Origin of the sequence: Streptomyces sp. NPDC051105, assembly GCF_040682795.1 — a bacterium.
In the GTDB taxonomy this organism is placed as follows: Bacteria; Actinomycetota; Actinomycetes; order Streptomycetales; family Streptomycetaceae; genus Streptomyces.
The window spans coordinates 1-57289 of record NZ_JBFBBR010000008.1; the positions used below are offsets into that span (position 1 = coordinate 1).

Genomic DNA, 57289 nt, shown 5'->3' on the forward strand with positions numbered 1-57289 from the left:
AGTCCAGGTCGGCCTGCAGGTGCAGCATCGCGCCCTCGATCAGCAGATGGGCGATCCGGTTGTCGCGGTTCTCGGCGGCGGCCAGGGATCACATGCGATCCGCGCCCCACTCCACTTTTGCACTCCCCCGGGTGATGGGTAAGGTTAGGTTTGCCTCACCGATCAATCGGGACGGCACCACTGATCGATCCCGGCGGGAGGTGAATCCGCGTGTACGTCTGCAGCTGTTTCGGGGTGACCGAAGCGCAGGTCAAGCAGCACGCGGAGGACGGTGCCTGCACCCCTCGCCAGATAGCGTCCGCCTGCAAGGCGGGCACGGACTGCGGTTCGTGCGTCCGCCGCATCCAGGCGATCCTCGGCCGGGGTGCCTGCCCCCGCCGTGAGCTGGCCGACCAGGGCCGCCCGGTGCTCTCCACCGACCTCTCCGAGTTCGACGCGCTCGACGAGGCCGCGTGACTCAGCTGCTCTCGGGCTGCTCGATGATCTGCGAGATGTAGAGCGCCTCGCCGAGCTTCTCCAGCAGGTCCAGCTGGGTGTCGAGGTAGTCGATGTGGTGCTCCTCGTCCTCCAGGATGGATTCGAAGATGTTCGCGGACGTGATGTCGCCCTTCTCGCGCATCACCTTGATCCCGCGCTTGAGGCGGTCGATGGCCTCCACCTCGACCTGCTTGTCCGCCTCGAACATCTCCTTGACGGTCTGCCCCACCCGCACGTGGAAGAGCCGCTGGTAGTTGGGCAGCCCCTCCAGGAACAGAATCCGGTCGGTGAGCACCTCGGCGTGCTTCATCTCGTCGAACGACTCGTGCCGGGTGTACTTCGCGAGCTTGTACCAGCCGAAGTTCTCCTGCATCTTCGCGTGCAGGAAGTACTGGTTGATCGCGGTGAGCTCACCGGTGAGCTGCTCGTTGAGGAATTCGATGACCTCGGGGTCGCCCTGCATCGCAGAGGCTCCTTCCGCATGGACTGGGGTGTTTGCGGCGCATGATTGCACCGGCATAGAAGATCGTCCAGTAAGTGCGTACTTAGTAAGTAAGTGCATGCTTGATGGCAGTTGACCGATTTGATGATCTTTGAGGGGTCTGTCTGGTCAGGTGCACCGCCCGCGGTCTGTCAGGATGGAAGGCATGGGTCATCCGGTGGAGCGTGCGTCGACAGAAGCCGCGGAGTCCGGGCTTCCACCGGGACAGCGACTGCAGCGCGGCTGGCCGGTCACCCACTACGGCCCGGTGCCCAAGTTCCGCCCCGAGCGCTGGGAGTTCAGGGTCTTCGGCGCCACCGCCGAAGCGGGCCCGTACACCTGGAACCACGAGCAGTTCACGGCGCTGCCCTACGCCACCGTGGTCGCCGATCTGCACTGTGTGACGAAGTTCAGCATGCTGGGCGCCGAGTGGGGCGGGATCCCGGCCTGGACCTTCCTGGAGCTCGCGCCGCCCGCCCCCGATGTCACCCATGTGATGGTGTGGGCGGAGTACGGCTTCAGCTCCAACCTGCGCCTCACGGACTTCGCCACCGACCGCACGATCTTCGCCACCCACAAGGACGGTGAACTCCTCACCGCCGAGCACGGCTTCCCGGTGCGCCTGGTCGTCCCCCAGCTGTACGCCTGGAAGGGTCCCAAGTGGGTCCGCGGCATCGAGTACATGACCGCAGACCGCCGCGGCTTCTGGGAGGAGCGCGGCTACCACAACCTCGGCGACCCCTGGAAGGAGCAGCGCTACTCCTATCAGGAGGGGCCGGGGGACGGTCCGGAACTCTGAGTTCTGGGGGACGGGGTCAGTGGTGGTACTGGTGCACCACCGCGTGCCCCTTGCCCCGGCCGATCGTCCACTTGTTGACCGGGGTCGTCACCACGAACGCGATCACCAGCGAGACGGCCAGCGAGATCCAGAACAGCGCGTCGCCCAGCTGGGCGTCCACAGCGGCCGGCCAGACCAGGATCGTGCCGTTGTCGATCAGCTCCATCACGGCGATCGAGAGGGTGTCCGCCGCCAGCGCCACCCGCAGCGCGGTGCGCAGGTCGACGCCCGCCTTCAGTACCCCGCGCATGGTGAGCGAGTAGCCGAAGAAGAACGCCAGCACGATCGCCAGCAGCGTGGTCGGCAGGTTTCCCCAGCCGAAGGCCGTGCCCACGACCATGCCGAGCACCTCGCCGATGGCGCAGCCGGTGAGGCAGTGCAGGGTCGCCTGGACGGCCATCGCCCAGGAGGCGCCGGCGGGGCCGTGTGTGCCGTGCGGCCCGTGTGCTTCGTGGTGCGCGTGCGGCTGTGCCGTGTCCGCGTGTGCTTCGTGGTGCCTGTGCGGCTGTGCCGTGTCCGCGTGCGATTCGTGGTGCCCGTGCAGGGCGTGATCGTGGTCCATGGCTGATCCCCGGTGTCAGGTGCGGATCCCTCTGAGGCGCCAACGGTATACCCCCCTGGGGTATTCCCGGGAAGGGTTCGGGCTCGTTCCGGTAACGGGCGGCACATTCCGTGCCCAGAGCGCTACGCTGAGATCCTTGCCTGGCGGGAGACGCGCCGGGCAAAGACGGATCCAGGGGGCCCTTGGGGTTCCGCTTGTGGTCCGGTTCGGGGGCGAGCGGTCGGGGGACGACGGTGGGGCTGTTCGGAGAGCGGCATACCTTCATGGGCGGGCTCGGTCCGGGGGACCGGGAAGCACTGGCGGGACTCGGCACCCGGCACGAGTACCCGCCGTACGACACGGTCGTCACGGAAGGCGACCGGACCACGTTCGCGGTGGTCCTGCTCAACGGCTGGTGCACGGTGTGGACGCCCACCGAACGCGGCGGCCGGCTGATCCTGGCCCTGAGGCGGGCCGGTGAGGTCGTCGGCGACATGGCGGCGCTCGACGGCCGCCCGCGCAGCGCCTCGGTGAGCACCCTGGGCCCGGTCACCGGCCTGGTCATACCCGGCGAGCGGTTCCGGCGGTTCCTGGCCGCCCGGCCGCACGCCAACGCGCTCATGACGGTCCAGCTCACCGAGCGGCTGCGCAGCGCGGACCACGAGCGCCGGGCCCTGGCCTCCATGACCGTGCTCCAGCGGCTCGCCGAGCGTCTGGTCGAACTCGCCGACCGCACCGGCCTGCGGGAGAACGAGGCCGTGACCATACGGCTGCCCCTCGCCCAGCACGAGCTGGCCGCCTCCGTGGGCTCCACCCGCGAGGCGGTCGCCAAGGCCCTGCGCCTGTTACGCGAACAGGGCCTGGTCCGCACCGGCCCCGGCACGCTGGCCGTCGCCGACCTGGACCCGCTCCGCCTGCTCGCCGCCGGACAACCACACGGCACGGAGACCTGACAAGCATCGAGTCCCGCGCTGTGTAAACGGCTACAGCGGCGACCGGCCGGCTCCGCGAGCATCGCACCGGAGGCGCCGGTGGCCCGGCGGGACGGCAGGGAGGAGAAAACGATGGAGGGGGAAGCCGCGTACGGCTTCATCGTCAACGTGGACGCACAGGGCTCGGGCCTGCTGTCCGACGCCGAGAAACCCGAGATGCGGCGCAGACTCTACGACGTCACGGGTACCGCCTTCGAACAGGCCGGCATCCGCCCGCCGCGGCTCTATCAGGAAGACCGCGGCGACGGCATCCTCGGCGTACTGGCGCCCGACGTGCCGCCCGTCCGGGTCCTCGGGGAATGGGTGGAACACCTCCACCAGAACCTCCGGGAGAGCAACCGGCACCTCAGGAAACCGCTGCGGCTGCGCGTCGGCCTGCACATCGGCCGGGTCACGGCCGACGCCCACGGCCGTTCCGGACGCGCCGTCGACCTCGCCTGCCGGCTGGCCGACTGCGGTGTCGCGAAGGCGATCCTCAAGGCCGCGGACGGCGCACCCCTGGTGGTGGCCGCCTCCGACCGGGTGCACGAGGACTTCATCCTGCCCGGCGGGCGCTGGGTGGACCCCCAGCACTACCGCCGGCACGACGTGGAGCTCAAGGAGGGCCGCAGCACCGCCTGGTTCATGGTCCCCGGCCGGTCCCAGCCGCCCGAGCCGCACGAGTCCCCCGAGGAACACGAGCCCCTCAAGGAGCAGGAGCTTCTCGAGGAGCGGGAGCGGGACACGGCGGGCGGGCCGTCGGGGGAGCGGCCTCCACGCCCGCAGGCCTCCAAGGGCACCGAGGGCACCGAGGGCCGTTTCGTCAAGAACATCCACCAGCACGGCGGCGGTGACGTCTTCGCCGCCGAACGGATCGAGACCATCAACATCGACCGTCGCGGCGGTGACCGGTGAACGCGCAGAACCCCCCGCCCCAGGGCGGCCCGAAACCCCAGCCGCAGCCGCAGCAGGCGCAGCCGCAGCAGAAGGCCGAGCCGGACAAGCCGCCCGGCGCCGATTCCGGTGGCGCGGCCGAGCCGGAGAAGAGCGACGTCATCGGCGGCTCCGCCGCCAACCCGCTGGGCGAGGAGGCCCTCCCCGGGGCCGCGGCCGCCGCCTCCCGGATCTACCGCTCCACCGTGAACCAGCACGGATCCGGCACCCTCATCAGCTCCGAATCCGTCGGCACGATGAACTTCTACGGCCGGCAGACCGCGGAACGCCTGCTGGCCGGCCCGCTCCCGGAGGACGAACTGCGCAGGCTGCGCCGGGTCTTCAAGGAACCGGCGGACTACGGCGACTACCGCGAGCAACTGTGCGGCGGCCGCCTCCTGGTGCTGTACGGCCAGCCCGGCACCGGCCGCGCCTACACCGCCCTGTCCCTGCTCGACGACCTCACCCGCGGCCAGGTCTCCCGGCTCGACCCGCGCACCGACCTGGACCGGCTGGACGACGACCAGATCCACGACGGTCACGGCTACGCCCTGGAACCCAGCGCCACCGGGCTGCCGGACGAGACCGGTCTCGACCGGCTCTGCGAACTGCTCGGCAGGAAGGCGGCGTACGCCGTCCTGCTGGCCACCCCCGAACCGGGTGACGTCCTCTCCCGCGGTGGCCGCTACTACCGCGTCCACACCCCGGCCGCCCAGACCGCCGTTCTCGAAGGCCATCTCGCCCTCGAGCTGGAGGCCTCGGGATCCGAGCTGTACGAGCGGGCCCGGGCGACCGCCCTGGACCCCGACGTCCTGGAGGCGCGCGGTCTCGACGAGTTACGGCCCGCGGAGGCCGCGCACTTCGCGAGGCTCCTCGCCCGGCACACCAGGGACGAGCTGACCCACGACGAACTCCTCGCCGAGTGCAGGAAGTTCGCCGAGAGCCAGGCCGCCGAATGGTTCGCCGGCGGGATCCGCTCCGAGACCCCCGAGCGGCTGCGGGACGCGGCCTACCGGATCGCCGTCGCCGTTCTGGAGGGCGCCTCGCTCAGCGCCGTCGCCGAGGCCGCCGAGGTGCTCGCCTGGGAACTGGCCGTCACCGTCGACCCGGAGGCCACCCCGGGCCGGCCACTGTTCAGCGACGGCGTCGACGCCCGGCTGGTCTCCGCCCGCGCGGTCGCCGAACTCGGCACCGAGGAGGTCGGCACCGAGGAGGTACCGGTCCGCACCGTCCGGTTCGGCGGCGAAGCCCTCGCCCCGGCCGTCCTCGGCCACCTGTGGCAGCACCGGCACAACGCGCGCGGACCCGTGCTGCGCTGGCTGGCCGGACTCTGCGAGGACACCCGGCCCCAGGTCTGGGTACGGGCCGCCGTGGCGGCCGGTCAGCTGTGCCGCCTCGACCTCTCGCACACCGTGCACGAACTGGTCCAGCCCATGGCCCAGTCCGAGCGGGCCCGCCGCCGGCTCTTCGCCGCGACCGTGCTCGACGTCGCCGTGCGCTCCAAGGAGGTCGGCACCGCCGTGCGCGCCCTGACCTGCTCCTGGGCCCGGTACGGCGACGAGCAGCTGCGCTGGACCGCCGGGGCCGTGCTCGGCCGGGGCCGGGCCACGCACACCGTCCGTGAGTCGCTCGACCTGATCGGCGGGATCGGCGTCTGGGACGAGGGCAGACTGCGGGCCGACGCGGCCGTCCAGGTCGCCCACTTCGCCGGCGCCCACCCCGAGCCCGGGACCCTGCGCCGGATCCGCGCCTGGCTCTCCGACGAACGCCGGCCCCAGCAGGACCTCGGCCTGCAGAGCACGGTCTATCTCGCCGCCGTCCCCGTCGTCGACCTCTGGAACCAGCACGAGGACCTGGAGGGTTACGGCGACTGGCCGCTGATGCTGGCCCTGGCCGCCGTCCGGCCCGCCCTCGCCGCGGAACTCGCCGGGCTCCTGTGGACCGCGCTCCAGACCCCACGGTCGTACGAGGCGGCGATCGAGACCCTCTCCGACTGGCTGCGGGACTCGGCCGACCAGCCCTGGGCCGACCGGCTGGAGCGGTTCCTGCCGCTCCTCGTGCACACCCACGACGACCGCAACCGGCTGCTCGGCCTGATCAAGGAACTGACCGAAGACCCCGACCAACCACTGAACGATCAGCAGGTCCGCCGCCTGTGGGGCGCGGTCCAGGGAGCGAGTACACCATGACGCACAACCAGTGGGGGCAGCCGTGGCCGCCCCAGGACGAGGAGTTCGTCCTTCCGCACGACCTCAGAGGCCCCTTCGTCCGCGAGTTCGCCCCACAGACCACCTACCGGCACCGCAACAGCCAGGTCGCCTCGGTGCTGTACTACAAGAACGGCGGGCACAGCGTCATCACCGTGCGCGGTGCCGAGCACCACAACAAGCCGCTGATGGGCAAGCCCACCTCGGTGTGCTGGATCGCCCGCGGCCAGCACCAGGTCTCCTTCCAGCTGGAGCTGCCCACCTTCGGCGACCGCTCCCGGTTCCGGGCGGGCGCGGACGTCAACTGGGAGGTGCACGACTTCTACCGGGCCGCCGAGAAGCGCGTGGTCGACGTGGAGCGCATGCTGCGCCCCTCGCTGGAGGCCCGGCTGCGCGGACTCAGCCGCCGCTACAGCCTGGACTCGGCCCAGCAGGTCGACGAGGCGATCCAGGACGAGCTGGCCAGCGGCCGGTGGGGCGACTTCGGCGCCGATCTCGGCCTCGCCACCCAGGTGTTCGTCCGGATCGACCTCGGTCAGGCCGCCGCCGACTACCAGGCGCAGATGGTCGCGGTGGAGAAGGGCGGTGTGGTCCAGGAGGCCATCGACAACGTCAACAAGGCGCGGATCGCCGCCAACATGGACGACGCGCAGAAGCTGATCGCGGCCGGCGAGACCGTCCAGTACGCCCATATGCTCGCCTCGGACCCGAGCCGGGCACACGAGATCCTCGGCGTGCTCCAGCAGCAGGCCCGCGAACAGCGTCAGGGCGCCCTGGACTACCTGACCAACCTGATCAACCAGGGCGTGGTGCAGCGCCACCAGATCGACGACCAGGTGCAGGCCCTCATCGACTTCAGCCGCACGGTCTCCACCGGGATCTTCCCGAACGGCCTGCCGCAGGCCCCGACCTCGCTGCCGATCCCGCCGATGCCGCCCGCGCCGCCGCTGCTCCCGGCCGACGCGCCGCCGCCGGTCCCGCCCGCGTCGCCGATACCCCCGATGGACACCATCCCGGGAGAGGGCACGGGGGTGGAGGACGACTCCAGCCCCGAGGCGCGCCGATGACCCCGGCAGACCCCGACCCCGACTCCGACGCCGCCGCGCACTATGTCGCCGAACGGCTGCTGCTGACGGTGCGCGAGGACCTGGGCAGGGCGGACGTGAAGGCGTCCGTCCTGCTGTCCGGGGCCGTGGCGGTACCCGCCCTGCTCCTCGGGCGCGGGCTGCCGCCCGGCGTCTCCGGGCCCGCCGTGGGGTTCCTCGCGGCGGGCGCGGCGCTGTGGGCGGCAGGCACCCTGCTGCTGCTCGCGGTGATCGTGCCCCGTACCCGTACGCTCCGCTCGGCACCGGGCCCGACCTTCTACGCCGACGCGCTCACCGCCATCGACCAGGAGGCACTGCGCCGCGCCGCCGCCGAGGTCGGCGCGGACCGGGTGGGCTGGCTGCTCACCCAGTTCCAGGACGTCAGCGTCATCCTCTCGGCGAAGTACCGCTGGCTGCGCCGGTCGATGGCGCTGCTCGCGGCGGGGCTGCTGCTGGCGGCGGTACCGCTGGCGGTCGGCTGACCCGGATGCGGTCAGCCGTCGCGCAGCCGCTTGAGGCGCTCGACGTCCGCCGCGTGCCCCTCCTTGCCGCCGGGCGTCTCGATGATCAGTGGTACGCCCGCGGTCGCCGGGTGGGTCATCAGCGCACGGAACGGATCCTCGCCGATGTGCCCGGCGCCGATGTTCTCGTGCCGGTCCTTGTGCGCGCCGGCGACGTCCTTGGAGTCGTTGGCGTGGATCAGCTTCAGCCGCCCCTCGCCGACCGTGTCCACCAGCAGGTCCAGCGTCTGGTGCATCCCGCTCGGCCCGGTCAGGTCGTGCCCGGCGGCGAAGATGTGACAGGTGTCCAGGCAGACGCCCAGCTTCGGATGGGCGTCCAGGGCCTCGAAGTACGGTCCGAAATCCCAGGTCCGCGAGCAGAGCGAGGCGCCCTGCCCGGCGGTGGACTCCAGAAGCAGGAACGGGTCGTCGTCGTGGGTCAGCTCGTCGAGGAGCGGCAGCAGATGGGTCCGGACCTGCTTCAGCGCCACGTCCCGGGCCCGCCCGCCGGTCGCGCTCCCGGTGTGCACGACCACCCCGAGCGCCCCGATCTCCCGGCCGCGCCGCAGCGAGTGCCGTAGCGACTCCACCGACCTCTCCACGGTCGCCTCGGTGTGCGAGCCGAAGTTGATCAGGTACGGGGCGTGCACGTACGCCGGGACCGACCCCTCCGCACAGGCCGCGCGGAACGCCTCGTCCTGCTGCGGGCTGCCCGCCGGCGTGGCCCAGCCGCGCGGGTTGGCGACGAAGACCTGCACGGTCTCGGCCTTCAGCTCACGGGCGTACGACAGCCCCACCGAGTGCAGGCCGCCGGCCACCGGGACATGACCGCCGACCGGGTTGCGGGAGGGACCGGACCGCGGGGCGCCGGAGGGACGGGACGGGTGACTCTTCACCCGTCAAGGGTGTCACGCCACGGACCGGCCCCCCTCACCGGATGGTGATCGTGATCGTCGACCCCTTGGGCGCCTGCCCCCCGGCGTCCACCGACTGCTTCTTCACGGTGTTGCCGAACAGCCCGAGCAGCCCGCGGTCCTCCTTGACCTGGAAGCCGGACTGCTCCAGGAGCTTGGTCGCGTCGTCGACCGTGGCCCCGACCACGCTCGGCACCTCGACCATCTCCGGGCCCTTGGACAGCGTCAGCGTCACCGTGTCGCCCTCGGCGACCCGGGCGTCGCCCACCGGGGTCTGCCGGGCGACCTGCCCCTGGTCGTACTCGGAGGTGACCTCGGTGGCCGACACGGTCACCTTCAGCCCTGCCTCCTGAAGCTCCTGCCGGGCGTCGTCCAGGTCGTCACCGGTGACATCCGGGACGTCCACCGGCGAACCCTTGCTGACGACGAGCGCGATCGCCGTCCCCGCGTGCCGCTCGCTCCCGGCGCCCGGATCGGTGGAGATGACCGACCCCTTGGGCACGTTGTCGCTGAACTCCCGTGTCACCATGCCCGGTTCGAGCCCGGCTGCCTTCAGCAGCGCCCTGGCCCTCGCCTGCGTCCGCCCCTGCACGTCCGGCACGTTCACCGTCTCCGGGCCGTCCGAGATGGTCAGCGTCACCGAGTCGTTGCTGCGGATGCGCTTGCCGGCCGCCGGATCGGTGCTGATCACCGTGCCCCGCTTGACCGTGTCGCTGTAGGCGTGCTCGACCTTCTTGATGTCGAGCCCGGCCTCCTTCAGCCGTGCGGTGGCCTGTGCCTCGGTCTTCGACAGCAGCGGCGGGACCTCGGTGAACTGGCCGGAGTTGATGTACCAGATGCCGGTGCCGGCGCCGAAGAGGACCAGTACGGCGACGACGAGCGTGACCAGCCCGCGCCGGGACCGGCGGCGGGTCCCGTGCCGCCGCTCCGGCACCGGCGGCGCCTCGAACCGGCTGGTCATCTCGACCCTGTCGTCCGGCTCGTTGACGGGCAGCGGCCGGGCCGGGGGTTCCCCCGCGCGAGCGAAGCCGAGCGTGGGGGAGGTCAGCGACCGCGGAAGGACGCTGGTCCGGTCCTCGGCTATGTCGTGCGCCTCGGAGAGTGCCTGCGGCGGTACGGCGTCCAGCTGCTCGTCCCGGAGGGCGGCCCGCGCCTCCCGCACCAGGGCCAGCAGCGCGACCGCGTCGTAGGGCCGCGCCTCGGGATCGCGGGCGGTGCCGTGGGCGACCAGCTCGTCCAGCTCGTAGGCCAGCCCGGGCACGACGGCGGACGGCGGCGGCACGTCCTCGTGGAGATGCTTGTAGAGGATCACCGCGGGCGAGTCCGAGTCGTGCGGCTTCTCCCCGGTGAGCATCTCGTAGAGCACGACACCGCACGCGTACACGTCGACGCGGGGATCGGCGGCCCCGCTCTCGACCTGCTCGGGCGCGAGGTACGCCACGGTCCCCAGGACGGCGCCGGTCGTGTTGGTGACGCTGCCCACGGACCGTACGAGCCCGAAGTCGGCGACCTTGACCCGCCCGTCGTCCCCTATCAACACGTTCTCGGGCTTCATGTCCCGGTGCACGAACCCGGCGCGGTGCGCGGCGCCCAGCGCGGCCAGCACCGGCTCCAGGATGTCCAGCGCGGCCCGCGGCTGCAGCGCGCCGCGCTCGCGCAGCACGTCACGGAGGGTGCACCCGGCGACGTACTCCATCGCGAGATACACGTAGGGCCCGTCGGTCCCCTGGTCGAAGACCTGGACGACATTCGGGTGGGCCAGCCGGGCGACCGACTTGGCCTCCCGGATGAATCTCTCGACGAAGGACCCGTCGGCGGCGAGTGCCGGATGCATCACTTTCAGCGCGAGCACCCGGTCCAGCCGGACGTCCAGGGCCCGGTAGACCGTGGCCATCCCGCCGACGGCGATCCGCGCGTCGACGCGATAACGGCCGTCGAGCACCTGCCCGACGAGGGGGTCCTGAAGCGTCGTATCCACCCCGAGAGTGTACGAGCCCCGGCTGAAACCCCCACAGGTGAGACAGATTTCACCGCCGACTTGCAGCGCACCTGTGACGCGGCGCGCTGCTGCGCGCGCCCCGAACGACCGGGCCGGCGGTCAGAAGGCGGGGCGTTCGGGATCCAGGGCGGCCAGGCCCTCCGTGGGGGACGACGGCTCGGCGAAGTGGCGGAAGGGGATCCGGCCGGCCAGCCGGGCCAGCCGTCCCGCCTCCACGCCGGCCCGCATGGCGGACGCCATCCGCTCGGGATCCTGCGCTCGTGTCACGGCGGACGCCAGCATCACCCCCGCGCACCCCAGCTCCATCGCCAGCGCCACATCGGACGCCGTACCGGCCCCCGCGTCCAGGATCACCGGCACGCGCGCGTGCTCGACGATCAGCCGGAAGTTGTGCGGGTTGCGGATCCCGAGCCCGGATCCGATGGGCGACCCGAGCGGCATCACCGCCGCGCACCCCACGTCCTCCAGCTTCCGGGCCAGCACAGGATCGTCGTTGGTGTACGGCAGCACCGTGAACCCGTCGTCGACCAGCGTCTCCGCCGCGTCAAGGAGCTCGATCGGGTCGGGGAGCAAGGTCCGCTCGTCGGCGATGACCTCCAGCTTGACCATCGAGGTGCCCAGCGCCTCCCGGGCCAGCCGGGCCGTCAGCACCGCCTCCCCGGCGGTGAAGCACCCCGCCGTGTTCGGCAGCACCCGGATCCCCAGCCGTTCGAGGACCGACAGCACGGAGCCCCGTACCCCCGGATCCACCCGCCGCATCGCGACCGTGGTCAGCTCGGTCCCGGACGCCACCAGCGCCCGCTCCAGCACCTCGAGGCTGGGCGCACCCCCGGTCCCCATGATCAGCCGGGACGAGAAGGCCGTACCCCCGAGCACCAGCGCGTCGTCGGCCATGGCTCAGCCTCCCTGTACGGCGGTCAGGACTTCCACGCGGTCACCCTCGGTGAGAGCCGTACCCGGCCACTCCCCGCGCGGTACGACGGTCTCGTTGACCGCCGCGGCCACCCCGGACGGCGCCGCCGTGATCGACTTCACGAGCGTGTCGAGAGCGGTGCCCGGGGTGATCTCCCGGCGCTCCCCGTTGACGGAGATGTTCATGCGGTCTGCTCCAGAAGTACGCCGGGGACGGGGCCGAAACGCTTCGGCGTGAACGGACGGGCCTCTTCCGGCAGCTCACCGCCGGTCAGCAGCTCCGCCATCACGTCTCCCGTGACCGGCGTGAGCAGCACCCCGTTGCGGTGGTGGCCGGTGGCCAGCAGCAGCCCGTCGAGGCGGGTCGGCCCGAGCAGCGGCGCGTTGTCGGGGGAGCCGGGGCGCAGCCCGGCCCGGGTCTCGGTCAGCGGCAGCTCGGTGATGCCGGGCACCAGCTCGTGCGCGTCGCGCAGCAGCTCGTACACACCCCCCGCCGTGACCGTGGTGTCCCAGCCCAGCTCCTCGCTCGTAGCCCCGACGACCAGCTCGCCGTTCTCCCGGGGCACCAGGTAGAGATGGCCGCCGCGCACCACGGCCCGTACGGTCCGGCTGAGGAACGGCGCGTACCGCGCGGGCACGGTCAGCCGCAGCACCTGCCCCTTCACCGGCCGCACCGGCGGCAGCACGTCGTCGGGCACGCCCGCGAGCCGTCCGCTCAGGCTTCCGCCGGCGAGCACCACCTGTCCGGCACCCAACGCCGCACCCGCGCGCGTGACGGCACCGGTGGCCCGCTCCCGTACCACCTCCAGGCGCTCGGCCCAGTCGCGGTGGAAGACCACCCCGGCCCGCTCGCACGCGGCCACCAGGGCGGCCGCCAGCCGGCGCGGGTCGATCTGGTGGTCGCCGTCGACCCGCAGTCCGCCACGCACACCCGGCGCGAGCATCGGCTCCAGGCGCCGGCAGTCCCGCCCGGACAGCCACTCGGAGTCCAGCCCCGACCGCCGCTGGAGGACGTGCAGCTCGCGCAGATGCGCGCGGTCGTCGGCGTCCAGCGCGACCGCGAGCGTGCCGCAGCGCCGGTAGCCCAGGTCGTGGCCGGTCAGCTCGGTGAGCTCGGCGGCGAAGTCGGGATAGCGGCGGGCGGAGGCCAGGTTGAGCCCCAGCAGGGTCTGCTCGCCGTAGTGCAGTTCGGTGACCGCGGCCAGCATCCCCGCCGCGACCTGCGCGGCCCCGCCGCCGGGCGCGGGGTCGACCACGGCGGTGGCGAGCCCGCGCTGCGCGGACCGCCAGGCCGTCACCAGGCCGATGATTCCGCCCCCGATGACGAGGACGTCGGACGTATGTGCGGACATGGGCGTCCAGCCCCTCCCTTCGCCGGCATGACCCGGATCAGGTTCGTACGGTCGGAGGCCGCCAGCCTCCCTCTCAGCCCGGTGCGTCCGGGCTCCCGCGTGTGCTTACCGGCCACCCTAGACCGCGAGGCTCCGCCCGGGTAAGACGGCCTGCGCCGGCGGTGTGGAACAGGTCACCCAGCACGCCCCCTGACTGACTCTTTGTCAGTTGTCTATCGTTCTTGTCTATGGTGATCAGGTGAGCGAGCAGACGCAGCGACCGAGCACGTCACAGACGCGACGCGTGGTCGTCGTGGGCGCGGGCATGGCCGGGGTGCAGACCGCCGTGGCCCTGCGTGAGCAGGGGTTCACGGGGACCCTTACCCTGATCGGCGCCGAGCCGCATCAGCCGTACGACCGGCCGCCGCTCTCCAAGGCGGTGCTGCTCGGCAAGGCGGAGGGCTCCGCCTTCGAGGTCGACTTCGAGACGCTCGGCATCGAGCTGGCGCTGGGCCGCGAGGCCCTCGGCGTCCGCCCCGCCGACCGTGAGCTGGACACCGAGGCCGGGCCGGTGCCGTACGACGTCCTGGTGCTCGCCACCGGAGCCGAGCCGATCGCGCTGCCCGGCACCGAGGGCGTGCCCGGCGTCCATCTGCTGCGCACCCTGGACGACGCCGAGCGGCTTCGGCCCGTGCTCGCCCGGCAGCACGACATCGTGGTGGTCGGCGCGGGCTGGATCGGCGCCGAGTTCACCACCGCGGCCCGGGAGGCCGGCTGCGCGGTCACGGTCGTGGAGGCCGCCGACCGCCCGCTCGCGGGAGCGCTCCCGGCGGAGGTGGCCGCGCCGATGACCGCCTGGTACACCGACAGCGGCGCCGAACTGCGCACGCACGCGCGCGTGGCGGGTGTCGAACCCGGCGCGGTGGTGCTCGACGACGGCTCGCGGGTGCCCGCCGGCGCGGTCGTGGTCGGCATCGGCGCCCGCCCCGCCACCGCCTGGCTGGCCGGCTCCGGCATCGACCTGGGCGCGCACGGGGAGGTGCTCGCCGACGACCGGCTCCGCACCGGCGTCCCGGACGTCTACGCGGTCGGCGACTGCGCCTCCTTCCCGTCCGGCCGCTACGGCGAGCGCCTCCTGGTCCACCACTGGGACAACGCCCTCCAGGGCCCGCGTACGGTGGCAGCCAACATCCTCGGCGAGTCCGACGCGGTCTACGACCCCGTGCCGTACTTCTGGTCGGAGCAGTTCGGCCGCTTCGTGCAGTACGCCGGCCACCACGCCGTCGCCGACCGGATGATCTGGCGCGGCGAACCGACGGGCCCGGCCTGGAGTGTCTGCTGGCTCCGCGAGGACCGCCTGGTCGCCCTGCTCGCGGTGGGCCGCCCACGAGACCTGGCCCAGGGCCGCCGCCTGATCGAGGCGAACACCCGAATGGAGGCGGAGGCACTGGCGGATCCGTCCCGCCCGCTGAAGAACGCGACCGCGGGGTCCCGCTAGGGGCGCGGGCTGTGACATATGCGGCTCCGCCGCGCGGACATATGCGGCTCCGCCGCGCGGACATATGCGGCTCCGCCGCGCGGGCATACGGGCCTCCGCCGCGCGGGCATATGCGGCTCCGCCGCGCGGGCATATGCGGCTCCGCCGTGTGGCCGCGACCAGCCTCCCCGCTCTCCCGCACCCGGCCGCCGACACGTACCCGCGCCACCCATCGCGCCCCACCCGGCGGAACGCCTACCCTTGTTCCGTGACCGAGATTGACGCAAAGATCGATGCTCTCGTCCCCGCCTGGCTCACCGTCCCCGACATCGCAGAGATGCTGGACGTCGAGGTGACGCGCGTGCGGCAGCTGGTCAAGGAGGGCCAGCTCATCGCCGTCCGCCGCGGTGAGAACCGCGCGCTGCACGTCCCCGCCGCCTTCATCGACGGGGACAAGGTCGTCAAGGGCCTGTCCGGAACCTTGACGCTCCTGCGGGACGACGGCTTCACGGACGAAGAGATGCTGGAGTGGCTGTTCACGCCCGACGCCAGCCTGCCCGGCACCCCCGCGCAGGCCCTGAGCGAGAATCGCGGTACGGAGGTGAAGCGCCGAGCCCAGGCGCTCGCCGTCTGAGGCAGCCAGTACCGACACAACGGGGGACACACCGATGACCGACACCGCCCGGGCCCGGCTGGCCGACGCCCGTCTGTACCTCTGCACGGACGCCCGCAAGGAGCGGGGCGACCTCGCCGGGTTCCTGGACGCGGTCCTGGCGGGCGGTGTCGACATCGTGCAACTGCGCGACAAGGGCATGGAGGCCGGCGAGGAGCTGGAGCACCTCGCCGTGTTCGCCGAGGCCTGCGCCCGGCACGGCAAGCTGCTCGCGGTCAACGACCGCGCGGACGTGGCCCACGCGGCCGGTGCCGACGTGCTCCACCTCGGCCAGGGCGACCTGCCGGTTCCGGCCGCCCGCGCGATCCTCGGCCCGGACGTCCTGATCGGCCGCTCCACGCACGCCGACTCCGAGGCCGCCGCGGCCGCCGTCCAGGACGGTGTGGACTACTTCTGCACCGGCCCCTGCTGGCCCACCCCCACCAAACCCGGCCGCCCCGCTCCCGGCCTCGACCTGGTGCGGTACACCGCCGCCCTGGGCACGGACCGCCCCTGGTTCGCCATCGGCGGCATCGACCTGGGCAACCTCGACCAGGTGCTGGACGCGGGCGCCCGCCGGGTGGTGGTGGTCCGCGCGCTCACCGAGGCCGACGACCCGGGCGCCGCGGCGGCCGAGTTCGCGAAGCGACTGCGGTCGGCGTAGCTCCTCGGCCGTGGCCGCTCCGGCCGGCGCGGCTCTTCCGGGGACGTCCGGAAACTTGTCCAGTATCCGGACGTGAGGCCGACAAACCGGGCAAATGTCCCGAGCGCGGTTGGGTGTCCGTCCGCCCCTGGCTAACCTGCGAGTATGGCCCTCGGAACCGCATCCACCAGGACTGACCGCGCACGCACCGTGCGTGACATGCTCGCCTCCGGCAAGACCACGTACTCGTTCGAGTTCTCGGCGCCGAAAACCCCCAAGGGTGAGCGGAACCTGTGGAGCGCGCTCCGGCGGGTCGAGGCGGTCGCCCCCGACTTCGTCTCGGTGACCTACGGCGCCGGCGGCTCCACCCGCGCGGGCACCGTCAGGGAGACCCAGCAGATCGTCGCCGACACCACGCTCACCCCGGTCGCCCACCTCACCGCGGTCGACCACTCCCTGGCCGAACTGCGCAACATCATCGGCCAGTACGCGGACGCCGGGATCCGCAACATGCTCGCGGTGCGCGGCGACCCGCCCGGCGACCCGATGGGGGAGTGGGTGGCGCACCCGCGGGGCCTGACCTACGCGGCCGAACTCGTCCGGCTCATCAAGGAGTCCGGTGACTTCTGCGTGGGCGTGGCCGCCTTCCCGGAGATGCACCCGCGCTCCAGCGACTGGGACACCGACGTCCGGCACTTCGTCGACAAGTGCCGTGCGGGGGCCGACTACGCCATCACGCAGATGTTCTTCCAGCCCGAGTCGTACCTTCGCCTTCGCGACCGGGCCGCCGCGGCCGGCTGCGAGACGCCGGTGATTCCGGAAATCCTGCCCGTCACCAGTGTGAAGATGCTGGAACGGCTGCCCAAACTCAGCAACGCGTCCTTCCCGGACGCCCTGAAAGAGCGGATCCTCACAGCCAAAGACGATCCGGCGGCGGTACGCTCCATCGGTATCGAGTTCGCCACGGAGTTCTGCGCACGGCTGCTGGCCGAAGGCGTCCCCGGACTGCACTTCATCACGCTCAACAGCTCCACGGCGACGCTGGAAATCCACGAGAACCTGGGCCTGCACCATCCCCCGCGGGCCTAGACCGGCCGCACCGGAGTACGACACACTGCGTAGCGGTCACTGGGAGAGGGGCGTACATGGGCTGGACGGTCCTCTACGTAGCGTTCGGCATCGTCGCGCTGTGGTTGCTGGGCGAGGTACTGCTGCAGTACAAGGCGCGGCTGCGCTGGCGGCTGCTCGCCTTCGTCGGCTTCCTCGGGGTCGTGTTCGGTGTCCTGATTCCGTCGGTGATCGTCATCGGGCTGGGCGCGATCGCGTTCGCGGTCGGCCAGACCTACGTCACGCTGTCCTTCCGCCGTGGCTTCGAGTCCGGCTGGGCCGTCAAGCGCCCCGGCGCGGACGGTGAGGGCGGTGACGGTGGCCTGATCAAGCGCCGCCGCGGCGAGCCGCAGGAGGACCCCGGCCTGGAGGCCACCGACCCGGACGCGGCCGACGCGGCCTACGCCGACCAGCAGGCGGCCTACGCCACGGGCGGCATCCCGCGCTACGGCCGCGACGACGAGTACGAACGCGACGACGTCTTCTCCCCGGCCCGGGCCGCCGAGCCGACCGCCGCCGAGTCCACGACGGTGTACGAGCCGCAGCCGATGCCCGACGACACCGGCTCCTACGGCATATACGACGAGTCCGGCTACGCCACCACCGGCGACCCCGCCTACGCGACCGCCGGCCAGGACCAGGCGTACGCCGCCCAGGGCACCGACCAGAACTACGCCTACGACTACTCCGGCTACGGCCAGCAGCAGTACGGCTACGACGCCAACGGCCAGCAGCAGTACGCCAACTACTCCGACCCGTACATCGGCAACCAGACCTACGGCGGCGCCGGGTACGACCAGTCCTACGGCACCCAGCAGTACGACCAGCAGGGCTACGCCCAGGACCAGTACGGCAACGCCGGTTACGGCGACACCCCGGCGGGCGGTGTCTGGGTCCCGCAGCAGCGCGCCGACGAGACCTACGGCGGCGAACTCCCGCAGGAGCAGCCGTACCCCTACCAGGGTGACGGGCAGGGCCAGCAGCAGGGGCAGCAGCAGGGGCAGCACGGCACCGGGTACGACGAGCAGTACCGTTTCTGAAGCCGCTGTTCCGTGACGCGCGGGCCCGGCCTCACTGCGAGCCGCGAAACTCCGGTCCTTCCACGATCAGCCCGGCCACCAGCGCCCCCGACATGCCGGCGTGCGGCAGCCCGCCGCCGGGGTGCGACCGGCCGCCGACCCGGAACAGGCCCGGCATCCGGGTGGTGTTGGCCGGGTGCAGGAAACGGCCCTTGCCGGCGGCGAGGGCGGGAGCCGAGATCTCCCCGAACCCCCCGGTCCCCGTGACCTGTTCAGGCAGCCGCGTCTCGTGCCAGATCAGGCGCTCCCGCAGCCCCGGGACGGCGGCCTCGGCGGCTTCCAGGAGGAAGTCCGTACACACCCGGGCCGTACGATCGCTCTCCCAGCCGGCATCGGTCGACAGCACCGCCGACAGCACCACGGACTCGTGGTCGTCGTCCGGTCTGAGCGCCGGGTCGTCGGGGCGCAGCACCGTCACGGTGGGGCGCACCGGACGGTCGCCGCCGGGCGCGGCCAGCAGGTCCAGCTCGGTCTCGCCGTCCGGGGCGTGCACGATCGTGCGGTGCGCGGCACCGGCCTCGGGCCCGCCACGCAGTGCGAGCAGCACGGTGAAGCGGCCCGGGCGCGCCGCCTCCGTGTCGGCCCGCACGTCGTCGTCGGCGTCCAGCCGGCACCCCGTCAGCCGCGTGAGGGCGTCGAGCCGCACCGGATCCACTCCGGCCACCACATGGTCCGCGTCGATCACGCTGCCGTCGGCAAGCTCCACCCCCGCCGCCCGGCCGTCCTTCGCCAGCACCGCGGTGACCTCGGCGCCGAACACGAAGTCGACCCTCCGGCGCACACACCGCTCGTACACCGCCCGCGCCAACTCCCGTATGCCGCCGCGCACATACCAGGTGCCGAAGGCGTGCTCCAGGTACGGCAGCACGGCCGCGCTCGCCGGAGTGTCACGCGGGTTGAGGCCGTGGGCGAGCGCGTGGCTGTTCAGAAGGGCGGCGAGGCGCTCGTCGCGCAGCTCCCAGGCGCCGATCTCGGCGAGGGTGCCGGCCCGGCGGGTGCGCAGAAGCTTCTTGTGCGGCACGGACGGGTACGGCTCGCGCTCGGCCAGCACCTGCCAGTTCGGCCACAGCGGCTCCTCCAGGAGCGGGCGCCGGGTGCGGTCCCAGGTCTCCCGGGCCCGCACCAGGAAGTCGCCCCAGCGCTGTCCGGCGCCCGCCCCGAGGGCCTCGTCCAGGGCGGTGACGACACCCGCGCGGGACGCGTTCGGCAGCGTGACCTCCGTGCCGTCCGCGAAGACGTGCCGGGCCGACGGGTCGACCTGGACCAGCTCGACCTGGTCCTCCAGCGGCTCCTTGCCGGTCTTGACGAACAGGTCGCGGTAGACGGCGGGCAGCGGCAGCAGGCCCGGGCCGGTGTCGAAGGCGAACCCGTCGCGCTCGAACCGGCCCACCCCGCCGCCGTACGTCTCCGTACGCTCGTACACCGTCACCCGGTGGCCCGCGACGGCCAGCCGGGCGGCCGCCGCCATGGCGCCCATCCCGGCGCCGATCACCGCAATCCGTCCCATGCCCGCGACTTTATCGAGCGCCACTGACAGCCCGGCCCGGCGGCCCGTCAGTCCGGTGGCCTGCCCGCCTGGGCCGCGACCCGGCGTTCCTCCCGGCGCTGGGCGCGGCGGCGCCGGAAGCGGCGGATCCGGGAGATCAGGAACACCAGCACGATCAGACCGGTGGCCAGCAGCACCGCCGCGATGATCGCCGCCGCCAGCGGGTGGAACATCGCGAACGACACGATCGCTCCGACCCCGAGATCCTCGGCGAAGCTCAGCACGATGTTGCTGAACGGTTCCGGCGAGGTGTTGACCGCCATCCGGGTCCCGGCCTTGACCGTGTGGCTGGCCAGCGCCGTCGAACCCCCGATCAGCCCGGCCGCCACGTCCGACAGGGAGCCGCTGTGCCCGGCGAGCAGCGCCCCGACCCAGGCGCCCGCCACCGGGCGCACCACCGTGTGCACCGAGTCCCACACCGAGTCGACATACGGGATCTTGTCGGCGACCGCCTCGCACAGGAACAGCACGCCCGCGACGACCAGCACCTCGGGGCGCTGCAGCGTCTCGGGGACGTCGTCGCTCAGGCCCGTCGCGCCGAAGAAGCCGAGCAGCAGCACCACCGCGTACGCGTTGATTCCGCTGGCCCAGCCGCTGGTGAAGACCAAGGGGAGTACCGACACGGAGGCGATCGTAACCAGTCGGCGACCGCGCGTCCCGGGCCTGAGCACGCAGAGCTGAGTACGCGTACCTAGGGAGTGAGTTGAGTACGCGCGCGGATGGGCCGCGACCTGCGTGAACGAGAGAGTGGAGACACGGAAAGGGGCGCCCGGTCCGTACCGCCGACACGGGGCGGCGGAACGGCGCCGGCGCCCTTGCCCGCTCCTTCCGCCGATCCGTCGGCGGAAGCGAGACACGGGGGAGAGGGGACCCGGGGGAGCGACCGGAAACCGGGGGAAACACGGGGGTGCGGAAAAGGCGCCGGTCCATCGGTGGCCCGCGGGGGACGCGGCCACCGCGGGCCGGCGTTTTCCTGTGCCCATGCGCGCGGGCGGTGCTTTCGTGTGTTCACGCGCGCGGGCGGCGCTTTTCGTCTGCGCACACACGCCTGCGGGCGGTGCTTTCGTGTGTTCACGCGTGCGGGCGGCGCTTTCCGTCTGCGCACACACGCGCGCGGGCGGTGCTCTCGTCTGTACACGCGCACGTGCGGCTTTCCCGCCGCCACGCGCGCGTGCCGGTCCCGGACGGGCTCAGCCCTTTCCGCTCACCCTCCCCTGCAGCAGCCGGGACAGGGCCGCGTGGACGTCGTCCAGGGAGCGTTCCGGCTGGAAGGACTGCCAGTCCAGCGCGGCCACCAGCACCATGCCGACCAGCGCGGCCGCCGTCAGCTGGATGTCGATCTCGTCGCTGAACTCGCCGTTCTCGACGCCCTCGCGCAGTACGCCCTCGACGACCGCGACCGCCTGCTGCCGGACCACCATCAGCGTCGACTGCCAGGCCCGGTTGGTGCGCCACAGCTCGGCCACGTAGAGCTGGGTGAAGGCCGGGTAGCGGTCGATGAAGACCAGGCCCGCGCGGATCATGGCGTCCAGGGCGTCGACCCGGCTGCCGCCCTCCCGCGCGGTCCGCTCGGCGGCCTCCTTCAAGGAGGCGGTGAGGAGGCCCACGCCGTGCCGCAGCAGCTCCTCGAAGAGGACCGACTTGCTCGCGAAGTTGTAGTAGACCGTGCCCTTCGCGACCCCGGCACGCTCGGCGATCTCGTCCACGGTGGTGGCGGAGAAGCCCTGCTCGGCGATGAGGGTGACGGCCGCCTCGTAGAGCTTTTGCCGGGTGGCTTCACGGCGCGTGCTGCCGCCCGTGGTGCTGCTGCTTTCCATGGTCCTGATTCTCACAGGAACGGCGGCACCCGCGGGCACCGGAGAGGACGTCATGGATCTCCTCACAGGCTCAGCTCGGGGTGCAGGCGGTCCAGTGTCCACACCTGGCGGCGCCGCGCCGAGAGGGCGGTGAGCGCGAGGGCGCCCACGGTGAACGCCGTCAGCACGGCGCAGGCCTGCCACACCGGCCCCAGTCCGCCGCCGGTGATCAGCCGCCGCAGCGCCGCCACCACGTAGCTCATCGGCAGGAATGGGTGGATCGCGTTGAAGAAGCCCGGGCTGGTTTCCACGGGATAGGTGCCGCCCGCCGACGTCAGCTGGAGCATCAGCAGCGCCAGCACGAGGATCCGGCCGGCCGCGCCGAAGCGCGCGTTCAGCCACTGCACGATCGCCGCGTAGCACGCCGTCACCAGGAACAGGAACCCGACCGTCCCGGCCGCGCGGACCATCTCCAGACCGATCGCCCAGTGCAGGACGGCCATCAGGGCGGCCGTCTGCAGCACCCCGACCGCGACCACCGGCAGCCAGCCCGCAAGGGCGATCCGCCAGGCCGCCGAACCGGCCGCCAGGGCACGCCGGTTGAGCGGCTGGATCAGCATGTAGGCCACCATCGCGCCGACCCACAGGGACAGCGGGATGAAGTACGGGGCGAACCCGGTGCCGTAGTTGGGCGCGTGGTGCAGGTCCCGCGAGGCGAGCTGGACCGGGTCGGCCATGACCTCGGTGCGCCGGTCGCGGTCGTTCTTGCCGTAGTCGGGGATCCGGGCGGCGCCGTCGTGCAGACCGCCGGCGAGCTTGCCGGAGCCGTCGACGAGCTTGTACATCCCGCCGTTGAGGTCGTAGGCGCCGGTCTTGAGCTTTCCGACGCCCGTGTCCAGGCCGGTCGCGCCGGTCAGGGCCGTGCCGAGGCCGGTGTGCAGCTTCTCGGCGCCCGCGGCGACCTGGGCCGCGCCGTCATTCAGCTTGTTGATCTTCTTGACGGCGTCGGCGACGTCCTCGGAGAGGTGCGGGGCCCGGTCGGCGAGGGCCTGGGCCTGCCGCTGGAGGATGCCGAGGTTGGCGTCGAGCGTCTTCAGGTCGCCGTGCTGGTCCGCGATCAGCGTGTTGAGGTCGTCGGCGACGCCGGCCACGTCGCCGGCCGCGTCCCTGGCCTTCTTCAGGTCGGGACAGACCGGGTCGGTCAGCAGTTCGCCCGAGCAGCGCGCCCGGTAGACCTCGTCCAGCGTCTCGGCGGCCGTGTGCGCGGTCTTCGCGGCCGCGGGGGCCGCCTTCACCAGGACGCCCAGGTTGTCCCGGACGGTCCCGGCCGAGTCGGCGACCAGCCGCGCCGTGTCGCCGATGGTCTTCTCGTCGTCCTCCAGATACGGGCCGACCTTGCCGTAGACCCCGTTGACCTGGTCCGCGAGGGACTGGGTGCCGTCCGCGACCTGCCGGGAACCGTCCTCCAGCCGCCCCGCGCCCGCGTCCAGCTTCTTGATCCCCTTGGCGAGCTTCCCGCTGCCGGTCTTGGCGTCCTTCAGCCCGTCCGCGAGGTCCTTCGAGCCCTTCTCCGCCTTCCCGATGCCACCGGTGAGCGTGTCGGCGCCCTCGGCGGCCCGCACGGTCTGCCCGTGGATGTCGGCGAACGAGATGAAGATGCGGTCCAGGAAGGACCGGGACGCCTTGGCTGACGCGGCCGAGCGCACCTCGTTGAAGACCGTGCGGGAGATCTGGCCGACGATGTAGTTGTTCGCGTCGTTCGTACGCACCTGGAGCGCGCCGGTCTCCGGGGAGTCGCCCGCGCTGGAGGCGACGCGCGAGCTGAAGTCGGCGGGCATGGTCAGCGACAGGTAGTAGGTGCCGTTCTCGACACCCCGGTGCGCCTCGGCCGCGCTCACCTGGTGCCACTCGAACGTCCTGCTGTCCTTGAGACCGTCCACGATGTCGTCGCCCGCGGTGATCTTCCTGCCGCTCGCGCTCGCCCCCTTGTCGTCGTTCACGAGCGCCACCGGGATGCGGTCCAGCCGGCCGTACGGATCCCAGAACGACCACAGATAGAGCGCGCCGTACAGCAGCGGCAGCACCAGCAGGGCCACCAGGGCCGCGCGGGGCAGCCGTCCCCGTCCGAAGCGCCTGAGCTCAAGCGCGGCCAGTCGCGGTGAGCGCATCGCGGGCCTCCTCTCCGGTCCCGGTGCCTTCGGGCATCCCGGTCTCCTCTTCCTGAGCGGTCCCGGTGCGTACCACGACAGCCCCCTCCAGGGCCTCCCCGCACACCGCCACCACGGTCGTCCCGGCCGCGGCGATCGACGTCAACAGCTCCCGCACCTCGGTCCGTTCAGCCGCCGACAGCTTCAGGTCCGCGTCGTCCACGGCCAGCAGCCGCGGCTTCCCGACCAGCGCCAGCGCCACCGAAAGCCGCAGCGCCTCGATCCGCTCCAGATCCCGTACGGCGGTCCGGGCGCCCTTCGGCAGCGCCTCCAGGTCGAGGCCGGCCGCGGCCAGGGCGTCGTTGGTCAACTGCCGCGCCTGTGCGCCCTTCTCGGCCCGGGGCCGCAGCAGGGCGCGCAGCGAGTCGCCGAACCGGCGCTGGAGCAGGGCCCGTTCACGCAGGTGCTCGCCCACGGTCAGGGCGGGTTCGAGGTCGGTGACCCCGGCGACGTTGGCCACCGCGCTGATCCGGCGCACGGCCGCCAACTGGTTGGGCAGGCGGGCCCCGCCGACGGTCGCGGTGCCCTCGGTGGCCCTCATCCGCCCGGTGAGGGCCAGCAGCAGACAGGTGCGGCCGGAGCCGGACGGCCCCTCCACCGCGATCAGTGTGCCGGGCCCGGCGTCCAGGGAGATCCCCCGGAACGCCCAGCCGCGCGGGCCCTTGAGTCCCAGCCGCTCGGCCGTGACGGGTACGCCGTGCACAGGTCCCCCTGTCTTCCGAAGCGTTGTCCGCATCGACTTCATGTACCGACTTCATGTACCGACTTCGGGTACCGACTTCGTGTACCCGACTTCGTGCACCTGACTTCATTTTTGAACTGACTGGTCAGTGCAAAAACTAACCCGAACTCGCGATCGAAGCAAAACCCCAGGTCAGAACGGATTGTCAGTGGCATACCTCACGATGGGCACATACGGCACCCCGTGTGAGGGAGCCGTCACCCAGACGACAGGAGGTTCGTCATGGCCAACTCCTCAGCGGCCGCCGCCCACCGGCGCCGCGCCACCGGCCCTGCCCCCTCACTGACCGGCCCGGCGAGCGACGTGCACCCCGTGCTTCGCCGGGCCACGGCCCCGCCCGCCGCCCTCGACCTGCTCACCCAGGCCCGCGCCACCCTCGACGAGGCCGCACTCCTCGACACCCCCAACGAGCGCTACGCCACGGCCCATCTGGCCGCGCTGCGCACCGCGGCCGCCGTGCTCGCCGCCCGCGTCCGCCCCGAGACCTCGCCCCGGCGCCGGGCCCGCATCCGCAGCGCCTGGGAGGTGCTCCCCGAGGTCGCGCCCGAGCTCACCGAGTGGAGCGCCCTGTTCGCCTCCGGCGCCGGCCGCCGCGCCCGCGCCGAGGCGGGCATCCAGGGCGCGGCCGGCCGCCGCGATGCCGACGACCTGATACGGGACGTGGAGATGTTCCTCCGCATAGTCGAGCGGATGCTCGTCCTCCAGCCGGTGCTGCCGCAGCCCCGCCGACAGGACGGAGAGCGGCCGGACGGCGCCCCGGACAGGGGGTTGCCCGACGCGGGGTGACCGGGCGGGGCAGCGAAGGAGAGAGGGCGGCAGCGGAGGCAATAGGGTGGAGACAGCCTGAAGCCTTCCTTCCTCCCGCACCCGGGCCGGGGAGGCACCGAGTTCGCGCCGCCGGGCAACAGGCGGTGCCGCGCCGAGGAGTCAACTGCCGTGCCGGACCCCACTCGACCCCGCGCTTCTCTCCGTACCGCCGTGGTCTGGGAGGTCCTCCAGGACGCCCTCGACCGCCGGGTCAAGGTCACCGGCCGGGACGCGCTGGACGTCCTGGACACCGGCGGCGGCAGCGGCAACTTCGCCGTCCCCCTGGCGCGCCTCGGCCACCGCGTCACCGTCGTCGACCCCAGCCCGAACGCGCTGTTCGCGCTGGAGCGCCGCGCCGCCGAGGCCGGCGTGGCCGACCGGGTCAAGGGCGTCCAGGGCGATGTCCTCGGCCTGTTCGACGTGGTCGAGCGCGGCAGCCACGACGTGGTGCTCTGCCACGGCGTCCTGGAGTACGTCGACGACCCGGCCGAGGGCGTGCGCAACACGGTGGCCGCGCTGCGCTCCGAGGGCGTCCTCAGCCTGCTCGCCGCCGGGCTCGGCGGGGCCGTGGTCGCCCGCGCCCTCGCCGGCCACTTCAAGGAGGCCAAGCAGGCCCTGGAGGACCCCGACGGCCGCTGGGGCAGCGGCGATCCGATGCCCCGTCGCTTCACCGCCGACCAGCTCACCGGCCTGGTCGAGGGGGCGGGCCTGGCCGTGGCCGCCGTGCACGGCGTGCGGGTCTTCGCCGACCTGGTACCCGGCGTGCTGGTGGACACCGAGCCCGGCGCTCTCGACGCCCTGCTGAAGCTGGAGGCCGCCGCGGCCGAGCTCCCCGCCTTCCACGCCGTCGCCACCCAGCTTCATGTGCTCGGCGAGACTCCGGGTGCCGCCGGTGCCTGAGATTCTCCTGAGACGAGCCCGCTGATCAGGGGCTCGGCAGCGGATGGAGTACGCCACAGGCCGCCCGATCGAGGGGTTTGCGCCGTATGATCGAGGGAGACCGCTCGGCATGACGGGACGGCCGCTGGGGAATGGAAGCCTCAGCGAGCCGGAACGGCCATGGCGGATTCCGGTTGGCCAATTGGCCTAGAGGGGCGGGTTTCACGGGGGCGATTCCCTGCCTATCCTGAAGGGACCCCCCGGGTCGCCCTGGCGACTGCACGATGAGGAGGACGCCGTGCCGCTCTCGGAGCACGAGCAGCGAATGCTTGAGCAGATGGAGCGAGCGCTGTACGCCGAAGACCCCAAGTTCGCGACAGCGCTTGAGGGAAGCGGCCTGCGGACGTACACCCGGCGACGGGTCTACCAGGCGGCCGCAGGCTTCCTCGTCGGTATCGCGCTCCTCATGGCCGGAATGGTCGCACAGCAGATCTGGGTCAGCGTGGTGGGCTTCCTCGTCATGCTGGGCTGTGCGGTCCTCGCCGTCACCGGCTGGCGCAAGGCTCCCAAGCCCGGCGAACAGCCCACGGCAGGCCCGCAGGCCCGCCGTCAGGGCCGGCCGAAGCGCTCGATGATGGACCGCATCGAGGAGCGCTGGCAGCGCCGCCGCGACGAGCAGGGCCACTGACTTCGCCGCTTCAAGCACGACTGAGGGGTGACCACCCACTGGGTGGTCACCCCTCAGTCATGTCCCCTCGGGCACGCTCCGTGCAGTGGGCCGTGCTCAGCCCTGCTGCCCCGACGGCTTCCGCAGCGTCGGCCGGTAGGCCGCCACCCGCGCCCGCAGCCGCGCCCACCCGGCCGACATGGCCCACAGCACGCGCACGGCCGACCTCGGCAGAAGCAGTGCCCTGAAGTGGGTGGGGCCACTCGCCGGGCCGTCCAGTCCGACCGCCACCCGGCGGACGTCGTCCGCGATCCCCGGCGTCAGCCGCGACAGCGGCGCGTACAACACCTGCTCGACCGCGGCCGCGACCCGGTGAGCCGAAGCAGCCGCCACCGGGTCGAGACGGCCCAGGCGGACGATCCGGGCGGCCGTCCCGCGCGGGGTCTGCGACTCGTCCGGCAGGATGCCGAAGTCCCATGCCGTGTCGATCAGTTCCTGCCAGACCGCCAGTGTGTGCGCCGCGATGCCCTCCTCGGTCCGCGCATACGAACCGAGCCGCTTCGCCCGCACCCGCTGCCGCCACAGCATCGGTGACAGCAGCAGCGCCACCACGGCGGTACCGCCGAGCGCCCCCAGCAGCCACCGCAGGGACGGCCCGCCGCCGTCGCCGTCCGCCACCGCGCCCGCCGCCGACGGGCTCGCGCAGACGTCCTGCTTGCGCAGCTGGGCCGTGCAGCTCTCACTCGCCGACGCCGAGGCCGACGGCGCCGCCGAGGCGCCCGTGGAGGGCTGGGTCTGGTCCGGCACCGAGGAGCCGGTGGTGTCCGAGACGGTGTACGACGGCGTCGTGCCCCGGGTCGGGGTCGGCTCGAAGCGGGTCCAGCCCACGCCCTCGAAGTACAGTTCCGGCCAGGCGTGCGCGTCCTTCAGACCCACCGAGACCGAGCCGTCGGCCTGTGGGGTGCCGGGCGCGAAGCCCACCGCGACCCGGGCCGGGATGCCCAGCGTCCGGGCCATCGTGGCCATCGCGAAGGAGAAGTGCACGCAGAAGCCGCGCTTCTGCTTCAGGAAGTTCGCGATCGCGCCCTCACCCCGGCCGACCTGCACCTGGGTGTCGTACTGGAAGCCGCCGTTCACCGCGAAGTAGTCCTGGAGCTTGACCGCCTCCTCGTAGTGGTTCGTCGCGCCCGCGGTGACCTCCTGGGCCGTCTGCGCCACCACCGACGGCAGCGAGGAGGGCACCTTGGTGTACTCCTTCTTCATGGCGGCCGTCGGCTCCGGGGCCGCGGCCAGCTGCTCCGCCGTCGGCTGCACGTCCAGGCTGGTGACCTGGTAGGTCTCACCACGCGTGTTCTGTCCGTGGTCACCGACCAGCGTCATCCCGACGGGCTCGTAGCGCCAGGTGCCGGCGATCTTCACGCCGCTCGGCGGGTACGGCATCGGCAGCCAGTCCTGGGCGTACCAGTCGGCGGCCGAGATCGTGGTCCGCACCGTCGCCCGCTTGATGTCGCCGCCCAGGCCGGCCGGGGTCGGGAAGGTGTTCGGGACGCCGGTGATGTGCCGCTGGGCCGGCTTCCAGGTGGTGCCGTCGAAGTCGTCCAGGGAGACGATCCGCAGGTACAGGTCGGAGACGTCGGCGGTGCTGGTCCGTACGGACAGCACCTGACGGTCCTCGTCCACGTTGAGGCTGTCCCGCAGCGACACGAGGGGGTTGACCGCGGAGATCGTGCCGCCGTTCCCCGCGCCCACGCCGACGCCGTTCCCGGTGCCGTCCAGCAGGCCGCCCTGGATCGAGGGCATCACGAACGGCACGAACAGGGCCACGCTCAGCACGGCGAAGCCGATCCGGCGCCCGGTGCGCACCGGGGCCATCACGCCGCTCTCCTGGCCGCCCGGGGCGCGCGAGACCCCGCCGAACACCCGGCCCCACTGCGAAAGCCGGTCCCGGCCCTCGGCGAGCAGGAGCAGCAGATAGCCGGCCGCCGCCACCAGGAACCAGAACCAGTCGGTCGGCTCGTCGGACAGACCCGCCGCCACCGAGTACAGCGCGAGCAGCGGCAGTCCGGCCGGGGCGGCGCTGCGGAAGGTCACCGCGAGGGTGTCCACGATCAGCCCGACGATCAGTACCCCGCCGATCAACATCAGCCGGATGCCGTCCGACAGCGGCGCGGGTATCGCATACCGGCTGACGTCGTCGGAGCCCTGCTGGAGCAGGTCGGCGAAGTACCGGAAGGTGTCCGGGCCGGGGATCAGCCCGGCGACGGCGTGGCCCCGGGCGAAGACCACGGTCAGCATCAGCAGCGTGACCAGGGCCTGCGCGGCCACGGTCAGCGGCCGGGCCAGCGGCACCCGGCGCGCGGCCGCGCCCACGCCGGTCTGGATCGCCACCAGGAAGGCCGCCTGGAACAGCCAGGTCTTCGCGGAGACCAGGGGCAGCAGGGCACAGGACGCCATCAGCGTCGCCGCCGCCGCGGTCAGGGCCAGCCGGGCCCGTCCGCTCATCACCGGGCCTCCCCGCCCGCCGCGGCCACCGAGAGGCGCTCCCGGTCGGCCTGCTGCCACAGGTCGGCCAGCGGCGCGCCGCGCGGCACACCGACCGCCGTCCAGCCGGACTCGCGCAGCAGCCGCAGCCCCTCCTCGTGGGCGTTGCCCGGCGCGGGCACGTCGGTGGGCTCCCGCACCCAGGTGCCCGGGTCCAGGACGAAGGCGACGGCACCGCCGCTGCGCTGGCGCATCTTCGTGGCCATCGCCGCCTGTTCCTCGTCGAGGTCGCCCAGGAAGGCCACCAGGAGCCCCTCGTTCCCGCCCCGCAGCACGTCGTAGGCCCGGGACAGGCCGGCGCCGTCCGAGTAGTCGATCACGGCCAGGGTGTCCATCAGCAGCCCGGCGGCGTCCGCCGAATCCTGGCCGGAGCCCGCGAAACCGTCGGCGCCCTCACCGGGCACCGCGCTGCCGGTGTCCGTCAACAGCCGGACCGAGTAGCCGCGTTCGAGCATGTGGACCAGGACCGAGGCGGCGCCGGAGACCGCCCACTCGAACGCCGAGTCCGGACCCGCTCCTTCGTAGGCGATGCCTCGGGTGTCAAGGAGCACCGTGCAGCGGGCGCGCTGCGGCTGCTCCTCGCGGCGCACCATCAGCTCGCCGTAGCGGGCGGTGGAGCGCCAGTGCACCCGGCGCAGGTCGTCGCCGTACCGGTAGCCGCGCGGAATCACGTCGTCCTCGCCGGCCAGGGCCAGGGAGCGCTGCCGCCCGTCGCCGTACCCCTTCGCCTCGCCGCCGAGCCGGATCGGCGACAGCGGCTCCACGCGCGGGATGACGGTCAGGGTGTCGAACGTCGAGAAGGACCGGGTCAGTTCGCACATCCCGAACGGGTCGGTCAGGCGCAGCTGGAGCGGGCCCAGCGGGTAGCGGCCGCGCAGGTCCGAGCGGACCCGGTAGGAGACCTCCCGGCGGCCGCCCGGCTCCACCCGGTCCAGGACGAAGCGCGGGCGCGGGCCGAGGACGTAGGGCACCCGGTCCTGCAGCATCAGCAGGCCGGTGGGCAGCCGGGAGACGTTGTCCATCCGCAGATGGACCCGGGCCTCGCTGCCGGCCGGCACCCGCGAGGGGGAGAGCCGGCGGCTGCCGGCCACCCGGTAGCGGGTGCGGTAGAGCACGGCCGCGCAGATCAGCGGCAGCACGGCGAGCAGCAGCCCGACCCGGCGCAGATCGCTCTGGCCGAGTACGTACGCGCAGATCACCGCCGCGATGCCGGCCGCCAGGAAGGAGCGGCCACGGGTGGTCAGCCCGGCCAGGGCCGTGCGGACGCCGCCCGACTCCTCGCGGTCGGCCTCAGCCGGCGCGCTCATCACAGACTCCGCGGGGGCTGCTGGGGATAGGCCGGCACGCCCCGGCCCAGACCGCCGAAGCCGCTCTGCTGCCCGGCGGCCGCGGGCACCGGGGTCTGCTGCAGGATCTCCTGGACCACCTGCTCGGCGGTGCGCCGGTTGAGCTGGGCCTGGGCGGTGGGCAGCAGCCGGTGGGCCAGCACCGCCACGGCGAGCGTCTGCACGTCGTCCGGCAGCGCGTACTCCCGGCCGCTCAGGGCGGCGGACGCCTTCGCCGCGCGCAGCAGATGCAGCGTCGCGCGCGGGGAGGCGCCGAGTCTGAGGTCGGGGTGGGTACGGGTGGCGGAGACCAGGTCCACCGCGTACCGCCGGACCGTCTCGGCGACGTGGACGCCCCGCACGGTCTCGACGAGCTTCACGATGTCGTGCGCGTGCGCCACCGGCTGGAGGTCCTCCAGGGGACTCGCCCCGCCGTGGATGTCGAGCATCTGCAACTCGGCCTCCACGCTGGGGTAGCCGACCGAGACGCGGGCCATGAAGCGGTCGCGCTGGGCCTCCGGCAGCGGGTAGGTGCCCTCCATCTCGACCGGGTTCTGGGTGGCCACCACCATGAATGGGCTGGGCAGTTCATAGGTCTGCCCGTCGATGGTGACCTGCCGCTCCTCCATCGACTCCAGCAGCGCGGACTGGGTCTTGGGCGAGGCGCGGTTGATCTCGTCGCCGATCACGATCTGGGCGAAGATGGCGCCCGGTTTGAACTCGAAGTCCCGGCGCTGCTGGTCCCAGATGGACACGCCGGTGATGTCCGACGGCAGCAGGTCGGGCGTGAACTGGATGCGTCGCACCGAACAGTCGATGGACCGCGCCAGCGCCTTCGCCAGCATTGTCTTGCCCACGCCGGGGACGTCCTCGATCAGGAGATGTCCCTCGGCCAGCAGCACGGTCAGCGAAAGCCGTACGACCTCGGGCTTGCCCTCGATCACACCCTCAACCGAACTGCGGACCCGCTCCACAGTGGCGGTCAGATCAGTAAGGCTCGCTCGATCGTCATAGGTCGTCACCCGGCCCTCCTCGGCCCCTCATTGCCCGGGCCGGCGCTCTGTCAGCGGAACCGGCCCACCCCGAAACACGGACACCACGCGTGAATAGTTCCGCGCGACGTCCCACACCGCATTCTTGCTGCCGTTACCGATTCGTGTCACTCGCCTGTGGACAACTGCCCGCACTATGTCGGTCTTACGGCCTTTCGACCGTGTATTCGACAGCGTCCTGACAGGGTATGGCGGCGGTTTTCGGGGCGGCGGTCCGTCGGAGCCGGTCGGCTCAGGCCGGGTCGACCTCGCGCAGCAGGCCGGTACGGACGTCGAAGACGAAGCCGCGTACGTCGTCGGTGTGGAGCAGGAAGGGCGACGTGCGCACCCGCTGCATGGACTGCCGCACGTCCTGGTCGACGTCCCGGAAGGACTCCACCGCCCAGGCCGGGCGCTGGCCGACCTCCATCTCCAGCTCGGTGCGGAAGTCCTCGGTGAGGGCCTCCAGGCCGCAGCCGGTGTGGTGGATGAGGACCACGCTGCGGGTGCCGAGCTTGCGCTGGCTGATGGTGAGGGAGCGGATCACATCGTCGGTGACCACACCGCCGGCGTTGCGGATGGTGTGACAGTCGCCGAGGTGCAGGCCGAGCGCCTTGTGCAGGTCGATACGGGCGTCCATACAGGACACCACGGCCACGTGCAGCACGGGCCGGGCGTCCATACCGGGGTCGGTGAAGGCTGCGGCGTACGTACGGTTGGCGTCGACCAGGCGATCCGTCACGGTGCCGCCCTCGGTTATGGCGCCTTCGGATCCAGTGGGAGCTGCTGCGGAAGTCGTCATAGACATAACGGTACTGGTCACGGGCGGTCGCAGCCTGCTGTGAGAGGGCACAAAGAACGTCATCGTGGCTTGTTGTGAGCGAACCCACACAGAGGGCAAACCGGGGCCGTACGGGTGATTCCTTTCCAATCGCCACCCCCGCCCCCATGCGTACGCGCCGCGCAGGCCGGTTGATTGACCGGGCGACACGGTGGACTAAAGTGACGCGAAGCGGGAGGCGAGGCTCTCCCCGCTGGTGAAATCCCCTGGAGACCCCGGCACGGCGCCCGGACCGTCTCCCCACGTGCGCGGCGCGCGTACCGAGCGGGCGGGGACCCGGCGGTGCGTATCTCCCGCGCGGACCTGAGAGGCCCCCAAGAATGCAAGGGCGCGAAGCGCTTCCGAACAAGGGCGGTGGCGGGCGACCGGAGGGCGAGAGCCGACACGTCCCGGTGATGCTCCAGCGGTGCCTGGATCTGCTGGCACCCGCCCTGGAGGCACCGGGCAGCGTGGTCGTCGACTGCACCCTCGGCCTCGGCGGCCACAGCGAGGCGCTGCTGACCCGCTTCCCCGAGGCCCGGCTGGTCGCCCTGGACCGTGACAAGGAGGCGCTGCGCCTGTCCGGCGAACGCCTCGCCCCCTTCGGCGACCGCGCCACCCTGGTGCACGCCGTGTACGACGAGCTGCCCGGGGTACTCGAACGCCTCGGCATCGCGCGCGTGCAGGGCGTGTTGTTCGACCTCGGTGTCTCCTCCATGCAGCTCGACGAGGCGGACCGCGGCTTCGCCTACGCCCAGGACGCTCCCTTGGACATGCGCATGGACCAGACGACCGGCATCAGCGCCGCCGAGGTCCTCAACACCTACCCGGCCGGCGACCTCGTGCGCATCCTGTTCGCGTACGGCGAGGAGAAGCAGGCCAAGCGGATCGTCTCGGCGATCGTCCGGGAACGCGAGAAGGAGCCGTTCAGCAACAGCGCCCGGCTCGTCGAGCTGATCCGGGACTCCCTGCCGCAGGCCGCCAAGCGCACCGGCGGCAACCCGGCCAAGCGCACCTTCCAGGCGCTGCGCATCGAGGTCAACGGCGAACTGGCCGTCCTGGAAAGGGCGATCCCGGCCGCGGTGAAGGCCCTCGCGGTCGGCGGTCGGATCGCCGTACTGTCGTACCACTCGCTCGAAGACCGCCTCGTCAAGCAGGTGTTCGCGGCCGGTGCCGCCACCACCGCGCCACCCGGACTGCCGGTCGTGCCCGAGCAGTACCAGCCCCGGCTCAAGCTGCTCACGCGCGGTGCCGAACTTCCCACCGAGGAAGAGGTCGCCGAGAACCGCCGGGCCGCCCCCGCGCGTCTTCGAGGGGCCCAGCGCATCAGGGAGTCCATCGAATGAGCGGCGTGAGCACGCGGGGTTTCCGGACCCACCGGAGGACACGTGAGTAGGAAACCCGAGCTGAAAGGGCGGGCCGCCCGGCTCGCCCGGCTCATTCCGGTCGGCCGGGCCAACCAGGCCGCCCGCACCCCGTTCGTCCTGCTGGTCGTCCTGCTGCTCGGCGGCGGCCTGATCGGCCTGCTGGTGCTGAACTCGGCGCTCAGCGAGGGCTCGTTCAAACTCGACGACCTGCAGAAGCAGACCAAGAACCTCACCGACGAGGAACAGGCCCTGCAGCGGGACATCGACGCCTACTCCGCCCCCGACGCCCTCCAGCGCCGGGCCCGCGAGCTCGGCATGGTCCCCGGCGGCGACCCGGCCTTCCTCGGCTCCGACGGCACCGTCAAGGGCGTCCCCAGCCCCGCCGCCCTGCGGGGGACCACCCAGCCGCCCGTCCCCGAGGCCATCGGCACGCCGTCCGTCGCCCTACCGACGCCGGCCGGCTCCGCTCCGGCGACCGCACCGACACCCACGCCGGTCACCACACCGTTGACGGCCCCGACGCCGGCACTCCCGCCCGTGACGACCCCGACCACGACCCCCGGCAGGTGACGGAAGTGCCAGACACTACGGGAGAAAGGCAACCGCCGCGCCGCCGCGTGCCCGGCCCCGCCAAGCCGCCCCGCCCCCGTGAGCCGAGGGGTGCCGACCGCCGCCAGCCGGGCCCCGGCGCCCGCCCGGTCCGCCGCCCGAGCGCGCGGCGCCCTCCGGCCCCGCCCCCACTGCGGCTCGGCAGCCCCCGCCCCCGGCTGCGCATGGTCGGCTTCGCCCTCACCCTGGTGCTGCTGATCTTCGTCGGACGGCTGCTCCAGGTGCAGGCCGTCGACGCCAGCGCGTACGCGGCCAAGGCCGAACAGAACCGGTACGTCGTGCACACCCTGGCCGCCGAGCGCGGCGGGATCACCGACCGCAACGGCGTGGCGCTGGCGATCAGCGAGGACGCGTACGACATCACCGCCGACCCCACGATGTTCACCAGCAAGCAGCTCAAGGTCGGCGACGGACCCGAACAGGCCGCCGCGCTGCTCGCCCCGATCCTCGGCAAGAGCCAGGCGGACCTCGTCAAACTGCTGCGGCCCGAGAACAGGGAACTGCGCTACGTCCGGCTCGCCACCCGGCAGACCCCCCAGGTCTGGAAGCAGATCAAGGACCTGAAGACCGCGCTCACCAACAAGGCCGACACCGGCAGCGGCACCGTCAACGTGCTCGCCGGTGTCTTCGCCGACCCCAGCAGCCAGCGCGTGTACCCGAACGGCGACCTGGCCGCCGGGATACTGGGCTGGGTCAACGCCGACGGCAAGGGCGGCGGCGGTATCGAGCAGCAGCTCGACAAGCAGCTGACCGGCAAGGACGGCAAGATCCGCTACGCCCAGTCCGGCGGCCGTGAGGTGCCCACGGCGGGCTCCACGGAGACCCCCGCCGTGCCCGGCTCGGACGTCGAGCTGACCATCGACCGGGACATCCAGTGGGCCGCGCAGAACGCCATCACCGAGCAGGTCGAGAAGTCCAAGGCGGACCGCGGCTACGTGGTCGTCCAGGACACCAGGACCGGGCAGATCCTGGCGATGGCCAACTCGCCCGGCTTCGACCCGAACGACCTGTCGACGGCCGACGCCGCCGCGATGGGCAACGCGGCCCTCCAGGACGCCTACGAGCCCGGCTCCACCGCCAAGGTGATGTCGATGGCGGCCGTCCTGGAGGAGGACGCGGCCACCCCGCTCACCCACGTGGTGGTGCCCAACCGGCTGCACCGCGGCGACCGGCTCTTCAAGGACGACATCGACCACGCGACGTGGTACCTCACGCTCAACGGCGTGCTCGCCAAGTCCAGCAACATCGGCACCATCCTCGCCACCGGCCAGCTCGGCAAGACCCAGGAGCAGGCCAACCAGGTCCTCTACTCGTACCTGCGCAGGTTCGGCATCGGCGGCTACACCGGGCTCGGCTTCCCCGGCGAGACCCGGGGCATCCTGGCCGTCCCGGGCAAGTGGTCGACCTCGCAGCAGTACACGATCCCTTTCGGCCAGGGTTTCTCCATCAACGCCATGCAGGCCGCCTCCGTCTACTCGACCATCGCCAACGGCGGAGTCCGGGTCGAGCCGACCCTGGTGCGCGGCTCCAAGGGCGCCGACGGCCGCTTCACCCCGGCCGCGCAGCCCAAGAAGACCCGCGTGGTCAGTGCGAAGACGGCCAAGACCCTGGCCGAGATGCTGGAGTCCGTCGTGGACGACGAGCAGGGCACCGGCGCCAAGGCCGCCATCCCCGGCTACAACGTCGCGGGCAAGACCGGCACCGCCAACCGAGTGGATCCGGCCACCGGCCGATACCGCGGCTACACCTCGTCGTTCGCCGGGTTCGCGCCCGCGGACAACCCCCGCATCACCGTCTACTGCGCCATCCAGAACGCCACCGCCGGCAGCTACTTCGGGGGCCAGATCTGCGGCCCGATCTACAAGCAGGTGATGGAGTTCGCCCTGAAGACCCTGCAGATCCCACCGACCGGCGCCAAGGCGGCGAACCTGCCCGTCGACTACAAGCCCTGATCAGCGCCCCAGTTTTTCGGAAAGACCACCAGGAACGAGCCCGTGACAACGATCACCCCCGATCCCGGGAACCACCGGGCCCCGAGCCCCTCACTTCGCTCCGGAGCGGGTGCGCCCGGTACGCTCACCGCCGTGCCACATGCTGATCAGTCCCAAACCACCCAGAAGGGCGCTTCCGTGACATATCCGGGGCCGCCCAGGCCGGTTCAGGTCTCCGCCACACCCCTCGCGGAGCTCGCCGATCAGCTGGGTGCAGCCGTCCCCGACACCGCGGACAACGCGGTGGAGGTCACGGGCATCACCCATGACTCACGCGCGGTCCGCCCCGGTGACGTGTACGCCGCCCTGCCGGGTGCCCGGCTGCACGGCGCCGACTTCGTCGCCCAGGCCGCCGGCCTCGGCGCGGTCGCCGTGCTGACCGACCCGACGGGCTCCGAACGCGCCGCCGCGACCGGCCTGCCGGTCCTGGTCGTCGACGACCCGCGCGCGCGGATGGGCGAACTCGCGGCCACCATCTACGGTCACCCCGGGCGCGACCTGCTCCAGATCGGCATCACCGGCACCTCCGGCAAGACCACCACGGCCTACCTGGTCGAGGGCGGTCTGAAGAGAACGCGCAGCACCGGACTCATCGGCACCGTCGAGATGCGCATCGGCGACGAGCGCATCAAGTCCGAGCGCACCACCCCCGAGGCCACCGACCTCCAGGCCCTGTTCGCCGTCATGCGCGAGCGCGGCGTCGAGGCCGTCGCCATGGAGGTCTCCAGCCACGCCCTGGTCCTCGGCCGGGTCGACGGCTGCGTCTTCGACATCGCCGTCTTCACCAACCTCAGCCCGGAACACATGGAGTTCCACTCCGACATGGAGGACTACTACCGGGCCAAGGCGCAGCTCTTCACCCCGGAACGCAGCAAACGGGGGGTGGTCAACGTCGACGACGAGTACGGCCGCAGACTCGCCCGCGAGGCCGGCGTCCCGGTCGTCACCTACTCCGCCGAGGGCCATCCCGACGCCGACTGGCGGGCCGTGGACGTCCATATCGGCCCGATGGACTCGACGTTCACCGTCGTCGGGCCCGGGGATGCCCGGATCGCCGCCAAGTCGCCGCTGCCAGGCCCCTTCAACGTGGCCAACACCCTCGCCGCGATCGTCGCCCTGGCCGCCGCGGGTCTCGACCCGCAGTCCGCCGCCGACGGCATCGCCGCCGTCCCGGGCGTCCCGGGCCGCCTGGAACGCGTGGACGCCGGACAGCCCTACCTCGCGGTCGTCGACTACGCCCACAAGACGGACGCCGTCGAATCGGTCCTCAAGGCCCTGCGCAAGGTCACCAAGGGCCGGCTGCACATCGTCCTCGGCTGCGGCGGCGACCGCGACCGGACCAAGCGGGCCCCGATGGGCGCCGCCGCGGCCCGGCTCGCCGACACGGCCGTACTGACCTCCGACAACCCCCGCTCCGAGGACCCGCTCGCCATCCTCGCGACCATGCTCGAAGGCGCCGCCACGGTGCCCGCCCACGAGCGCGGCGAGGTGCTCCTCTTCGAGGAGCGGGCCGCCGCGATCGCCGCGGCCGTCGCCCGCGCCCACCCCGGCGACACCGTGCTGGTCGCCGGCAAGGGCCATGAGCAGGGCCAGGACATCGCCGGCGTGGTTCGTCCCTTCGACGACCGCCAGGTGCTTCGCGAAGCTATCCAGAAGACCCAGGGATGAACTTGTGATCGCCCTCTCCCTCGCCGAGATCGCAGCAGTCGTCGGCGGGCAGACGCACGACATACCGGATCCGTCCGTCCAGGTCACCGGAGAGGTCGTCCGGGACTCCCGCGAGGCGGGCCCCGGCAGCCTCTTCGCCGCCTTCGTGGGCGAGCGCGTGGACGGCCACGACTTCGCCGCCCAGGTCGTCGCACAGGGCGCGGTCGCCGTACTGGCGTCGCGCCCCGTCGGCGTGCCCGCGATCGTCGTGGACGACGTCCAGACCGCCCTGGGCGCCCTCGCCCGCCATGTCGTACGACGGCTCGGCGCGACCCTCGTGGCCCTCACCGGCTCGGCCGGCAAGACCAGTACCAAGGACCTCATCGCCCAGGTGCTGCGCACCAAGGCACCGACCGTGTTCACGCCCGGCTCGTTCAACAACGAGATCGGGCTGCCGCTGACCGCCCTGTCCGCCACCGAGGAGACGAAGTTCCTGGTGCTGGAGATGGGCGCCCGCGGCATCGGCCACATCCGCTACCTGACGGATCTGACGCCTCCGAAGATCGGCCTGGTCCTCAACGTCGGCACCGCCCACATCGGCGAGTTCGGCGGCCGTGAGCAGATCGCCCAGGCGAAGGGCGAGTTGGTGGAGGCCCTGCCCCCGGCCGAGGACGGCGGCGCCGCGATCCTCAACGCGGACGACCCCCTGGTGCGGGCCATGGCCTCCCGTACCAAGGCGAAGGTGGTCCTTTTCGGAGAGTCGGCCGAAGCGGACGTACGCGCCGAGAACGTACGACTCACGGACACGGGACAGCCCGCGTTCAGCCTTCACACACCCTCCGGTGCAAGCGATGTGACCATGCGCCTGTACGGTGAGCACCACGTGTCGAACGCGCTCGCCGCGGCCGCCGTCGCCCATGAGCTGGGCATGTCCGCGGAAGAGATCGCCACCGCGCTCTCCGAGGCTGGCTCCCTCTCCCGATGGCGTATGGAGGTCACCGAGCGCCCGGACGGCGTGACCATCGTCAACGACGCCTACAACGCCAACCCCGAGTCCATGCGAGCCGCGCTGCGCGCGCTCGCGGCCATGGGCAGGGGGCGACGCACATGGGCGGTGCTCGGCAAGATGGCCGAGCTCGGGGACGAGGCTCTCGCCGAGCACGACGCGGTCGGACGGCTCGCCGTCCGGCTCAATGTCGGCAAGCTCGTCGCGGTCGGGGGACTAGAAGCCTCCTGGCTGCAACTGGGCGCATATAACGAGGGTTCGTGGGGTGAGGAGTCGGTGCACGTGTCCGACGCACAGGCGGCGGTCGACCTGTTGCGCAGCGAGTTGCGCCCGGGGGACGTCGTCCTCGTGAAGGCATCACGGTCGGTGGGCCTGGAGAGCGTTGCCCAGGCGCTCCTCCAGAGCGGTGCCGAGGGTGTTGATGCCCGATGATGAAGCAGATCCTCTTCTCGGGCGTCATCGGTCTCTTCCTGACCCTGATCGGCACCCCGCTGCTGATCAAGCTCCTCGCCCGCAAGGGCTACGGCCAGTACATCCGTGACGACGGCCCGCGCGAGCACGCCAGCAAGCGCGGTACGCCGACGATGGGCGGTATCGCCTTCATCCTGGCGACGGTCGCCGCCTACTTCCTGTCCAAGGTGATCACCGGCTACACCCCGACCTACTCGGGCCTGCTGGTGCTCGGCCTGATGTGCGGCATGGGCCTGGTCGGCTTCCTGGACGACTACATCAAGATCGTCAAGCGGCGTTCGCTGGGTCTGCGGGCCAAGGCGAAGATGGCCGGCCAGCTGATCGTCGGCATCTCCTTCGCGGTGCTGTCGTTGCAGTTCCCGGATGCCATCGGCAACACTCCGGCGTCCACCAAGCTGTCCTTCATCACGGACTTCGGCTGGACCATCGGCCCGGTGCTGTTCGTGGTCTGGGCGCTGTTCATGATCCTCGCGATGTCCAACGGCGTGAACCTGACGGACGGTCTGGACGGTCTCGCCACCGGCGCCTCCGTGCTCGTCTTCGGCGCCTACACGTTCATCGGCGTCTGGCAGTTCCAGGAGTCCTGCGCCAACGCGATGACCCTGACCAACCCCAACGCCTGCTACACGGTCCGCGATCCACTGGACCTCGCGGTCATCGCCTCCGCGCTGATGGGTTCCTGCCTCGGCTTCCTGTGGTGGAACACCTCGCCGGCCAAGATCTTCATGGGCGACACCGGTTCGCTCGCACTCGGCGGTGTCCTCACCGGCCTCGCGATCCTGTCCCGCACCGAACTCCTCGTCGCCATCATGGGCGGCCTGTTCGTCCTCATCACCATGTCGGTCGTCATCCAGGTCGGCTCCTTCCGGCTCACCGGCAGGCGCGTCTTCCGGATGGCGCCACTCCAGCACCACTTCGAACTCAAGGGCTGGTCCGAAGTCCTGGTGGTGGTCCGCTTCTGGATCATCCAAGGCATCTGTGTGATTGTCGGACTCGGGCTCTTCTACGCAGGATGGGCAGCGCAAAAGTGACCGACTGGCAGGGCAGGCACGTCACCGTCGCCGGGCTCGGCGTCTCCGGTGTCCCGGCCGCGAAGGTGCTGCACGCGCGCGGGGCGGTCGTCACGGTCGTCAACGACGGCGACGACGAACGCGCGCGTGCCCAGGCCGCGGAGCTGGAGGCGCTCGGCATCACCGTGCGCCTCGGTGACGGCGCAACCCTGCCGGAGGGCACCGAGCTGATCGTCACCGCGCCCGGCTGGAAGCCGGACAAGCCGCTGTTCACGGCGGCCCGTGCGGCGGGCGTGCCCGTCTGGGGCGACGTGGAGCTGGCCTGGCGGCTGCGCGGCCCGGACGCGGCGCCCTGGCTGGCCGTCACGGGCACCAACGGCAAGACCACCACCGTCCAGATGCTGGCGTCGATCCTGAAGGCCGCGGGCCTGCGTACGGCCGCCGTCGGCAACATCGGCGTCTCGCTGCTCGACGCGGTCCTCGGCGACGAGGAGTACGACGTCCTCGCCGTGGAGCTGTCGAGCTATCAGCTGCACTGGGCGCCCTCCCTGCGCGCCCACTCGGCGGCCGTGCTCAACCTCGCCCCCGACCACCTGGACTGGCACGGCTCCATGGAGGCCTACGCCGCCGACAAGGGCCGTATCTACGAGGGCAACCGGGTCGCCTGTGTGTACAACGTCGCCGACAAGCTCACCGAGGAGCTGGTGCGGCAGGCCGACGTGGAGGAGGGCTGCCGGGCCATCGGTTTCACCCTCGGCACCCCGGGGCCGTCCCAACTCGGCGTCGTGGACGGCATCCTCGTCGACCGCGCCTTCGTCGAGAACCGGCGGCAGAACGCCCAGGAGCTGGCCGAGGTCTCCGACGTCAACCCGCCCGCCCCGCACAACATCGCCAACGCCCTTGCCGCGGCCGCCCTCGCGCGCGCCTTCGGGGTGCCCGCCACGGCCGTACGGGACGGGCTGCGGAACTTCACCCCGGACGCCCATCGCATCGCGCACGTGGCCGACGTGGACGGGGTCGCTTACATCGACGACTCCAAGGCGACCAACACGCACGCGGCGGAAGCCTCGTTGGCATCATATGAGTCGATCGTATGGATTGCGGGCGGCCTGGCGAAGGGGGCGACCTTCGACGAACTGGTCGCCAAGTCGGCAAAGCGACTTCGCGGCGTGGTGCTGATCGGCGCCGATCGCGCCCTCATCCGGGACGCCCTGGCGCGACACGCGCCGGAAGTACCCGTCGTCGACCTCGACCGGACCGACACTGGGGCGATGCTCGCGGCGGTCCAGGAGGCGCGGCGACTCGCTGTTGCCGGAGACACGGTGCTCCTCGCCCCTGCCTGTGCCTCCATGGACATGTTCGCCAACTACAACAAGCGCGGTGACGCGTTCGCTCAGGCTGTTCGCGAACTCGGCGCCTGACCCGGCCGCCTGCCGGGCGACCTTGGGAGGGACGCGTGGGACGGTCGACGTTCAGCGGAGGCGTTGATGCCAGGTAGCCGCACCGGCCGACCGCCCGTACAGCGAGCGGTCCGCAGGCCCGCCGCCGCCCGTACGCCGCGCGACAATCCGCTGCGGCGGCTGCACACGCGCCTCCACCGGGCCTGGGACCGGCCGCTGACCGCGTACTACCTGATCCTCGGCGGCAGTGTGCTGATCATCGTGCTGGGCCTGGTGATGGTCTACTCGGCCTCCCAGATCACCGCGCTGCAGATGTCGCTGCCGGGTTCGTTCTTCTTCCGCAAACAGTTCCTGGCCGCCTGCATCGGCGGCGTGCTGCTGTTCGTGGCGTCCCGCATGCCGGTGAAACTGCACCGGGCACTCGCCTACCCGATCCTCGCCGGTGCCGTCTTCCTGATGGCCCTGGTGCAGATCCCCGGGATAGGGATGTCGGTCAACGGCAACCAGAACTGGATCTCCCTCGGCGGCTCCTTCCAGATCCAGCCCAGCGAGTTCGGCAAGCTCGCCCTGGTGCTGTGGGGCGCCGACCTGATGGCGCGCAAGCAGGAGAAGCGGCTGCTGACCCAGTGGAAGCACATGCTGGTGCCGCTGGTCCCGGTCAGCTTCCTGCTGCTCGGCCTGATCATGCTCGGCGGCGACATGGGTACGGCGATCATCCTGACCGCGATCCTGTTCGGCCTGCTGTGGCTGGCGGGGGCGCCGACCCGGCTGTTCGCCGGGGTGCTGTCGATCGCCGGCCTGCTCGGTGTGATCCTCATCAAGACCAGCCCCAACCGGATGGCCCGGCTCGCCTGCATCGGCGCCACCGAGCCCAAGACCGGCGTCGCCGACTGCTGGCAGGCGGTTCATGGCATTTACGCCCTGGCCTCCGGCGGACTCTTCGGCTCCGGACTCGGCGCGAGTGTGGAAAAATGGGGCCAACTGCCGGAAGCCCACACCGACTTCATCTTCGCCGTCACCGGTGAGGAACTGGGCCTGGCGGGGACGCTGTCGGTACTGGCCCTCTTTGCGGCTCTAGGCTATGCGGGTATCCGCGTGGCCGGACGCACGGAGGACCCCTTCGTGAGGTACGCCGCGGGAGGCGTGACCACCTGGATCACCGCCCAGGCGGTGATCAACATCGGTGCGGTGCTCGGCCTGCTGCCGATCGCCGGCGTCCCCCTCCCGCTGTTCTCCTACGGAGGCTCCGCCCTGCTGCCGACCATGTTCGCCATCGGGCTGCTGATCGCCTTCGCGCGCGACGAGCCCGCTGCGCGGGTGGCGCTTGCGGCGCGGCAACCTCGCTTTGGTAGAAAGCGGGGGGCTGGGAGTCCTCGGGGCCCTCGGAGATGGAACACGATGCGACGGCGCGCCCCGGTGGCGCGCTCGTCCGGAGAGCGGTGAATTTCGGTGCATGTCGTACTCGCTGGTGGGGGGACCGCCGGCCACATCGAGCCCGCGCTCGCCCTCGCGGACGCCCTGCGCAGGCAGGACCCCACCGTGGGGATCACGGCCCTGGGCACGGAGCGCGGCCTGGAGACCAAGCTGGTACCCGAGCGCGGCTACGAGCTGGCGCTGATCCCGGCGGTGCCACTGCCCCGCAAGCCCACCCCTGAACTGATCACCGTCCCGGGCCGGCTGCGGGGCACCATCAAGGCGGCCGAGCAGATCCTGGAGCGCACCAAGGCGGACTGCGTCGTCGGCTTCGGCGGCTACGTCGCCCTGCCCGGCTACCTCGCCGCCAAGCGCCTCGGCGTGCCGATCGTGATCCACGAGGCCAACGCCCGCCCCGGCCTCGCCAACAAGATCGGTTCCCGGTACGCCGCCCGGGTCGCGGTCTCCACCCCGGACAGCAAGCTGCGCGACGCCCGCTACATCGGCATCCCGCTGCGCCGCTCCATCTCCGTCCTGGACCGCGCCGCCGCCCGCCCCGAGGCCCGGCACCGCTTCGGCCTCGACCCCAACCTGCCCACGCTGCTGGTCTCCGGCGGCTCCCAGGGCGCCCGCCGCCTCAACGAGGTCATCCAGCAGGTCGCCCCCTGGCTGCAGCGGGCCGGCATCCAGATCCTGCACGCGGTCGGCCCGAAGAACGAACTGCCGCAGGTGCACCAGATGCCGGGGATGCCCCCGTATGTCCCGGTAAGTTACCTGGACCGGATGGACCTCGCGTACGCCGCGGCCGACATGATGCTCTGCCGCGCGGGCGCGATGACCGTCGCCGAACTCTCCGCCGTCGGGCTCCCGGCCGCCTATGTCCCGCTGCCCATCGGCAACGGCGAACAGCGGCTGAACGCCCAGCCGGTGGTCAAGGCCGGCGGCGGTCTGCTGGTCGACGACGCGGAACTCACCCCGGAGTGGGTCCAGCAGAACGTCCTGCCCGTGCTCGCCGACCCGCACCGGCTCTACGAGATGTCCCGCGCGGCAAGCGAGTTCGGCCGCCGGGACGCCGACGACCTGCTCGTCGGGATGGTGTACGAGGCGATCGCCTCAAGCCGTTAGGCCGTATGACGAAAGGCAAGTGAGCAGCGTGGCCGGACCGACCACCGCCGAGCGCGGTGAACGCCAGCAGGAGTCGTCCGGCCCGCCGCCCGCCCGGCGATGGAGGAATCGCCGCTTTCGTACGATCGTCATTCTTGTTCTGGGAGTTGTGCTCCTGGGATCCGGCTCCGTCTGGCTCCTGTACGGCTCCCCGTGGCTGCGCGTCCGGCATGTCTCCGTCTCCGGTACGGCCGTTCTGACGCCGGAGCAGGCGCGGGAGGCGGCCGACGTCCCCGCCGGTGCGCCGCTGATTTCCGTCGACACCGACGCCATCGAGGCCCGGCTGCGCCGGAAACTGCCCCGAATTGACGAGATCGACGTGGTCCGTTCCTGGCCCCATGGAATCGGGCTGAAAGTGACCGAGCGCACGCCGGTCCTGCTCATCGAAAAGGGTGGAAAGTTCACCGAAGTGGACAAGAAAGGCGTCCGTTTCGCGACGGTTTCGGAGGCGCCGAAAGGCACTCCGGCGCTGGAATTGAGTCTGTCCCGGTCGGGTTCGGCCACCGCGAGCCTGCGCCGTTTCGGCACCGACCGGCTGGTGCGGGAAGCCGTGGACGTCGCGGGTGACATTCCGGCCGCCGTCCGTCGGGACACCCGAACCCTCAAGGTCCGTTCCTACGACGACATCACGCTGGAGTTGGGCGGCGGCCGCACCGTCCAGTGGGGCAGCGCCGAGAACGGGGCCGCCAAGGCGCGCACGCTCACCGCTCTCATGAAAGCCGCTCCCGGTGCGCGGAACTTCGACGTGAGTGTTCCCACCGCCCCTGCGTCATCGACGAGTTGACGCACATCTGCGCAGGCCAACACCCTGGTTGGGCACTGCTACGGCTGATCACATAGGGTGAAAAGAAAAACGGGAGGTTCGGCGTGTTCGTTGAACGCGCGCCACTTGTCGACTTAGTGTCCTGTTCAGAAGACTCCAGGGAACAGACACACTGGTAACCCTAAACTTCAGGGTTAGGGTTCGGGTCGGCGCTACGGACCGTCCCAATCGGCATCTGCCGTCCCACGCGGGCATCGCATGGCGACGGCAACGTAATTCGAGGCGAGAGGCCTTCGACGTGGCAGCACCGCAGAACTACCTCGCAGTCATCAAGGTCATCGGTGTCGGCGGCGGTGGTGTCAATGCCATCAACCGGATGATCGAGGTCGGTCTCAAGGGCGTCGAGTTCATCGCCATCAACACCGACGCACAGGCGCTGTTGATGAGCGACGCCGACGTCAAGCTCGACGTCGGCCGTGAACTCACCCGTGGACTCGGCGCCGGCGCCAACCCGGCCGTCGGCCGCAAGGCCGCCGAGGACCACCGCGAGGAGATCGAGGAGGTCCTCAAGGGGGCCGACATGGTCTTCGTGACGGCCGGCGAAGGCGGCGGCACCGGCACCGGCGGCGCCCCCGTCGTGGCCAACATCGCCCGCACACTGGGCGCCCTCACCATCGGCGTGGTCACCCGCCCCTTCACCTTCGAGGGCCGGCGCCGCGCCAACCAGGCCGAGGACGGCATCGCGGAACTCCGCGAAGAGGTCGACACCCTCATCGTCATCCCCAACGACCGGCTGCTGTCCATCTCGGACCGTCAGGTCTCGGTCCTCGACGCGTTCAAGTCGGCCGACCAGGTCCTGCTCTCCGGTGTCCAGGGCATCACCGACCTCATCACCACGCCCGGCCTGATCAACCTCGACTTCGCCGACGTCAAGTCCGTCATGTCCGAGGCCGGTTCGGCCCTCATGGGCATCGGCTCGGCCCGCGGCGACGACCGCGCGGTGGCCGCCGCCGAGATGGCGATCTCCTCGCCGCTCCTGGAGGCCTCCATCGACGGCGCCAGGGGCGTCCTGCTCTCCATCTCCGGCGGCTCCGACCTCGGCCTGTTCGAGATCAACGAGGCCGCCCAGCTGGTCAGCGAGGCCGCCCACCCCGAGGCCAACATCATCTTCGGCGCGGTCATCGACGACGCCCTCGGCGACGAGGTCCGCGTCACGGTCATCGCGGCCGGCTTCGACGGGGGCCAGCCCCCGGCCCGCCGGGACACCGTGCTCGGCTCGTCCTCGTCCTCGGCCTCGGCCCGCCGCGAGGAGCCCGCTCCGGCCCGGCAGCCCGAGTCCCGCCCGTCCTTCGGCTCGCTCGGCAGCGTGACCCCGAAGGAGGAGCCGGAGCCGGCGCCCGAGCCGGTGGCCGACATCCCGGTCGCCCCGCCGGTCCCGCCGTCGCGTTCCTACACGGACAGCGCGGCCGAGGAACTGGACGTACCGGACTTCCTCAAGTGATCCTTAAGCCGTGATAGGACAGCGCGAAACCGTGAGCGGCGCGCACTTCGCCTTCACCGACAGGTGGGGCGGGGTGAGCGCCGCTCCGTACGAGCAGCTCAACCTGGGCGGGGCGGTCGGTGACGACCCCGACGTGGTACGGACCAATCGGGAGCTCGCCGCCAAGTCGCTCGGTCTGGACCCCGGCCAGGTGGTCTGGATGAACCAGGTGCACGGCAATCTCGTCGCCGAGGTCGGGGGGCCCTGGACCACCCCGCGGACTCCACCGGTCGACGGACTGGTGACCGCGACCCGGGGGCTCGCGCTCGCCGTGCTGACCGCCGACTGCGTGCCGGTCCTGCTGGCCGACCCGGTGGCCAAGGTGGTCGCCGCCGCCCATGCCGGACGGCCGGGCATGGTGAAGGGGATCGTGCCGGCCGCGATCGACGCCATGGAGTCGCTCGGTGCGGACCCGGCCCGGATCGTCGCCCGCACCGGACCCGCCGTCTGCGGACGGTGCTACGAGGTGCCGGAGGCGATGCGCGCCGAGGTGACCGCGGTCGAGCCGACGGCGCACGCCGAGACCAGCTGGGGCACTGCGGCGGTCGACGTGAGCGCCGGAGTGCACGCGCAGCTCGCACGCGCCGGGGTGCTCGACCGGGCGCAGTCGCCGGTGTGCACGCTGGAGTCGGGCGATCACTTCTCGTACCGTCGCGACCGCATTACCGGGCGGCTCGCGGGCTATGTGTGGCTGGACTGATGGGGCATGACGGACCGTAAGACCGAACTCGCCGGAAACCTGGCGAAAGTGGAGGAGCGCATCGCCGCCGCCTGTGCGGCGGCCGGACGCAAGCGGGAGGAGGTGACCCTGATCGTGGTCACCAAGACCTACCCGGCCGGCGATGTGCGGATCCTGTCGGAACTCGGCGTGCGCCATGTCGCCGAGAACCGGGACCAGGACGCTGCTCCCAAGGCAGCTGAATGCGCCGATCTGCCCCTTACTTGGCACTTTGTTGGTCAATTGCAGACCAACAAAGTGCGATCCGTGGTGGGTTACGCGGATCTCGTCCAGTCCGTCGATCGTTCCAAGCTTGTCGAGGCACTGTCCAAGGAGGCGGTGCGCGCCGGGCGCGAGGTGGGGTGTCTGCTCCAGGTCGCGCTCGACGCGGGTGCGAGCGGAAGGGGTGAGCGCGGTGGCGTGGCACCGGGCGGAATCGAAGAGTTGGCCGACCTCGTCGCCGGGTCGCCGGGCTTGCGGCTCGGCGGACTGATGACCGTCGCGCCGCTCACCGGGGAGTACGCGGGGCGCCAACGGGCGGCGTTCGGGCGGTTGATGGATTTGTCGACCGACCTGCGCCGAGCCCATCCGGCTGCGAACATGGTCTCGGCAGGGATGAGTGCGGACCTTGAGGAAGCCGTGGCCGCCGGGGCGACACATGTGCGCGTCGGCACTGCGGTACTCGGCGTCCGACCCAGGCTCGGGTAACGTCGCCAAGAAGTCGGACCACAGCAGAAAATATGGTCAATGCGGCCCAATACGGGCACAACGGCCACGTGGATCGCGGGACTTGGCAGTCGTCACCGATCCACCACAGAGCGGAGGACTCAGAGCATGGCCGGCGCGATGCGCAAGATGGCGGTCTACCTCGGCCTCGTGGAGGACGATGGGTACGACGGCCGCGGATTCGACCCCGACGACGACTTCGAGCCCGAACTGGACCCGGAGCCCGAACGGGACCACCGACGGCATGAGCCGTCGCACCAGTCCCACAGCGCACACCAGTCCCAAAGGGACGATTCGGTACGAGTGGTACAGCCGCCGGCACCGCGTGAACCGGTGTCGCATTCCGCTTCGCTAGCCGCGGAATCGGGACGCCCGGCACGTATCGCCCCCGTGGCGTCCATCACACAAGAACGCGCAAGCCTGGAGAAGAACGCACCGGTGATCATGCCCAAGGTCGTGTCGGAACGAGAGCCTTACCGGATCACCACCCTTCACCCCCGGACCTACAACGAGGCCCGTACCATCGGGGAACACTTCCGTGAGGGCACCCCGGTGATCATGAATCTGACTGAGATGGATGACACAGACGCGAAGCGACTTGTCGACTTTGCGGCCGGTTTGGTGTTTGGTCTTCACGGCAGCATCGAGCGGGTGACGCAGAAGGTGTTCCTGTTGTCGCCTGCTAACGTCGATGTCACGGCGGAGGACAAGGCCCGCATCGCAGAGGGCGGGTTCTTCAACCAGAGCTGAGACGCAACACCGGTACAAGGCACGGGACAGGGGAGAGGGAAGCACGGATCATGAGCGTGTTCCTGGATGTGATTCGCATCGCGCTGATGTGCTTCCTCATCGTGCTGCTCTTCCGGTTGGTCATGGACTACGTGTTCCAGTTCGCCCGCTCATGGCAACCCGGCAAGGCGATGGTGGTCGTACTTGAGGCCACCTACACTGTCACCGATCCACCGCTCAAGCTTCTGCGGCGGTTCATCCCGCCGCTGCGTCTCGGGGGCGTGGCGCTCGACCTGTCCTTCTTCGTACTGATGATCATCGTCTACATCCTGATCGCGATCGTTGGTCGGCTGTGATGAGCGATGTGACCTACCGTCTTGCCGATGCCGACGACTACGTTGAGGTGAAGAGATGCCGTTGACCCCCGAGGACGTGCGGAACAAGCAGTTCACGACCGTCCGCCTCCGAGAAGGCTATGACGAGGACGAGGTCGATGCCTTCCTCGATGAGGTCGAAGCCGAACTGACGCGCCTGCTGCGCGAGAACGAGGACCTGCGCGCCAAACTCGCCGCGGCCACGCGCGCGGCTGCCCAGAACCAGCAGAACATGCGCAAGCCTCCGGAGCCGCAGGACCAGCAGGGCGGTATGCCTCAGGGCGGCATGCCTCAGCAGGGTGGTATGCCGCAGCAAGGTGGCATGCCTCAGCAGGGCATGCGAGGTCCCGGCGCTCCGGTGCCCGCCGGCATATCGGGCCCGCCGCAGCAGCAGATGGGTGGCCCCATGGGTGGCCCCCCGCAGCTGCCGAGCGGCGCCCCGCAGCTGCCGGCCGGTCCCAGTGGCCAGGGCGGTCCGCAGGGTCCTGGTCCGATGGGTCAGGGTCCGATGGGTCAGGGTCCGATGGGCCAGGGCGGTCCGATGGGTCAGGGCCCCATGGGTCAGGGTCCGATGGGCCAGGGCGGTCCGATGGGCCAGGGCCCCATGGGTCAGGGTCCGATGGGCCAGGGCATGGGCCAGGGCCCGATGGGCGGCCAGCCCCCCATGCAGCAGCAGATGGGTGGCCCGATGGGCGGCCCCATGGGCGGTCCGATGGGCGGCCCCGGTCAGGGCCCCGGTGGCGACAGCGCCGCCCGAGTCCTCTCGCTGGCCCAGCAGACCGCCGACCAGGCGATCGCCGAGGCCCGTTCCGAGGCCAACAAGATCGTCGGCGAGGCCCGCAGCCGCGCCGAGGGTCTGGAGCGTGACGCCCGTGCCAAGGCGGACGCGCTGGAGCGGGACGCGCAGGAGAAGCACCGCGTCGCCATGGGCTCCCTGGAGTCCGCGCGCGCCACGCTGGAGCGCAAGGTCGAGGACCTGCGCGGCTTCGAGCGCGAGTACCGCACGCGTCTGAAGTCGTACCTGGAGTCGCAGCTGCGCCAGCTGGAGACCCAGGCCGACGACTCCCTGGCGCCGCCGCGCACTCCGGCCACGGCCTCTCTGCCGCCGTCCCCGGCGCCTTCCATGGCCCCGGCCGGCGCGAGCGCCCCGTCCTACGGCGGCAACCAGCCCATGGGCGGCGGTCCGTCCCCCGCTCCGCCGTCCTACGGCGGCCAGCAGCAGATGACGCCAGCGATGACCCAGCCGATGGCACCGGTACGCCCGCAGGGCCCGTCCCCGATGGGCCAGGCGCCGTCCCCGATGCGCGGCTTCCTCATCGACGAGGACGACAACTGACGGCGGGCGCGTAGCGCGCTGTAGGCATCGGCAGAGCACGGCAGGGCGGGGCCCCGGACATTCGTCCGGGGCCCCGCCCTGTTTATGCGTGTTGCACGGCCTTACCCAGGGGGCGCGAGGAACGGCGCACGCTCAAGGACGTCTTCATATCCGACTGCGGCGCGGATGGCGTCGGGGCCGATGGGGGGCAATGGGGAGGGGCTCACGCGGGCAGTTCCTTGAGGCGCCCTTCAGCAACGAACGCCACCTCGCCGCCCACCGTGACCGAGCGGATGTTCTGCCCTTCGCCGTGTGCGCTGATCGCCATCTGGCTGGCGCGGGCGACCGTGCCGGGCTGGCCGGTCCGGCGCAGTAGGAGGGTGACGACGACGGCGGCCAGGACGGTGGTTGCGGCGCCGCTGAGGAGTGCGAGGTGCATTCCGGAGGCGAAGGCGTCGCCGGCCCGGTCGATCAGGGCGGGATTGCCCGTGGCATGGCCCATGTGGTTGGCGGCGGCGAGGGAGGAGCGTGCCGCGTGCGCGATCGGTGCGGGGAGCCCGCTGGTGTCGAGCTCGTCTCGGTACTGGGCACTCATGAGGCTGCCGAGGACGGCGATGCCCAGGGCGCCGCCGAGTTCACGGGACAGGTCGTTCACGGCGGACCCCACGTTCTGCAGACGGGGCGGCAGGGCATCGGTGATCGCCGCGGTGGCCGGAGTCGTGGCCAGGCCCATGCCCGCACCGAGCGGCACGAGCCCGGCGGCGACCAGCCAGTACGAACTGCCGGCGTCGAGCTGGGCCAGCACGACCAGACCGGTGGTGACCAGGAGAAGGCCGAAGGTCCAGGGGCCGCGAGCGCCTCGCCGGGCAACCAGGCGCGGGCTGAGGCGGGCGCTGGGGATCATCGCCGCGGACATCGGCAGCACGCTCACCGCGGCCATCAGGGCGCTGTCACCCCGCACCAGCTGGAGGTACTGCATGGTGACGAAGATGAATCCGAAGAAGGCGAAGAACTGCAGCGTGGTCGAGATCGATCCGGCCGCGAACGCCTTGTGGCGGAACAGCCGCGGGTCGAGCAGGGGGTGTGGGTGCCTCAGCTCCCATACGACGAAGGTGACCAGGACGGCGAGACCGAGGATCATGCCGGACAGGGTGCGCGTGCTGCCCCAACCGTGCTCGGGCGCCTCGATGACCGAGTAGACCAGCGCTCCCAGCCCCGCCACGGTGAGAGCCGCACCCGTCACGTCCACACGCTGCCTGCCCGGCTGCGCGGACTCCGGTACGAAGACCTGGGTGCCGATGAACGCCACCCCGGCCATCACGGTGTTCAGCCAGAACACCGAGCGCCACGACCACACCTCGAGCAGCGCCCCGGAGGCGAACAGCCCCAGCGCGGCGCTGGCGCCCGCGACGGCCGCCCAGATGCTGATGGCACGCGCCTGCTGGGTGCGGGGGAACGTGCTGGTGATCGTGGACAGCGTGGCGGGCATGACGAATGCGGCTGCCACGCCGAGCACCGCGCGCAGGGCGATCAGGACGTCCGGCTCGGTCGTGAAGGTCGCGGCGAGCGACACTCCCGCGAACAGTCCGACACCGCCGAGCAATGCCCTGCGACGGCCGAAGCGGTCGCCGAGGGTCGCTGCGAGCAGCAGGAACGATGCGAAGATCAGACTGTAGGAGTCGATGATCCACGACAGCTGGGTCTGGTTGGCGTGTGTCTCCTGGGCGATGTCGGGCAACGCCACGCTCAGCGATGCCATCGCCGATACGACGGTCGCCAGGGCCAGGCAGGTCACGGCCAGAACGGGGCCGGTGCGCACTGCGCGCACCGGCCCTGCGGCCTGGTGCGGAACGGGGTCGGGCATGGGGGAACCTCCTGTGAACGAGACTGGTGGACTGGACGAACTGGTGGACGGGCGGCGCTCAGCGTCGGCCGCTCCCGCCGGGGTCATGTGCTGGCCTTCGAGGAGACGACCGTCCGAGAGGCCCCCGAACAACGTTTGAACTACCGGTAGTTGAGCTCGGCGAGCTCGGCGGCGAGCTTCTTCGGCATGCCCGTGTGGCCGAGCAGGGGGAGCAGGGTGTTGCGTGCCCCTCGGGCCATCGGGTTGCGCGTGGTGGCCACGCGGGTCATCCGGTGGGTGAAGGCGACCACCCGCTGGGCCACGGGGCGGCGTTGTGCCTCGTAGCCGTCGAGTTGTCCGGACGCGATCGCCCGGCCGAGGGCGTAGCCGTCCTGGATGCCGGTGTTCATTCCCTGGCCGCCGGCGGGGCTGTGCACATGGGCGGCGTCGCCGGCCAGCAGCAGACGGCCGGCGCGGTAGTGGTCGGCGACCCGGTGGTGCACCCGGAATCGTGACGACCATGCCAGGCCGGTGACCTTGGACTGGCCGGGGGCGCGCTCGTCGAGCAGCTGCTGCACGAAGGCGAGATCTGGGGTGGCGGGCGCGTCGTCCACGGTGGCGACGACCCGGTAGTGACCGCCGGGGAGCGGGGCGACGACGGTGAGTCCCGCGGTGCCGAAGGTGAGCGAGACCTCGCTGGGGCCCGGGGACCAGTCCATCACGACGTCGGCGAGCACGAAGGACTCGGCGTAGGCGTTGCCGGTGAACCCGATGCCCGCGGCTTCGCGCACGGTGCTGTGCATGCCGTCGGCGCCGACGGCGTACGCGGCGCGCAGCGTCTCGCCGGTGGTCATGGTGAGTGTCACGCCCTCCTCGTCCTGGACGACGGAGGCGACCTCGTAGGGGCGGTGCACATCGCCGCCGAGTGCGCGCAGCCGGGCCAGCAGCACGCTCTCGGTCTCGTACTGGGGAACCATCAGCGTGTACGGGTGGGGCGTGGGCAGTTGGTCGAACGGCACGGTCAGCAGCCGGCGGGCGCCGTCGCGGACGGCGAAGCGGGTGACCTGAACGCCTCGCGCGATCAGCTCCTCGGAGGCTCCGAGCTCGTCCAGGACTTCCAGGGTGCGGGCGTGGACGACGGCGGCACGCGAGGTGTTCGCGCCCTCGGCCAGCTTGTCCAGGACGACGAAGCCGATTCCGGCGGAAGCGAGCGTGACAGCGAGCGCCAGCCCGGTCGGTCCGCCGCCGACGATGGCGACATCGGTGCGGCCGGGGAATGCGGTGGTGTTCATGGCGGGGATTCCCTTCCGGCCCAGCATGGGCCAACATTCGTTGGCCAACGACCGTTGGCCAACGTTCGTTGTCATGATGCGCCGCTCGGCACTGGAAAGTCAACACACGTTGGCCTACAGTCGTTGGCATGACCCGAGACACCGAGACCAGCACCACCGACAGGCGTTCGGACCGCACCAAGGCCGCGATCCTGCGCGCCGCACGCGAGCGATTCGCCGCCCAGGGCTACGAGCGCACCACCATCCGGGCCGTGGCCTCCGACGCGGGCATCGACCCGTCGATGGTCATGCGCTACTTCGGCAACAAGGCACAGCTCTTCGACGCGACACTCGCCATCGACCTGCGCCTGCCAGACCTCACATGCGTTCCGGCGGACGAGCTCGCCCAGGCACTGGTGCGGCACTTCCTCAAACGCTGGGAGGGCGACCCGGCCGACGACGCACTGCTGGTCCTGATGCGTTCGGCGGTCACCAATGACCAGGCCGCAGCGCGGATGCACGAGATCTTCGCGGCGCAGGTCGCCCCGGCCCTGGCCGCCGCCCTCGGCCCGGAGCTCGCCGCACGCCGGGCCGGCCTGGTCTCCGCACAGCTCCTCGGCCTGGGACTCACCCGCTACCTGCTACGCCTCCCGGCAGTGACCACCCTGACGCCGGACGAGATCGAAGCCGGCCTCGCCCCGGCCATCCAGGCCGTCCTCGACCCGAACTAGGGCAGCTCCCTCAGCGGCGGAAGGAGTGGCTGATGCAGACGCCGTTCAGGTAGACGCAGCGGCCGTGGCCCCCGAGTGTGGTCAGGGCCAGTGCCGTGTCCTTGCCACCCCATGTCACTTGTCCCGGTCACTTCGGCGGGCTACTTCAGCAGCAGAGGAAGCCTCAGATGATCGCTTGGCCCAGCTCGTAGCGGTTGGGGTACTGATGCCGAGAAGGCGGTTGACCACTGCGGCTGGGACTTCGGCGGTCAGGTCACGGATTGCGGCTGAGCGGCTGGGCAAGGACCGGATCCCCAGCCGCTTGAGTCGAGCAGCGAGAGTGACGTGGCTGAGGTGTTGGCCCGGACGAATCCCAGGGAAGAGCCAAGGAGCGTCGATCTGACCGATCTGGCCATTGCGGCGGCGGTCAGCCGCGCCTGCTGGACCAGGTTCCCCATTGCAGGCGACAGCTCAAGGGGGTCCTTTCCGAGGCGGCCACCCCTCGGGGGTCGGCAGATATTGCAGGTAGGTGGCATATCGGGCGTCACCAGCACCCGTCTGATGCAACTTCCGGGACTTCGGGGAACCGCGCACGGTGACCGCTCCGACCCGCGGGTACGGGAAGGGCCCGATCCCGGCGTGGGGATCGGGCCCTTCCCGAACGGGCCGGCGGCGCCTACGCCTTCCGCAGACGGAACGTCAGAGACAGCCCCTCGTCCACGAACGGCTCGCCGTAGCCGCCGTCGGCCTCGCCCTGCGCGAAGTCCGTCGCCAGCACCTCGTCGGCGATCAGCGACGCGTGCTCCGCGAGCGCGGCGATCACCGCTGGGTCGGTCGACACCCACCGCAGTGCGATCCGGTCGGCCACATCCAGCCCGCTGTTCTTGCGCGCCTCCTGGATCAGCCGGATCGCGTCCCGGGCGAGCCCCGCCTGGCGCAGCTCCTCGGTGATCTCCAGGTCGAGCGCGACGGTCGCACCGGAGTCCGACGCCACCGACCAGCCCTCACGCGGCGTCTCCGTGATGATCACCTCGTCCGGGGCGAGCGTCACGGTCTCGCCGTCGACCTCCACCGACGCCGTGCCCTCGCGCAGCGCCAGCGACAGCGCGGCCGCGTCCGCCGCGGCGACCGCCTTCGCCACGTCCTGGACGCGCTTGCCGAACCGCTTGCCCAGCGCCCGGAAGTTGGCCTTGGCCGTGGTGTCCACCAGCGAGCCGCCCACCTCGGACAGCGACGCCAGCGACGAGACGTTCAGCTCGTCGGTGATCTGCGTGTGCAGCTCCGGGTCGAGGGCGTCGAAGCCCACGGCCGCGACCAGCGCCCGGGACAGCGGCTGCCGGGTCTTGACGCCCGACTCCGCGCGCGTGGCCCGGCCGAGCTCCACGAGCCGTCGTACCAGAACCATCTGCCGGGACAGCTCCGGGTCGATCGCGGACAGGTCCGCCTCCGGCCAGGCCGCCAGGTGCACCGACTCCGGGGCGCCCGGGGCGACCGGCACGACGAGGTCCTGCCAGACCCGCTCGGTGATGAACGGGGTCAGCGGGGCCATCAGCTTGGTGACGGTCTCCACGACCTCGTGCAGGGTGCGCAGCGCGGCCTTGTCGCCCTGCCAGAAGCGGCGGCGCGAGCGGCGGACGTACCAGTTGGACAGGTCGTCGACGAACGCGGACAGCAGCTTGCCGGCGCGCTGGGTGTCGTACGCCTCCAGCGCCTGGGTCACCTGGTCGGTGAGGGCGTGCAGTTCGGAGAGCAGCCACCGGTCGAGCAGCGGTCGGTCGGCCGGGGCCGGGTCCGCCGTGCTCGGCGCCCAGTTCGTCGTACGGGCGTACAGCGCCTGGAAGGCGACCGTGTTCCAGTAGGTGAGGAGGGTCTTCCGCACGACCTCCTGGATGGTGCCGTGGCCGACCCGGCGGGCCGCCCACGGGGAGCCGCCGGCCGCCATGAACCAGCGCACCGCGTCCGCGCCGTGCTGGTCCATCAACGGGATCGGCTGCAGGATGTTGCCCAGGTGTTTGGACATCTTGCGGCCGTCCTCGGCGAGGATGTGGCCCAGGCAGACGACGTTCTCGTACGGCGACTTGTCGAAGACCAGCGTGCCGACCGCCATGAGGGTGTAGAACCACCCTCGGGTCTGGTCGATGGCCTCGGAGATGAACTGGGCCGGGTAGCGGCTCTCGAACAGCTCCTTGTTCTTGTACGGGTAGCCCCACTGCGCGAACGGCATCGAACCCGAGTCGTACCAGGCGTCGATGACCTCCGGCACGCGCGTGGCCGTCTTCTGGCACTGCGGGCAGGCGAAGGTGACCTCGTCGATGAACGGGCGGTGCGGGTCCAGGGCCGACTGGTCGGTGCCGGTCAGCCCGGTCAGCTCCGCGCGGGAGCCGACGACGGTGAGGTGGTCGTCCTCGCAGCGCCAGATCGGCAGCGGGGTGCCCCAGTAGCGGTTGCGGGACAGCGCCCAGTCGATGTTGTTGTTCAGCCAGTCCCCGTAGCGGCCGTGCTTGACGGTGTCCGGGAACCAGTTCGTCTTCTCGTTCTCCTCGAGGAGCCGGTCCTTGATCTCCGTGGTGCGGATGTACCAGGACGGCTGCGCGTAGTAGAGCAGCGCGGTGTGGCAGCGCCAGCAGTGCGGGTAGGTGTGCTCGTACGGCAGGTGCTTGAAGAGGAGGCCGCGCTGCGACAGGTCCTCGGTGAGGCGTTCGTCGGCCTTCTTG

The 57289-nt window shown here is 71.4% G+C and carries 51 protein-coding genes, 1 pseudogene and 1 riboswitch (1 of these 53 cut by a window edge); of the genes and pseudogenes, 32 read left to right on the forward strand and 20 right to left on the reverse strand.

Translation table 11 applies throughout. From position 1 onward, the window contains the following. A pseudogene (locus AB0N16_RS20465) lies at positions 1–85 on the reverse strand (PadR family transcriptional regulator); the annotation flags it as partial. 125 nt (positions 86–210) lie between these two features. On the opposite strand from AB0N16_RS20465, the gene AB0N16_RS20470 reads away from it, so the two are divergent. Beyond that, complete coding sequence (locus AB0N16_RS20470; RefSeq protein ID WP_365798593.1) at positions 211–456, forward strand: (2Fe-2S)-binding protein; 246 nt, start codon at positions 211–213, stop codon at positions 454–456. Position 457: 1 nt separating this feature from the next. On the opposite strand, the gene bfr is transcribed toward AB0N16_RS20470, so the two are convergent. Beyond that, positions 458–940, reverse strand: coding sequence for a bacterioferritin (gene bfr, locus AB0N16_RS20475; protein ID WP_365798595.1), 483 nt, complete (start codon positions 938–940; stop codon positions 458–460). Positions 941–1124: 184 nt separating this feature from the next. Between bfr and AB0N16_RS20480 the strand changes: the two genes are divergently transcribed. Further along, a complete protein-coding gene (locus tag AB0N16_RS20480) occupies positions 1125–1757 on the forward strand; it encodes a sulfite oxidase-like oxidoreductase (RefSeq protein ID WP_365798597.1) in 633 nt (210 codons plus the stop codon). A gap of 16 nt (positions 1758–1773) precedes the next feature. On the opposite strand, the gene AB0N16_RS20485 is transcribed toward AB0N16_RS20480, so the two are convergent. Next, a complete protein-coding gene (locus AB0N16_RS20485) occupies positions 1774–2196 on the reverse strand; it encodes a DUF4396 domain-containing protein (RefSeq protein WP_365799281.1) in 423 nt (140 codons plus the stop codon). A gap of 395 nt (positions 2197–2591) precedes the next feature. Here AB0N16_RS20485 and AB0N16_RS20490 point away from each other — a divergent pair, with 395 nt between their 5' ends. The 5 genes from AB0N16_RS20490 (at position 2592) to AB0N16_RS20510 (ending at position 8015) form a co-directional block, all read left to right on the forward strand. Next, a complete protein-coding gene (locus AB0N16_RS20490; protein ID WP_365798599.1) occupies positions 2592–3290 on the forward strand; it encodes a Crp/Fnr family transcriptional regulator in 699 nt (232 codons plus the stop codon). Between the two features lie 111 nt (positions 3291–3401). Continuing rightward, positions 3402–4223 carry a hypothetical protein gene (locus tag AB0N16_RS20495; RefSeq protein ID WP_365798601.1) on the forward strand — a complete coding sequence of 274 codons (822 nt, stop codon included), beginning with the start codon at positions 3402–3404 and terminating at the stop codon, positions 4221–4223. After that, the gene (locus AB0N16_RS20500; RefSeq protein ID WP_365798603.1) at positions 4220–6430 is read left to right on the forward strand and encodes a hypothetical protein; all 2211 of its coding nucleotides are present in this window, start codon (positions 4220–4222) and stop codon (positions 6428–6430) included. Before AB0N16_RS20495 ends, AB0N16_RS20500 begins: the two co-directional genes overlap by 4 nt. Continuing rightward, positions 6427–7515 carry a hypothetical protein gene (locus AB0N16_RS20505; protein ID WP_365798605.1) on the forward strand — a complete coding sequence of 363 codons (1089 nt, stop codon included), beginning with the start codon at positions 6427–6429 and terminating at the stop codon, positions 7513–7515. Before AB0N16_RS20500 ends, AB0N16_RS20505 begins: the two co-directional genes overlap by 4 nt. Continuing rightward, complete coding sequence (locus tag AB0N16_RS20510; RefSeq protein ID WP_365798607.1) at positions 7512–8015, forward strand: Pycsar system effector family protein; 504 nt, start codon at positions 7512–7514, stop codon at positions 8013–8015. The genes AB0N16_RS20505 and AB0N16_RS20510 overlap by 4 nt, the downstream gene beginning before the upstream one ends. A gap of 11 nt (positions 8016–8026) precedes the next feature. Here the strand turns inward: AB0N16_RS20510 and AB0N16_RS20515 are convergent, their stop codons facing one another. From AB0N16_RS20515 to thiO, 5 genes are all read right to left on the reverse strand, one after another. Next, on the reverse strand, positions 8027–8929 hold the full coding sequence (locus AB0N16_RS20515) for a deoxyribonuclease IV (protein ID WP_365798608.1): 903 nt from the start codon (positions 8927–8929) through the stop codon (positions 8027–8029). 34 nt (positions 8930–8963) lie between these two features. Further along, positions 8964–10925, reverse strand: a complete 1962-nt coding sequence (gene pknB, locus AB0N16_RS20520) for a Stk1 family PASTA domain-containing Ser/Thr kinase (protein WP_365798610.1) — start codon at positions 10923–10925, stop codon at positions 8964–8966. Between the two features lie 120 nt (positions 10926–11045). After that, the gene (locus AB0N16_RS20525) at positions 11046–11840 is read right to left on the reverse strand and encodes a thiazole synthase (RefSeq protein ID WP_365798612.1); all 795 of its coding nucleotides are present in this window, start codon (positions 11838–11840) and stop codon (positions 11046–11048) included. A gap of 3 nt (positions 11841–11843) precedes the next feature. Next, positions 11844–12044: a sulfur carrier protein ThiS gene (gene thiS, locus AB0N16_RS20530; protein ID WP_365798614.1), complete on the reverse strand. Its 201-nt coding sequence runs from the start codon at positions 12042–12044 to the stop codon at positions 11844–11846. After that, positions 12041–13210, reverse strand: a complete 1170-nt coding sequence (thiO, locus tag AB0N16_RS20535; RefSeq protein WP_365798616.1) for a glycine oxidase ThiO — start codon at positions 13208–13210, stop codon at positions 12041–12043. Before thiO ends, thiS begins: the two co-directional genes overlap by 4 nt. Then, positions 13208–13319: riboswitch (TPP riboswitch) on the reverse strand. Its footprint overlaps the gene before it by 3 nt. Positions 13320–13448: 129 nt before the next feature. Here thiO and AB0N16_RS20540 point away from each other — a divergent pair. The 5 genes from AB0N16_RS20540 to AB0N16_RS20560 all read left to right on the forward strand — a co-directional run bounded on the left by AB0N16_RS20540 (position 13449) and on the right by AB0N16_RS20560 (position 18108). Next, the gene (locus AB0N16_RS20540; protein ID WP_365798618.1) at positions 13449–14687 is read left to right on the forward strand and encodes an FAD-dependent oxidoreductase; all 1239 of its coding nucleotides are present in this window, start codon (positions 13449–13451) and stop codon (positions 14685–14687) included. Positions 14688–14934: 247 nt separating this feature from the next. Beyond that, positions 14935–15300, forward strand: a complete 366-nt coding sequence (locus AB0N16_RS20545; RefSeq protein ID WP_352226306.1) for an Rv2175c family DNA-binding protein — start codon at positions 14935–14937, stop codon at positions 15298–15300. A 34-nt stretch (positions 15301–15334) separates the two neighbouring features. Then, positions 15335–15982 (forward strand): thiamine phosphate synthase, encoded by a 648-nt coding sequence (gene thiE / locus AB0N16_RS20550; RefSeq protein WP_365798620.1) that lies wholly within the window; start codon positions 15335–15337, stop codon positions 15980–15982. Between the two features lie 144 nt (positions 15983–16126). Next, on the forward strand, positions 16127–17050 hold the full coding sequence (metF, locus tag AB0N16_RS20555; protein WP_365798622.1) for a methylenetetrahydrofolate reductase [NAD(P)H]: 924 nt from the start codon (positions 16127–16129) through the stop codon (positions 17048–17050). A 56-nt stretch (positions 17051–17106) separates the two neighbouring features. After that, positions 17107–18108, forward strand: a complete 1002-nt coding sequence (locus AB0N16_RS20560; protein ID WP_365798624.1) for a hypothetical protein — start codon at positions 17107–17109, stop codon at positions 18106–18108. Positions 18109–18139: 31 nt separating this feature from the next. On the opposite strand, the gene AB0N16_RS20565 is transcribed toward AB0N16_RS20560, so the two are convergent. The 5 genes from AB0N16_RS20565 to AB0N16_RS20585 all read right to left on the reverse strand — a co-directional run bounded on the left by AB0N16_RS20565 (position 18140) and on the right by AB0N16_RS20585 (position 24432). Then, positions 18140–19654 carry an NAD(P)/FAD-dependent oxidoreductase gene (locus tag AB0N16_RS20565; RefSeq protein WP_365798626.1) on the reverse strand — a complete coding sequence of 505 codons (1515 nt, stop codon included), beginning with the start codon at positions 19652–19654 and terminating at the stop codon, positions 18140–18142. 47 nt (positions 19655–19701) lie between these two features. Next, positions 19702–20316: a DUF4126 domain-containing protein gene (locus tag AB0N16_RS20570; protein ID WP_365798627.1), complete on the reverse strand. Its 615-nt coding sequence runs from the start codon at positions 20314–20316 to the stop codon at positions 19702–19704. 567 nt (positions 20317–20883) lie between these two features. Next, positions 20884–21510 carry a TetR/AcrR family transcriptional regulator gene (locus AB0N16_RS20575; protein WP_365798629.1) on the reverse strand — a complete coding sequence of 209 codons (627 nt, stop codon included), beginning with the start codon at positions 21508–21510 and terminating at the stop codon, positions 20884–20886. Between the two features lie 62 nt (positions 21511–21572). Then, a complete protein-coding gene (locus tag AB0N16_RS20580; RefSeq protein ID WP_365798631.1) occupies positions 21573–23657 on the reverse strand; it encodes a YhgE/Pip domain-containing protein in 2085 nt (694 codons plus the stop codon). Beyond that, positions 23629–24432 carry an ATP-binding cassette domain-containing protein gene (locus tag AB0N16_RS20585; RefSeq protein ID WP_365798633.1) on the reverse strand — a complete coding sequence of 268 codons (804 nt, stop codon included), beginning with the start codon at positions 24430–24432 and terminating at the stop codon, positions 23629–23631. The genes AB0N16_RS20580 and AB0N16_RS20585 overlap by 29 nt, the downstream gene beginning before the upstream one ends. A gap of 228 nt (positions 24433–24660) precedes the next feature. Here AB0N16_RS20585 and AB0N16_RS20590 point away from each other — a divergent pair, with 228 nt between their 5' ends. From AB0N16_RS20590 to AB0N16_RS20600, 3 genes are all read left to right on the forward strand, one after another. After that, positions 24661–25224, forward strand: a complete 564-nt coding sequence (locus tag AB0N16_RS20590; RefSeq protein ID WP_365798635.1) for an SAV_6107 family HEPN domain-containing protein — start codon at positions 24661–24663, stop codon at positions 25222–25224. A 150-nt stretch (positions 25225–25374) separates the two neighbouring features. Beyond that, positions 25375–26145 carry a methyltransferase gene (locus tag AB0N16_RS20595; protein ID WP_365798637.1) on the forward strand — a complete coding sequence of 257 codons (771 nt, stop codon included), beginning with the start codon at positions 25375–25377 and terminating at the stop codon, positions 26143–26145. A gap of 277 nt (positions 26146–26422) precedes the next feature. Continuing rightward, positions 26423–26812 carry a DUF3040 domain-containing protein gene (locus AB0N16_RS20600; protein WP_365798639.1) on the forward strand — a complete coding sequence of 130 codons (390 nt, stop codon included), beginning with the start codon at positions 26423–26425 and terminating at the stop codon, positions 26810–26812. A 96-nt stretch (positions 26813–26908) separates the two neighbouring features. On the opposite strand, the gene AB0N16_RS20605 is transcribed toward AB0N16_RS20600, so the two are convergent. The 4 genes from AB0N16_RS20605 to AB0N16_RS20620 all read right to left on the reverse strand — a co-directional run bounded on the left by AB0N16_RS20605 (position 26909) and on the right by AB0N16_RS20620 (position 32553). Continuing rightward, complete coding sequence (locus AB0N16_RS20605) at positions 26909–29293, reverse strand: DUF3488 and transglutaminase-like domain-containing protein (protein WP_365798641.1); 2385 nt, start codon at positions 29291–29293, stop codon at positions 26909–26911. Continuing rightward, positions 29293–30639, reverse strand: a complete 1347-nt coding sequence (locus AB0N16_RS20610) for a DUF58 domain-containing protein (protein ID WP_365798643.1) — start codon at positions 30637–30639, stop codon at positions 29293–29295. The genes AB0N16_RS20605 and AB0N16_RS20610 overlap by 1 nt, the downstream gene beginning before the upstream one ends. Then, the gene (locus AB0N16_RS20615; protein ID WP_365798645.1) at positions 30639–31679 is read right to left on the reverse strand and encodes a MoxR family ATPase; all 1041 of its coding nucleotides are present in this window, start codon (positions 31677–31679) and stop codon (positions 30639–30641) included. The genes AB0N16_RS20610 and AB0N16_RS20615 overlap by 1 nt, the downstream gene beginning before the upstream one ends. A 262-nt stretch (positions 31680–31941) precedes the next feature. Then, entirely contained in the window at positions 31942–32553 is a 612-nt protein-coding gene (locus AB0N16_RS20620) for a carbonic anhydrase (RefSeq protein ID WP_365798647.1), read from the reverse strand. Between the two features lie 296 nt (positions 32554–32849). On the opposite strand from AB0N16_RS20620, the gene rsmH reads away from it, so the two are divergent. From rsmH to AB0N16_RS20700, 16 genes are all read left to right on the forward strand, one after another. Then, the gene (gene rsmH / locus AB0N16_RS20625) at positions 32850–33854 is read left to right on the forward strand and encodes a 16S rRNA (cytosine(1402)-N(4))-methyltransferase RsmH (protein ID WP_362567514.1); all 1005 of its coding nucleotides are present in this window, start codon (positions 32850–32852) and stop codon (positions 33852–33854) included. 42 nt (positions 33855–33896) lie between these two features. Continuing rightward, positions 33897–34445 carry a septum formation initiator family protein gene (locus AB0N16_RS20630; protein WP_365798649.1) on the forward strand — a complete coding sequence of 183 codons (549 nt, stop codon included), beginning with the start codon at positions 33897–33899 and terminating at the stop codon, positions 34443–34445. Between the two features lie 5 nt (positions 34446–34450). After that, positions 34451–36436 carry a penicillin-binding protein 2 gene (locus AB0N16_RS20635; RefSeq protein WP_365798651.1) on the forward strand — a complete coding sequence of 662 codons (1986 nt, stop codon included), beginning with the start codon at positions 34451–34453 and terminating at the stop codon, positions 36434–36436. A gap of 42 nt (positions 36437–36478) precedes the next feature. After that, positions 36479–38143 carry a UDP-N-acetylmuramoyl-L-alanyl-D-glutamate--2,6-diaminopimelate ligase gene (locus tag AB0N16_RS20640; RefSeq protein ID WP_365798653.1) on the forward strand — a complete coding sequence of 555 codons (1665 nt, stop codon included), beginning with the start codon at positions 36479–36481 and terminating at the stop codon, positions 38141–38143. A 4-nt stretch (positions 38144–38147) separates the two neighbouring features. Next, positions 38148–39560 carry a UDP-N-acetylmuramoyl-tripeptide--D-alanyl-D-alanine ligase gene (gene murF / locus AB0N16_RS20645; RefSeq protein ID WP_365798655.1) on the forward strand — a complete coding sequence of 471 codons (1413 nt, stop codon included), beginning with the start codon at positions 38148–38150 and terminating at the stop codon, positions 39558–39560. Further along, positions 39560–40630: a phospho-N-acetylmuramoyl-pentapeptide-transferase gene (mraY, locus tag AB0N16_RS20650; RefSeq protein WP_365799283.1), complete on the forward strand. Its 1071-nt coding sequence runs from the start codon at positions 39560–39562 to the stop codon at positions 40628–40630. The genes murF and mraY overlap by 1 nt, the downstream gene beginning before the upstream one ends. Beyond that, a complete protein-coding gene (gene murD / locus AB0N16_RS20655) occupies positions 40612–42030 on the forward strand; it encodes a UDP-N-acetylmuramoyl-L-alanine--D-glutamate ligase (protein ID WP_365798657.1) in 1419 nt (472 codons plus the stop codon). Before mraY ends, murD begins: the two co-directional genes overlap by 19 nt. Positions 42031–42096: 66 nt before the next feature. Beyond that, a complete protein-coding gene (gene ftsW / locus AB0N16_RS20660) occupies positions 42097–43452 on the forward strand; it encodes a putative lipid II flippase FtsW (RefSeq protein ID WP_365798659.1) in 1356 nt (451 codons plus the stop codon). Positions 43453–43458: 6 nt separating this feature from the next. Next, a complete protein-coding gene (gene murG / locus AB0N16_RS20665; RefSeq protein WP_365798661.1) occupies positions 43459–44547 on the forward strand; it encodes an undecaprenyldiphospho-muramoylpentapeptide beta-N-acetylglucosaminyltransferase in 1089 nt (362 codons plus the stop codon). Positions 44548–44575: 28 nt separating this feature from the next. Continuing rightward, positions 44576–45370, forward strand: a complete 795-nt coding sequence (locus AB0N16_RS20670) for an FtsQ-type POTRA domain-containing protein (protein ID WP_365798663.1) — start codon at positions 44576–44578, stop codon at positions 45368–45370. Positions 45371–45647: 277 nt separating this feature from the next. Then, on the forward strand, positions 45648–46850 hold the full coding sequence (gene ftsZ / locus AB0N16_RS20675; protein WP_365798665.1) for a cell division protein FtsZ: 1203 nt from the start codon (positions 45648–45650) through the stop codon (positions 46848–46850). 10 nt (positions 46851–46860) lie between these two features. Beyond that, positions 46861–47589, forward strand: coding sequence for a peptidoglycan editing factor PgeF (pgeF, locus tag AB0N16_RS20680; RefSeq protein ID WP_365798667.1), 729 nt, complete (start codon positions 46861–46863; stop codon positions 47587–47589). Between the two features lie 6 nt (positions 47590–47595). Next, on the forward strand, positions 47596–48315 hold the full coding sequence (locus AB0N16_RS20685) for a YggS family pyridoxal phosphate-dependent enzyme (RefSeq protein WP_365798669.1): 720 nt from the start codon (positions 47596–47598) through the stop codon (positions 48313–48315). 126 nt (positions 48316–48441) lie between these two features. Next, positions 48442–49083: a cell division protein SepF gene (gene sepF / locus AB0N16_RS20690; RefSeq protein ID WP_351732496.1), complete on the forward strand. Its 642-nt coding sequence runs from the start codon at positions 48442–48444 to the stop codon at positions 49081–49083. 50 nt (positions 49084–49133) lie between these two features. Beyond that, the gene (locus AB0N16_RS20695; protein ID WP_355707926.1) at positions 49134–49418 is read left to right on the forward strand and encodes a YggT family protein; all 285 of its coding nucleotides are present in this window, start codon (positions 49134–49136) and stop codon (positions 49416–49418) included. 55 nt (positions 49419–49473) lie between these two features. Then, positions 49474–50772, forward strand: a complete 1299-nt coding sequence (locus AB0N16_RS20700; protein WP_365798671.1) for a DivIVA domain-containing protein — start codon at positions 49474–49476, stop codon at positions 50770–50772. Positions 50773–50974: 202 nt separating this feature from the next. On the opposite strand, the gene AB0N16_RS20705 is transcribed toward AB0N16_RS20700, so the two are convergent. Both AB0N16_RS20705 and AB0N16_RS20710 read right to left on the reverse strand, forming a co-directional pair. Then, complete coding sequence (locus AB0N16_RS20705) at positions 50975–52615, reverse strand: MFS transporter (protein ID WP_365798673.1); 1641 nt, start codon at positions 52613–52615, stop codon at positions 50975–50977. Between the two features lie 140 nt (positions 52616–52755). Then, positions 52756–53886, reverse strand: a complete 1131-nt coding sequence (locus AB0N16_RS20710) for an FAD-dependent monooxygenase (protein ID WP_365798675.1) — start codon at positions 53884–53886, stop codon at positions 52756–52758. Positions 53887–54014: 128 nt separating this feature from the next. Here AB0N16_RS20710 and AB0N16_RS20715 point away from each other — a divergent pair, with 128 nt between their 5' ends. Further along, positions 54015–54596, forward strand: a complete 582-nt coding sequence (locus tag AB0N16_RS20715) for a TetR family transcriptional regulator (protein WP_365798677.1) — start codon at positions 54015–54017, stop codon at positions 54594–54596. Between the two features lie 655 nt (positions 54597–55251). Here the strand turns inward: AB0N16_RS20715 and ileS are convergent. Next, positions 55252–57289, reverse strand: the 3' portion of a protein-coding gene (gene ileS, locus AB0N16_RS20720; protein ID WP_365798679.1) for an isoleucine--tRNA ligase. The gene runs 1100 nt beyond the window's last position; only the last 2038 of its 3138 coding nucleotides appear in the window; the start codon falls outside the window, past its right edge; it ends in the stop codon at positions 55252–55254.

Coding starts and splice junctions, on each gene's coding strand:
- bfr (WP_365798595.1), bottom strand. CDS start 940: ATGCAGGGCGACCCCGAGGTCATCGAATTCCTCAACGAGCAGCTCACC.
- AB0N16_RS20480 (WP_365798597.1), top strand. CDS start 1,125: ATGGGTCATCCGGTGGAGCGTGCGTCGACAGAAGCCGCGGAGTCCGGG.
- AB0N16_RS20485 (WP_365799281.1), bottom strand. CDS start 2,196: ATGGCCGTCCAGGCGACCCTGCACTGCCTCACCGGCTGCGCCATCGGC.
- AB0N16_RS20495 (WP_365798601.1), top strand. CDS start 3,402: ATGGAGGGGGAAGCCGCGTACGGCTTCATCGTCAACGTGGACGCACAG.
- AB0N16_RS20505 (WP_365798605.1), top strand. CDS start 6,427: ATGACGCACAACCAGTGGGGGCAGCCGTGGCCGCCCCAGGACGAGGAG.
- AB0N16_RS20510 (WP_365798607.1), top strand. CDS start 7,512: ATGACCCCGGCAGACCCCGACCCCGACTCCGACGCCGCCGCGCACTAT.
- AB0N16_RS20525 (WP_365798612.1), bottom strand. CDS start 11,840: ATGGCCGACGACGCGCTGGTGCTCGGGGGTACGGCCTTCTCGTCCCGG.
- thiS (WP_365798614.1), bottom strand. CDS start 12,044: ATGAACATCTCCGTCAACGGGGAGCGCCGGGAGATCACCCCGGGCACC.
- thiO (WP_365798616.1), bottom strand. CDS start 13,210: ATGTCCGCACATACGTCCGACGTCCTCGTCATCGGGGGCGGAATCATC.
- thiE (WP_365798620.1), top strand. CDS start 15,335: ATGACCGACACCGCCCGGGCCCGGCTGGCCGACGCCCGTCTGTACCTC.
- metF (WP_365798622.1), top strand. CDS start 16,127: ATGGCCCTCGGAACCGCATCCACCAGGACTGACCGCGCACGCACCGTG.
- AB0N16_RS20560 (WP_365798624.1), top strand. CDS start 17,107: ATGGGCTGGACGGTCCTCTACGTAGCGTTCGGCATCGTCGCGCTGTGG.
- AB0N16_RS20565 (WP_365798626.1), bottom strand. CDS start 19,654: ATGGGACGGATTGCGGTGATCGGCGCCGGGATGGGCGCCATGGCGGCG.
- AB0N16_RS20575 (WP_365798629.1), bottom strand. CDS start 21,510: ATGGAAAGCAGCAGCACCACGGGCGGCAGCACGCGCCGTGAAGCCACC.
- AB0N16_RS20580 (WP_365798631.1), bottom strand. CDS start 23,657: ATGCGCTCACCGCGACTGGCCGCGCTTGAGCTCAGGCGCTTCGGACGG.
- AB0N16_RS20585 (WP_365798633.1), bottom strand. CDS start 24,432: ATGCGGACAACGCTTCGGAAGACAGGGGGACCTGTGCACGGCGTACCC.
- AB0N16_RS20590 (WP_365798635.1), top strand. CDS start 24,661: ATGGCCAACTCCTCAGCGGCCGCCGCCCACCGGCGCCGCGCCACCGGC.
- AB0N16_RS20605 (WP_365798641.1), bottom strand. CDS start 29,293: ATGAGCGGACGGGCCCGGCTGGCCCTGACCGCGGCGGCGGCGACGCTG.
- AB0N16_RS20610 (WP_365798643.1), bottom strand. CDS start 30,639: ATGAGCGCGCCGGCTGAGGCCGACCGCGAGGAGTCGGGCGGCGTCCGC.
- AB0N16_RS20620 (WP_365798647.1), bottom strand. CDS start 32,553: ATGACGTTCTTTGTGCCCTCTCACAGCAGGCTGCGACCGCCCGTGACC.
- rsmH (WP_362567514.1), top strand. CDS start 32,850: ATGCAAGGGCGCGAAGCGCTTCCGAACAAGGGCGGTGGCGGGCGACCG.
- mraY (WP_365799283.1), top strand. CDS start 39,560: ATGAAGCAGATCCTCTTCTCGGGCGTCATCGGTCTCTTCCTGACCCTG.
- murD (WP_365798657.1), top strand. CDS start 40,612: ATGGGCAGCGCAAAAGTGACCGACTGGCAGGGCAGGCACGTCACCGTC.
- ftsW (WP_365798659.1), top strand. CDS start 42,097: ATGCCAGGTAGCCGCACCGGCCGACCGCCCGTACAGCGAGCGGTCCGC.
- AB0N16_RS20685 (WP_365798669.1), top strand. CDS start 47,596: ATGACGGACCGTAAGACCGAACTCGCCGGAAACCTGGCGAAAGTGGAG.
- sepF (WP_351732496.1), top strand. CDS start 48,442: ATGGCCGGCGCGATGCGCAAGATGGCGGTCTACCTCGGCCTCGTGGAG.
- AB0N16_RS20695 (WP_355707926.1), top strand. CDS start 49,134: ATGAGCGTGTTCCTGGATGTGATTCGCATCGCGCTGATGTGCTTCCTC.
- AB0N16_RS20700 (WP_365798671.1), top strand. CDS start 49,474: ATGCCGTTGACCCCCGAGGACGTGCGGAACAAGCAGTTCACGACCGTC.
- AB0N16_RS20705 (WP_365798673.1), bottom strand. CDS start 52,615: ATGCCCGACCCCGTTCCGCACCAGGCCGCAGGGCCGGTGCGCGCAGTG.
- AB0N16_RS20710 (WP_365798675.1), bottom strand. CDS start 53,886: ATGAACACCACCGCATTCCCCGGCCGCACCGATGTCGCCATCGTCGGC.
- AB0N16_RS20715 (WP_365798677.1), top strand. CDS start 54,015: ATGACCCGAGACACCGAGACCAGCACCACCGACAGGCGTTCGGACCGC.